Origin of the sequence: Streptomyces sp. NPDC020807 (assembly GCF_040641575.1) — a bacterium.
GTDB lineage: Bacteria > Actinomycetota > Actinomycetes > Streptomycetales > Streptomycetaceae > Streptomyces.
Genome location: NZ_JBFADU010000004.1, coordinates 57672 through 113926, shown reverse-complemented (window position 1 = coordinate 113926; position 56255 = coordinate 57672). Strand labels below are relative to the sequence as shown.

Here is a 56255-nt window from a genome sequence, read left to right as displayed (position 1 = left end):
GGCAGACCGAGGGCCTCGGCCAGCCTGGTCACCTCCGCCGAGGTGACCAGGCCCTGCGGCCGGTGGACCGCGGCCGAGGAGGGCCCCTGGGGGAGTGGGCCCTTGGCTGTGTAGACGATCCCGTGGGGACCGCCGTGGGGATCGGGCTCGCCGGGCGCGATGCCGGCACCGCTCCCCGTACCGCCGCCCGCGTCCAGGACGGGCGGGGTGCTCGCGGGCGCCGCCGCGAGAGGGGCGCCCTCGCCGGGCGCGGTCGCGGCGAAGGAGAGGTAGACCCCGCCGCTTATGGCGAGGACGGCCCCGGCCGCCACCGCGGCGGTGACTCCTCGGCGCCGCCGCTTCCCGTTCTCCGTGTCGCTGCTCACCGCACGCTCCCTCGATCGAGTCGACCGGACGGCAATGGGACGGAACGGAGGGGCGGACGGTTCCGTCGGCCGCGTCGGCGGGTCAGCCGCCGTACTCGGCGGTGGCGGCGATGAGGCGCGCGGAGGCGGCCGGCACGACGACGCCGTGGATCGACGCGGGGGAGACCGGAGCGGGGGCGGGGGCGACCGGGGTGACCCAGTGGGGGGCCATCCGAGCGCCGTCGCCGCGCAGCTCGGCGAGGCTCCACTCGGACTCGTGACGCTCGCGAGGAGCGGGGTACATGGTCATGGCGGCACCGTATGCACCACAGCGCATCGGGGAAAAGACCTACTCTGGGGTAGTTTCCACTGTTCGGAAGTGGCGTCCTCACCCGGTAGCGTGAACTGTCATTACCGCCTTCCCGCAGGAGCATCCAGCCGTGCGTATCGCAGTCACCGGCTCCATCGCCACCGACCACCTCATGACCTTCCCCGGCCGATTCGCCGAACAGTTCGTGGCCGACCAGCTCCACACGGTGTCCCTCTCGTTCCTCGTCGACAACCTGGACGTGCGCCGGGGAGGCGTCGCGGCCAACATCTGCTTCGGCATGGGCCAGCTGGGCAGCAGCCCGCTGCTCGTGGGCGCGGCCGGCTTCGACTTCGACGAGTACCGCGCCTGGCTCGACCGCCACGGCGTCGACACGTCCGCGGTCCGGATCTCCGAGGTCCTGCACACGGCCCGCTTCGTCTGCACGACGGACGCGGACCACAACCAGATCGGCTCGTTCTACACGGGCGCGATGAGCGAGGCCCGGCTGATCGAGCTCAAGGCCGTCGCCGACCGGGTCGGCGGTCTGGACCTGGTCCTGATCGGCGCGGACGACCCCGAGGCGATGCTCCGCCACACGGAGGAGTGCCGTTCGCGGTCGATCCCGTTCGCGGCCGACTTCTCGCAGCAGATCGCCCGCATGGACGGCGAGGAGATCCGCACGCTGCTCGACGGGGCGACGTACCTCTTCTCGAACGAGTACGAGAAGGGCCTCATCGAGTCGAAGACCGGCTGGACCGAGCAGGAGATCCTCTCCCGCGTCGGCCACCGCATCACCACCCTCGGCTCGCGCGGCGTCCGCATCGAGCGGGTCGGTGAGCCGGCGATCGAGGTCGGCTGCCCGGAGGAGACGGCGAAGGTCGACCCGACCGGCGTCGGCGACGCGTTCCGCGCCGGCTTCCTGACCGGCCTGTCGTGGGGCGTCTCGCTGGAGCGCGCCGCGCAGCTCGGCTGCATGCTCGCGACCCTGGTCATCGAGACGCTCGGCACGCAGGAGTACACCCTGGCCCGCGCCAACTTCATGGACCGCTTCACCAAGGCGTACGGCGACACCGCTGCCGCCGAGGTCCAGTCCTACCTGAAGTGACCCACGGGGAGCCGGGCGGAGACCCTCCGCCCGGCTCCCGCGCGCGCGGCTTACGACACGCGCCGCACCACGTACGCGACCCCGCCCTTCGCGGACGGCGACTCGCCCACGTACTCCTGGCCGCGCATCTCGCACCACGCCGGGATGTCCAGACGGGCCGCCTCGTCGTCCGACAGGACCGTCACCGTCGCGCCCACCGGCACCTCGCCGAACACCTTCGCCAGCTCGATGACCGGGACGGGGCAGCGCTTCCCCAGGGCGTCCACGACGAGCGGACCGGAAGCGGGGGCGGCCGCCGGCGCGCCCGCCGGGGCGCCGAGGCGCTCCCGCACCCCCGCCACCACCCCCGGCAGCACCGCCAGGAAGCGGTCCACGTCCGTCTCCGCCGTGCCCGCCGGCAGCGACACCCGGACGTTCCCCTCGCTCAGCACCCCCATCGCGCGCAGCACATGGCTGGGCGTCAGCGTGGAACTCGTACACGACGAACCGGACGAAACGGAGAAACCCTCCCGGTCCAGCTCGTGCAGCAGCGTCTCCCCGTCGACATACAGACAGGAGAACGTGACCAGGTGGGGGAGCCGGTCCACCGGGTCGCCCACCACCTCCACGTCCGCCACCAGCTCCGGCACCCGCGCCCTGATCCGGTCCACGAGCCCCCGCAGCCGCGCCGCCTCGGCCTCCGCCTCCGCCCGCACGGCCCTGAGCGAGGCCGCCGCCGCGACGATCGCCGGGAGGTTCTCGAAGCCGGGCGCCCGCCCCGACTCCCGTTCGTCGGACGGGCCTTGCGGGGCGAAACGGACGCCCTTGCGCACGGCCAGGAGGCCGACGCCCGCCGGCCCGCCCCACTTGTGCGCGCTCGCCGCGAGCAGCGACCAGTCGCCCGCCACCGGACCCCAGCCCAGGGACTGCGCCGCGTCGACGAGGAGCGGCACGCCCGCCGCCCGGCACGCCTCGGCGACCTCGGCCACCGGCTGGACCGTCCCCACCTCGTGGTTGGCGGACTGGAGGCAGGCGAGGGCGGTGTCGGGGCGCAGCGCGGACGCGAAGGCCCCGGCCCCGACCGCCCCGGTCCGGCCCACCGGCACCTCGGTGACCGAGCCCCCCACCGCCGCGTGGCCCTCGGCCGCGTGGAGCACGGAGGAGTGCTCGACGGCCGAGACGACGAGCCCGTTCCCGACCCTCCGGCGCCCCGCGAGCGCCCCCGCGATCCCGGCGTGAACCGCGCGCGTCCCCGAAGGGGTGAACACGAGCTCGTCCGGACGGCACCCCACGGCCTCCGCCGCGGCCTCCCGCGCCGCGTCGAGCAGCAGCCGGGCCCGGCGCCCCTCCCGGTAGAGCCGGGCCGGGTCGGCCCACCCCTCGTCCAGGGAGGCGAGGAGCGCCTGACGGGCGACGGGGTGGAGGGGTGCGGCGGACGCGGCGTCGAAGTACGGCATCCGCCCACGGTAGGCCCCGGGACGGCACCGCCCGGGGGAGGGGCCGACACGCCCGGACCCCCGTCCGCCCTTCCGTCACCCGTGAGGCCCCGTCAGAACCCGGCCCCGCCACGCCCCCAGCCCGCCGAACGGGCGTTCAGGACCCCCCTCCGGAAGGCGGGAATCCACCCCTTCGGGGACTCGGACGGCGCGTTGGGCACCCTCCCCGCGCGACCCCAAATAGCGTCCAGTAGGGTTTGGTCCGCATAAACATCCAAACCCCTGCCCGCGGCCGGGGCGGCGACCGACCAGCGAGACGGACGGCCGTGGCCGACCAAACGCGGGCCGAGACTCTCGGGAAGGCGCTACGTGAGTCCCAACGGCTCCGACCGCTCGTCGCGGCGCCCGATGCGGCGGAAGCTGCCGCAGGTGCTGACTGCGGGCCTGATCCTGGCGACAGCCACGGGCTGCTCGTACAACTGGGAAGACTTCCCCCGCCTTGGCATGCCCACCCCCGTCACGGAAGAGGCTCCCCGGATCCTCTCCCTGTGGCAGGGCTCGTGGGCCGCCGCGCTCATCACGGGCGTCCTGGTGTGGGGCCTCATCCTCTGGGCCACCATCTTCCACCGGCGCAGCCGGACCAAGGTCGAGGTACCTCCGCAGACCCGTTACAACATGCCCATCGAGGCTCTGTACACGGTCACCCCGCTCATCATCGTCTCGGTGCTCTTCTACTTCACCGCACGCGACGAGTCGAAGCTCCTCGAGCTCTCCCCCAAGCCGGCCCACACCATCAACGTGGTCGGCTACCAGTGGAGCTGGGGCTTCAACTACGTCGAGAACGTGCCCGGTGTCGAGGGCGACGCCAAGACGGACAAGAACCTCGCCTCGATCCCGGACAAGTTCCTGGACGCGTTCCCGGAGAACGCGGGCGGTGTCTACGACGCCGGCATCCCCGGCGACCGCAACCCGCAGACCGGCAACCCGGGCCCGACCCTGTGGCTGCCGAAGGGCGAAAAGGTCCGGTTCGTCCTGACCTCGCGTGACGTCATCCACTCCTTCTGGGTGGTCCCCTTCCTCATGAAGCAGGACGTCATCCCGGGTCACACGAACTCCTTCGAGGTCACCCCGACCCAGGAGGGCACCTTCCTCGGCAAGTGCGCCGAGCTGTGCGGTGTCGACCACTCCCGGATGCTCTTCAACGTCAAGGTGGTCTCTCCGGAGCGCTACCAGCAGCACCTGAAGGAGCTGGCCGAGAAGGGGCAGACCGGCTACATTCCGTCCGGCATCGAGCAGACGGACCCGGCTAGGAATGCGGAGAAGCACCAGCTGTGAGCATCCACAACGAAACCCAGGGTGCCGCCTCGCTTGAGGACTCGTACGAGAACGAGCTTCCCGTACGCCGCAAGCAGCCCGGCAACGTCGTGATCAAGTGGCTGACCACCACCGACCACAAGACGATCGGGACGCTGTACCTGGTCACGTCGTTCGTCTTCTTCTGCATCGGCGGACTCATGGCGCTCTTCATGCGCGCCGAGCTGGCCCGTCCGGGTACGCAGATCATGTCGAACGAGCAGTTCAACCAGGCGTTCACGATGCACGGCACGATCATGCTGCTGATGTTCGCGACGCCGCTGTTCGCCGGATTCGCGAACTGGATCATGCCGCTGCAGATCGGCGCGCCCGACGTGGCGTTCCCGCGGCTGAACATGTTCGCCTACTGGCTCTACCTCTTCGGCTCGATCATCGCGGTCGCCGGCTTCCTCACCCCGCAGGGTGCCGCCGACTTCGGCTGGTTCGCCTACTCCCCGCTGTCGGACGCCGTCCGCTCGCCGGGTGTCGGCGCCGACATGTGGATCATGGGTCTGGCCTTCTCCGGCTTCGGCACGATCCTCGGTTCGGTCAACTTCATCACCACGATCATCTGCATGCGCGCTCCGGGCATGACGATGTTCCGCATGCCGATCTTCACCTGGAACGTGCTGCTGACCGGTGTCCTGGTCCTGCTCGCCTTCCCGGTCCTGGCGGCCGCCCTGTTCGCCCTGGAGGCGGACCGCAAGTTCGGCTCGCACATCTTCGACGCGGCCAACGGTGGAGCGCTGCTCTGGCAGCACCTCTTCTGGTTCTTCGGCCACCCAGAGGTGTACATCATCGCGCTGCCGTTCTTCGGCATCATCTCCGAGGTCATCCCGGTCTTCAGCCGTAAGCCGATGTTCGGCTACATCGGTCTGGTGGCCGCGACCATCGCGATCGCCGGTCTCTCCGTGACCGTGTGGGCGCACCACATGTACGTCACCGGTGGCGTGCTCCTCCCGTTCTTCTCCTTCATGACGTTCCTCATCGCCGTACCGACAGGCGTGAAGTTCTTCAACTGGATCGGAACGATGTGGAAGGGCTCACTGTCCTTCGAGACCCCGATGCTCTGGGCCGTCGGCTTCCTGATCACCTTCACCTTCGGTGGTCTGACCGGCGTCATCCTGGCCTCGCCCCCGATGGACTTCCACGTCTCCGACTCGTACTTCGTCGTGGCGCACTTCCACTACGTCATCTTCGGCACCGTCGTCTTCGCGATGTTCTCCGGCTTCCACTTCTGGTGGCCGAAGTTCACGGGCAAGATGCTCGACGAGCGCCTCGGCAAGATCACGTTCTGGACGCTGTTCGTGGGCTTCCACGGCACGTTCCTGGTGCAGCACTGGCTCGGTGCCGAGGGCATGCCGCGTCGTTACGCGGACTACCTGGACGCCGACGGCTTCACCGCGCTGAACACGATCTCGACGATCTCCTCGTTCCTGCTCGGCCTGTCGATCCTGCCGTTCTTCTACAACGTCTGGAAGACCGCCAAGTACGGCAAGAAGATCGAGGTCGACGACCCGTGGGGCTACGGCCGTTCGCTCGAGTGGGCGACGTCCTGCCCGCCGCCGCGGCACAACTTCCTCACCCTGCCGCGGATCCGTTCCGAGTCGCCGGCCTTCGACCTGCACCACCCCGAGATCGCCGCTGTCGACCAGCTGGAGAACAAGGGGCACGTGGCCGAGGCCCTCACGAGCGGCAAGGAGGCCGGCAAGTGAAGATCCAAGGCAAGATGTTCATCTGGCTGAGCGTCTTCATCCTGGCCATGGCCATCGTGTATGGCGTGTGGTCGAAGGAGCCGGTCGGCACCACGGCGCTCTTCCTCGCCTTCGGCCTGTCCATCATGATCGGCTACTACCTGGCCTTCACGGCCAAGCGTGTCGACGCGATGGCGCAGGACAACAAGGAGGCCGACGTCGCGGACGAGGCCGGTGAGCTGGGCTTCTTCGCCCCGCACAGCTGGCAGCCGCTCTCGCTGGCCATCGGTGGCGCGCTCGCCTTCCTCGCCGTCGCGATGGGCTGGTGGCTGCTGTACTTCTCCGCCCCGCTGATCCTCGTCGGCCTGTTCGGCTGGGTCTTCGAGTTCTACCGCGGCGAGAACCAGAACCAGTAGCGGTACCTCCTCCCCGGCGGGCGACCGCCACCGGAGCACCCGAGGGGCCCGGACACTTCGTCACCGAAGTGTCCGGGCCCCTCTTTTGCAGCATCAGGGCGCGCTGCCGGAAGGGAATGTTCTTACGGTGAGGTCATGAACGACACGCCGCGCATTCGGACTGTTCTGAGCTGCACCCTCCTGGTCGTGACCGTCACGGCGGCCGCCACGGCGTGCGCGGGATCCGACGGCCATCCGCTGTCCGCGAGGCCGTACGACGCGGTGGACCAGCTCGCGTTCAGCGCGGCGGACGCCGGGGCGAGGGTGAACCCCGAGAAGCCCCTGGAGGTCTCCGCCAAGGGCGAGGGGCGGATCACCGACGTGACCGCCGTCGACGCGGCGGGACGGCGCCTCGCGGGCGAACTCACCGCGGACGGGCGGCGGTGGCGCTCCACGGCCGCGCTCGCGGCAGGAGCGCGCTACACGGTCCGGGTGGCCACCGAGGACGAGGACGGCGCGCCAGGCGCCCGTACGTACACCTTCGAGACGGCTCCGGCCAAAAGGGCCCTGACCGTCACCTTCGGGCCGGAGGCGGGCACGTACGGCGTCGGGCAGCCCCTCACCGCCGAGCTCAGCCTCCCGGTGAAGGACAGGGCGGCCCGCGCGGTCGTCGAGCGGGCCCTCAAGGTCCGCTCCACGCCCTCCGTCGAGGGCTCCTGGTACTGGGTCGACGACAAGGAACTCCACTTCCGGCCCAAGGAGTACTGGCCGGCCGGAGCGCTCGTCACCGCCTCGGCCAACCTCGACGGCCTCAAGGTCGGCGACAAGCTCTACGGCGGCGCGTCCAAGCCCCTGAAGCTCTCCATCGGCGACCGGATCGAGGCGGTCGCGGACGCCGAGTCGCACTACATGACCGTGCGGCGCAACGGAGAAGTGATCAACACCATTCCGGTGACCACCGGCAAACCGGGCTTCTCCACCCGAAACGGCATCAAGGTGGTGCTCGGCAAGGAGTACTACGTCCGGATGCGCGGCACCAGCATCGGCATCTCCGAGGGCACCTCGGAGTCGTACGACCTGCCGGTCTACTACGCCACCCGGGTGACGTGGAGCGGCGAGTACGTGCACGCCGCGCCCTGGTCCGTGGACTCGCAGGGCGTGGCGAACGTCAGCCACGGCTGCGTCGGCATGTCGACGGGGAACGCGGCCTGGTTCTACGAGACCGTCCGCCCCGGCGACATCGTCAGGACCGTCAACAGCTACGGCGACACGATGGACACCTTCGGGAACGGCTTCGGCGACTGGAACCTGTCCTGGGAGAAGTGGCGCCAGGGCAGCGCCCTGGTGGAGAAGACCGGCGACCCGACCGCCACGCAGGACGCCAAGGCCCGTCTGAGGCCGTCGCTCTAGGGAGCGGGACACCCCTCGGGGCCGCGCCGCCCCCCCGGACGGGGGCGACGCGCCCGGGGTCACGCTTCGATCGAGAGGCGGGAGCGCAGCAGGGCCGCCAGGGACGCCGCGAACTCCACCGGTTCCACCGGATGGGTGATCGCGGCGTCGGCGCGGCTCCAGGTGGCCAGCCAGGCGTCCTGGGGGCGCCCGATGAGCAGCAGCACCGGCGGGCAGCGGAAGATCTCGTCCTTGAGCTGCCGGCAGACGCCCATGCCGCCGGCGGGCACCGCCTCGCCGTCCAGGACGCACACGTCGATCCCGCCCTCGTCCAGGGCCTTCAGGACCGCCGGGAGCGTCGCGCACTCCACGAACTCGACCGGGGGCACGTCCGCCGCGGGCCTGCGCCCCGCGGCGAGGCGCACCTGCGCGCGGGTGTTCGCGTCGTCGCTGTAGACCAGGACCGTGGCGCTCGACTGCATCGTTCCTCCGTGGGGCAAGTCCGTGGGAAGGTCTGGGAAGGTCGTCGATCGATGCGCGGGATGCTACTCCGGTCCACACCCCGTCAACACCCGTTCAGCACCTGTTCGAAGGGGTCGGCACTGGGCCGTTCGGGCTGGACACACCCCCCTGACACTCCGAACGGCACCCCCCGGAGTGAGGGCGGGATAAGCGACCGACATAATGTCGGTCGTGGCGACAGTAACGACAGTAGAAACAGGGCACGCGCACCCCTCGGTCAATCGGCCGAACCTCACCAGCGTCGGAACCATCATCTGGTTGAGCTCCGAGCTGATGTTCTTCGCGGCCCTCTTCGCGATGTACTTCACCCTGCGATCGGTGACCGGTCCCGAGTTCTGGGCGGAAAAGGCAGACGCCTTGAACTTCCCGTTCTCGGCGACCAACACCACGATCCTGGTGCTCTCCTCCCTCACCTGTCAGCTCGGCGTGTTCGCCGCCGAGCGGGGCGACGTGAAGAAGCTCAGGACGTGGTTCATCATCACGTTCGTGATGGGTGCGATCTTCATCGGCGGCCAGGTGTTCGAGTACACCGAGCTGGTCAAGCACGAGGGCCTCTCGCTCTCGTCGGACCCGTACGGCTCGGTCTTCTACCTGACCACCGGCTTCCACGGCCTGCACGTGACGGGCGGTCTCATCGCCTTCCTGCTGGTCCTCGGCCGGACCTACGCCGCCAAGAGGTTCACCCACGAGCAGGCAACCGCCGCCATCGTCGTGTCCTACTACTGGCACTTCGTCGATGTCGTCTGGATCGGCCTCTTCGCCACGATCTACATGATCAAGTAATCGGGCCCCGCCCCACGGCGGGTCCGAGACATCCAGCAAGCATCGACGCAGAAGATCCTGACACCGGGGTAATCCGTGAAAAAGCTCTCCGCACGACGACGCCATCCGCTGGCGGCGGTCGTCGTCCTACTTCTCGCGCTGGCGGCCACTGGGGGGCTGTACGCCGCGTTCGCGCCCGCGGGCACGGCGAAGGCCGATGAAACCGCCCAGTCCCTCGCCATCGAGGAGGGCAAGAAGCTCTACTCCGTCGGCTGCGCCAGCTGCCACGGAACCGGCGGTCAGGGAACCACTGACGGCCCGCCCCTCGTCGGCGTCGGCTCGGCCTCGGTCGACTTCCAGGTCGGCACCGGTCGTATGCCGGCCCAGCAGCCGGGCGCCCAGGTCCCGAAGAAGAAGGTCATCTACTCGCAGGCTGAGATCGATCAGCTCGCGGCGTACGTTGCCTCTCTCGGTGCCGGCCCGATCACGCCGACCGAGGAGCAGTACAACCCGGCTGGTGCCGACGTCGCCAAGGGTGGCGAGCTGTTCCGCACCAACTGCGCCCAGTGCCACAACTTCACCGGTGAGGGTGGCGCGCTGAGCAACGGCAAGTACGCCCCGAGCCTCGAAGGCGTGAGCCCGAAGCACCTCTACGAGGCCATGCAGACCGGCCCGCAGAACATGCCCTCCTTCCCGGACACGACCATGCCGGAGAAGGAGAAGAAGGACATCATCGCGTACGTCCAGGCCGTCAACAGCGACAAGGCCGACAACCCGGGCGGTCTCAAGCTCGGTGGTCTCGGTCCCGTCAGCGAGGGCCTGTTCGCCTGGATCTTCGGTCTGGGCGCGCTGATCGCAGTTGCCATCTGGGTCGCGGCCCACACCGCTAAGGCCAAGAAGTCATGAGTAGCCAAGAGAATCCAGAAGAGAACCTGCCGGCAGGGCAGGACACCGCGCACGGCGCGGTGAAGGTCGCCGACGACCCGTTCGCCGACCCGGGCCTTCCGCCCCACAAGCCGCGCATCCAGGACATCGACGAGCGGGCCGCCCGCCGGTCCGAGCGCGCGGTCGCCTTCATGTTCACGCTGTCGATGCTGGCCACGATCGGCTTCATCGCGTCGTACGTGATCTTCCCGGTCGACCACATCGTGTACATCTGGCCCTTCGGCCGGGTGTCCTCGCTCAACTTCGCCCTGGGTCTGACCCTCGGCGCGGCCCTCTTCTTCATCGGCGCGGGCGCGGTCCACTGGGCCCGCACCCTGATGTCCGACGTCGAGGTCGCCGACGAGCGTCACCCGATGGAGGCCACGCCCGAGGTCAAGGCGAAGGTCATGGCGGACTTCGCGGCCGGTGCCGCGGAGTCGGGCATGGGCCGCCGCAAGCTCATCCGCAACACGATGTTCGGTGCGCTGGCGCTCGTCCCGCTCTCCGGCGTCATGCTCCTGCGTGACATGGGCCCGCTGCCCGAGAAGAAGCTCCGGACCACCAAGTGGGCCAAGGGCAAGCAGCTCATCAACATGAACACGCACGAGCCGCTGCGTCCCGAGGACGTCGCCGTGGGTTCGCTGACCTTCGCCATGCCCGAGGGCATGTCGGAGCACGACCACGACTTCCAGACCGAGATCGCCAAGGCCGCCCTGATGATCGTCCGGATCCAGCCGGACGACATCAAGGACAAGCGTGAGCTCGAGTGGTCGCACGACGGTGTCGTCGCCTTCTCGAAGATCTGCACCCACGTCGGTTGCCCGATCTCCCTGTACGAGCAGCAGACGCACCACGTGCTCTGCCCGTGCCACCAGTCCACCTTCGACCTCTCCGACGGCGCCCGCGTCATCTTCGGCCCGGCCGGCCACGCCCTCCCGCAGCTGCGGATCGGCGTGAACGACAAGGGCTTCCTCGAGGCGCTCGGCGACTTCGACGAGCCCGTCGGTCCTGCCTTCTGGGAGCGCGGATGAGCACCGTGACCGCTACGAAGAAAGCCCCCGCCGGTGAGCGGGTGGCCGACTGGGCCGACGGTCGGCTGGGGATCTACACCCTGGCCAAGGCCAACATGCGGAAGATCTTCCCGGACCACTGGTCCTTCATGCTGGGTGAGATCTGCCTCTACAGCTTCCTCATCATCATCCTGACGGGCGTCTATCTGACGATGTTCTTCCACCCGTCGATGAACGAGGTGGAGTACGTCGGACCGTACGTCCCGCTCCAGGGACAGCTGATGTCCGAGGCGTTCAACTCGACCATGCACATCTCCTTCGAGGTGCGCGGTGGTCTGCTCATCCGGCAGATCCACCACTGGGCGGCGCTGATCTTCCTCGCCGGCATGTTCGTGCACATGATGCGCGTCTTCTTCACCGGTGCGTTCCGCAAGCCGCGTGAGATCAACTGGCTGTTCGGCTTCCTGCTGTTCTTCCTGGGCATGTTCACCGGCTTCACCGGTTACTCGCTCCCGGACGACCTGCTCTCCGGCACCGGTGTCCGCTTCATGCAGGGCGCGATCCTGTCCGTGCCGGTCGTCGGCACGTACCTCTCGATGTTCCTGTTCGGCGGCGAGTTCCCCGGCGGCGACTTCGTCGCCCGGTTCTACTCGGCGCACGTGCTGCTGCTCCCCGGCATCATGCTGGGCCTCGTGGTCGCCCACCTCATCCTGGTGTTCGTCCACAAGCACACGCACTTCGCCGGCCCCGGCCGGACGAACAACAACGTCGTCGGCATGCCGCTGCTGCCCGTGTACATGGCGAAGGCCGGAGGCTTCTTCTTCCTGGTCTTCGGCGTCATCGCGGTCATCGCGGCGATCGCCTCGATCAACCCGATCTGGGCGCTCGGCCCGTACCGTCCGGACCAGGTGTCGACCGGCGCCCAGCCCGACTGGTACATGGGCTTCGCCGAGGGTCTGATCCGTGTCATGCCGGGCTGGGAGATCAACCTCTGGGGCCACACGCTGGTCCTGGGCGTGATGATCCCGCTCGCGATCTTCCCGGCGGTCCTCGCCGCGATCGCGGTCTACCCGTTCATCGAGTCCTGGATCACCGGCGACAAGCGCGAGCACCACATCGCGCAGCGCCCGCGCAACGCTCCGACGCGCACCGCCTTCGGTGTCGCCTGGATCACCGCGTACATGATCATGCTCGTGGGTGGTGGAAACGACCTCTGGGCGACCCACTTCCACCTGTCGATCAACTCGATCACCTGGTTCGTGCGGATCTTCTTCTTCGTCGGCCCGGTCATCGCGTTCATCGCGACGAAGCGGATCTGCCTCGGCCTCCAGCGCCGCGACAAGGACAAGGTGCTGCACGGCCGCGAGTCGGGCATCATCAAGCGCCTGCCGCACGGTGAGTTCGTCGAGGTCCACGAGCCGCTCAGCCAGGGCGAGCTGCACCGCCTCACGGCGCACGAGCAGTACGCGGCCGCGGAGCTCCCGCCGGCCGTCGACGAGAACGGTGTCGAGCGCAAGGTCGGCCGCCTGGAGAAGCTCCGGGTCAAGCTGAACAAGGGCTACTACGGCGACGACAACCAGATCGCCAAGCCCACCGCCGAGGAGTACAAGGCGATCCAGGACGGCCACGGCCACCACTGATCACCTGACCTTCCTCCGACCCAGGTCGCCACGCTGAGGAGCCCCGTCCATTCGATGGACGGGGCTCTTCGCCGTCCCCGGGGATCGATAGGGTGGGTCCGGTACCCGTCACGATCATCAGGAGCTGCCATGAGCGCTGCGACCCCCGCTGGAGGACCCACGTCGGCGGGCCGCTCCTGGCCCGTCGTCCTCGACGGTCTGCTGACCGGACGCGACCAGAGCGCCGACGACACCGCGTGGGCGATGGACCGCATCCTGCGGGGCGAGGCCACCGACGCCCAGATCGCCGGCTTCGTCGTGGCGCTCCGGGCCAAGGGCGAGACCGTCGACGAGATCACCGGTCTCGTCCGGACGATGTACGAGCACGCCAACACGATCGAGGTGCCGGGGCCGTCCGTCGACATCGTCGGCACCGGCGGCGACGGCGCCAAGACCGTCAACATCTCGACCATGTCGGCGATCGTGGTCGCGGGCACCGGCGCCAAGGTCGTCAAGCACGGCAACCGCGCCGCCTCGTCCGCCTCCGGCGCCTCCGACGTCCTGGAGAAGCTCGGCGTCAACCTGGAGCTGACCCCGAAGCGCGTGGCCGAGGTCGCCGAGGAGGCCGGGATCACCTTCTGCTTCGCCGTGAAGTTCCACCCGGCGCTGCGGCACGTGGCCATGGCCCGCAAGGAACTCGGCATCCGGACCGTCTTCAACTTCCTCGGCCCGCTCACCAACCCGGCCCGGGTCCGCGCCCAGGCGACCGGCGTCGCCGACGCGCGCATGGCCCCCATCGTCGCCGGCGTGCTCGCCGGGCGCGGCTCCTCCGCGCTGGTCTTCCGCGGCGACGACGGCCTCGACGAGCTGACCACGACCGCCACCTCCCGGGTGTGGATCGTGCGCGACGGGGCCGTCCGCGAGGAGGCCTTCGACCCGCGAGAGGTCGGCATCCCGATCGTCCCGGTCGACGCGCTGCGCGGCGCGGACGCCTCGTACAACGCCGACGTGGCCCGCCGGCTGCTCGCGGGGGAGACCGGTCCGGTACGGGACGCGGTGCTGCTCAACGCGGCGGCGGCGCTCGTCGCCCTGGAGCCGACCGGCGCCACCCTCGCGGAGCAGCTGTCCGCGGGGATCGCGAAGGCGGCCGAGTCGATCGACTCCGGTGCGGCCCGCCGCACCCTGGAGCGCTGGATCGAGGTCAGCAACAGCTAGTCCACGACACGCGGCCCCGTCCGGCATGCGGACGGGGTTGCGCGTGGGCGATCCACTGAACTACGTTCTGTGCCAGGTCATGAGTGACAGTCCTCAAGCCCCGGCTGACTGTCCGGCAACCCTCCGTCCGTGGCGGGGTGCCCCGGGTGAAGACCAGGTCGCACGGCAGAAGCCCTGCGGCAAGCGCGGACCCCTGCGTCTCACCTTGGGGTCCTTGGTCCTCTAGGGAGCGGTGTCTCGTGAGCAAGCGAATGCGCTAGGGCCTGTCCGGCCCCTTTCTCCACCCTTCACCCGTGTGCGGCACCCCTGTGCCTTCGCGCTGCCCCACGGGATCCTCACGCCCTTTCGCGCCCCTTTTATGCCGGGAGACACCGCTATGTCCGCATGCTCGAACGCCGCCGCCCTCGCCTCCGCCGTCGAGACCGCCTCCGCCGAGTCCGCCGACCCCTGCTGCGCCGCCCCGCTCCCGGTCCTCGGCCGGGACGTCACCGTCCCGCTCGTCACCGGCGGCGAAGTGACCTACGCGGCCCTCGACTACGCGGCCAGCGCCCCGGCCCTCCAGCGCGTGTGGGACGACGTCGCGGCGTACGCCCCGTACTACGGCAGCGTCCACCGCGGTGCCGGGTACCTCTCCCAGCTCTCCACCGACCTCTTCGAGAACAGCCGCGAGACCGTCGCCGAGTTCCTCGACTGCCGCCCCGGCGACCAGGTCGTCTTCACCCGCTCCACCACCGACTCGCTCAACCTGCTCGCCCGGACGATCCCCGCCGACTGCGAGGTCTTCGTCTTCGAGACCGAGCACCACGCCTCGCTGCTGCCCTGGCAGGACGCCCGCGTCACCTACCTCAACGCGCCGCGCACCCCGGCCCAGGCCGTCGAGACCCTGGAGCTCGCCCTCGCCGGCCGCACGGTGACGATTGACGGGGGCTACGGCCCGGCCCTGGTCTGCGTCACCGGCGCCTCGAACGTCACCGGCGAGCTGTGGCCGGTGAAGGAGCTCGCCGCCGCCGCCCACGCGCACGGCGCCCGGATCGTCCTCGACGCCGCCCAGCTCGCGCCCCACCACCCGGTCTCCGTCAAGGAGTTGGACGTGGACTGGGTCGCCTTCTCGGGCCACAAGCTGTACGCGCCCTTCGGCTCCGGCGTCCTCGCCGGCCGCGCCGACTGGCTCCAGGAGGCCGAGCCCTACCTCGCCGGCGGCGGGGCCTCCCGCAAGGTCTCCCGCCGGGCCGACGGCGGCGTCGACGTCGAGTGGCACACCACCGCCGCCCGCCACGAGGCCGGCTCCCCGAACGTCATCGGCGTCTACTCCATCGCCTCCGCCTGCAAGGCGCTCACCGAGGCCGGCTTCGAGGGCCTCGTCGCCCGCGAGCAGCACCTCATCGCGAAGGTCCGCGCGGGTCTCGCCGAGGTCCCCGAGGTGAAGGTCCTCTCCCTCTTCGGTGACGACGCCCCCCGCGTCGGCGTCATCTCCTTCGTCGTCGAGGGCTGGAACAGCTCCCACTTCGCCGCCGCGCTCTCCGCCGAGTACGGCATCGGCGTCCGCGACGGCCTCTTCTGCGCCCACCCGCTCGTCCGCACCCTGCTCGGCAGCGACCCGGGGACCCAGGGCGAGTGCGGCGCACCCGAGGCGGCCCCCGGCGAGCGCTCCCTCAACGCCATCCGGGTGAGCTTCGGCGCCGGTACGCCGGACGAGCACGTGGAGCGGTTCGTCGGCGCCGTGAAGGAGCTCGTCCGGGACGGCGCCCAGTGGAAGTACCGCACCGAGGACGGCCGCTGCGTCCCGGACCGCGGCTGACCACTCACTCGTACGGGTGAAGGGGGCCTCCCGGTCGGGAGACCCCCTTCAGCCGTGACGCGTGCGCGTCCGGGAACGTCCTAGGACTCCAGCCCGATGGCGAAGGCCGCCTCCAGGTCGTGCTGGGAGTACGTGCGGAACGCCACGTGCGTGTCCGTGGCCTCGACGCCCGGGATCTTGCTGATGCTGCCGGGGATGACGTCCGCCAGGTCGTCGTGGCGCGACACCCGGACCATGGCGATCAGGTCGTAGGTCCCGGTGACCGAGAAGACCTCGCTGACGCTGTCGAGCGCGGCGATGGACTCGGCGATCTCGGGGATGCGGTCCACGCTGGTCTTGATGAGCACGATCGCGGTGATCACGGCTGGCTGTCTCCCTCGGTCGCCGCGGCTGGTGTCCTCACTCTAGCCCCACGCCGGAAACGGCCCCACGCGTAGAGGAAGCCGACGCAGAAGCCCACCACGTGGGCCAGATAGGCGACCCCGGGGCCGGGACCCGCGGCCCGCGCCGCCAGCCACTGGAGCACGAACCAGAAGATCAGCACGATCCAGGCGGGGAAGCGCAGAGGCAGGAAGAAGAGGAAGGGGAAGAGGCTCGTCACCCGGGACCGGGGGAAGAGGAAGAGGAAGGCCCCGAGCACCCCGGAGATGGCCCCGGAGGCCCCGACGAGCGTCTGCTCGCTGTTCGCGTGCGCCACCGCGTACCCGAGCAGGGCGACATAGCCCGTGCCCAGGTAGAAGAGGGCGAACTCGACCGGACCCATGCGCTCCTCGGCCATCGCGCCGAAGACGTACAGGAAGAGCATGTTCCCCAGCAGGTGCAGCCAGCTGCCGTGGACGAAGAGCGCGGTGAACGGGGTGAGCAGGGCGCCCGGCACGCCCGCCGTCAGCTCCGCCGGGATGACGCCCCAGCGGCGGAAGTACGCGCTCTGCGCCGCCAGCAGCTCGTCGCCCGTGCCGTACACCGGGTTGAGCCCGGAGACCGGGCCGGTCACGAAGAGCAGGCAGCAGGCGGCGATGAGGCAGTACGTCACCGTGGGGCCGCCGCGCGCGCCGCGCCAGGCGCCGAGGGCCGCTGCTCGCCAGTCGATCACGGACAGATCATCGCGTACCGGGGCCGAAGTGGACAGAGTGCCTCGCCGTCAACCGGAGCGCCGGGAGGCCGTAGGGTAACGGGCAGTACGACAGCGGTTCGACGGCGCACCGCGGCTCCCGCACCTGGCACGACACCGACAGGAAGAAGGACGGACCGATGACGACGGTTCCCCTGCCGACCGACGAGACCCGCTGGCGCTGCACGCTCTGCGGCAATCTGACCCGCTTCGACGTGACCCGCTCGTCCAAGGTCGTCGAGTACGTCCATCTGGACCTCGCGGGCGACCCGACGGTCGAGGAGCGGCAGGTGGTCAGTGAGACCATCGAGTCGGTCCGCTGCCGCTGGTGCAACGCGGTGGACCAGATCGAACTGGTGGACAGGCCGGGCGCCGCTTCCTGAGGACGGCGCGGACGACATAGGGGTGACGGATCGTGGAGCAGCCCGCGCACGGTGGTGAACCGGCCGGCGCGGCAGGTGACGCTGCCGAGACGCTCGACCACCCACTGACGGAAGGTGTACGTCGGCGGGTCGTCGCGCTGGTCGCCGACGCCTTCGGCGGCCTGACCGTCGCGGAGCTTCCGCCACCCCTGCGGCAGTACGCCCGCTTCACCGCCAGTCGCCGCGCCAAGTTCGCCGGGAACGCCATGGCGGCGGCCCTGGAGAGCGACCCGCTGTTCCGGCAGCGGATCGGCGAGCGGTTCAAGCAGTCGGAGCCCGAACTCGCCGGGGCCGTCGAGTCCGGCACCCCGCCTGCCGCCGCCGACCCGGTCGACATCGCCGCCGCGGCCTACGTGCTGCGGCCGGCCGGCTGGGTCAAGCTCGTCGCCGCCGCGGGCGAGGAGGCCCTGCGGGCGGACGCCGAGCGGGCCGACGAGGCCGGCCGGCGCGAGCTGGAGCGGCTGCGCGAGGAGTTGACGGCCGCTCAGGAGCGCGCCAGGAGCGAGGCCGAGCAGCTCCGGCGCGACCTGGAGGCGGCCCGCAAGGAAGCGGAATCGCTTCACCGCAAGCTGCGCAGCGCCCAGAGCGACGTGAAGCGCGGGGAGGCGGCGCTCCGCCGCGTCCAGGGCGAGATCGACGCCGCGAAGGCGGAGGCCGCCGCGCAGGTCTCGTCCGCCGAGAGCGAGAGCCGCCGCCTCAAGGCGCGGCTCGGCGAGGTCGAGGCGGCGCTCGAGGCGAGCCGCAGGTCGGCCCGCGAGGGCCGCTCGATGGAGGACATGCGGCTGCGGCTGCTCCTCGACACGGTCCTCGACGCGGCCCAGGGGCTGCGCCGCGAACTGGCGCTGCCGCCCGTCTCGACGCACCCGGCCGACACCGTGGACGCGGTGGAGCCGGGCCGGATGTCGCCGAAGGACATCGCGGCGCGCGCGCTGTCCGAGACCGACCCGGCCCTCCTCGACCAGCTCCTCGAACTGCCCCAGGCGCACCTGGTCGTCGACGGCTACAACGTCACCAAGACCGGTTATCCGACGATGCCGTTGGAGAAGCAGCGGCTGCGGCTGCTCGGCGGCCTCTCGGCCCTCGCGGCCCGGTCGGGCGCCGAGGTCACCTGCGTCTTCGACGGGGCGGAGCTCGCGGCGCCGGTGCTGCTCGCGCCGCCGCGCGGGGTGCGGGTGCTGTTCTCCAAGCCCGGTGTCACGGCGGACGAGTTGATCCGCCAGCTGGTGCGGGCCGAGCCGCCCGGCCGTCCGGTGGTGGTGGTCTCCACCGACCGCGAGGTGGCCGACGGCGTGGCGAAGGCCGGTGCGCGGCCCGTCGCGTCCGCCTTGTTGCTGAAGCGGCTTTCGCGCCTCTCGTAACCCCTGCGCGTTATGCCCGAATTCTGGACGGCAGACCGTCAAGAGGCCATCACGGCCCGTGTGATGTGGGTAAACAAAGTGGCGTCCGAGCGATATTTTTGCCGGTGGGATTTGAACTGATCACAGCTTGGTCACTAGGGTCGGGGTTCGAACCTTCGCGCGGTAGTTCACCCATCCGGGGTGGCGGCGGAGGAACCGCCTGCCCTTCACCGGTTGGGCGGCTCTGAGGAAGAAGGAGCTCGCCTTCGTGGCGTCCCACCGTCGACCCAAGCAGCCGAGCCGCACCCGCGTGACCGTGCTCACCGCGACCGCGGCCGCCGCCGTCGCGCTCTCCGCCCAGTCGGGCGCCCAGGCGGCTCCCAAGCCGAAGATCGACGAGGTCAAGGCCAAGGTCGACGCGCTGCACCACGAGGCCGAGGAGGCCACGGAGCAGTACAACCTCGCCGACGAGCGCCGGGGCAAGCTCCAGAAGGAGATCGGCGAGCTCCAGGACAAGGTGGCCCGCGGTCAGCAGGAGCTCAACACCCTGCGCGACCAGATCGGTTCGGTCGCCAGCGCCCAGTACCGCTCCGGCGGCATCGACCCGGCGATCCAGCTCTTCCTCTCCGCCGACCCGGACACCTACCTCGACAAGGCGTCCGCGATCGACCAGCTGAGCGCCCAGCAGGCCGACGTGCTCACCTCGATCCAGGCCAAGCAGCGGACCCTCGCCCAGCAGCGCGCCGAGGCGACCACGAAGCTGTCCGACCTCGAGGACGTCACCAAGACGCTCGGCGAGAAGAAGAAGAAGTACCAGGGCAAGCTGGCCGACGCCCGCGCCCTCCTCAACACCCTGACCGCCGAGGAGCGCGCCCGCCTCGCGGCCCAGGAGCGCGAGAAGGAGCAGCGCGCCAGCCGCGCCGCCGCCTCCCGCGTCGACCTCGGCAACGAGGCCCCGGCCTCCGGCTTCGGCGCGATGGCGCTGAGCGCCGCCGCCACCCAGCTCGGCAAGCCGTACGTCTCCGGCGCAGAGGGCCCCAACTCGTACGACTGCTCCGGTCTGACGATGTGGGCCTACCGCCAGGCCGGCGTCCGTCTCACCCGCACCACCTACACCCAGCAGAACGACGGCGTGAAGATCGGCCGCAGCCAGCTCCGGCCCGGTGACCTGGTCTTCTTCAACGGCCTCTCGCACGTGGGTCTGTACGCGGGCAACAACACGATCCTGCACGCCCCCAAGCCGGGCGCCGTCGTCCGCTACGAGTCCATGAGCTACATGGGCACCTTCCAGTTCGGTGTCCGCATCGGCGGCTGACCCCGCCACGACCCGCTCCGGCATGCCCCCCAATCGGGTGGTTTGCCGGGCCACTGACTGACCTGACGCCCCGCCGGTGACCTGTGTTCTCCGGCGGGGCGTCACTTTGTGTGTCCATCGGCTTCGTTGGAGACGGCGTGCTCAGCGGCTAACGTCTGGCCCTCCAGTCCCCGTCGAGCCGAACGGAGCGCGATTAGTGGCGTCCCACCGCCGACCCGCGAGGGTCACCGTCCTGACCGCCGCCGCCGCGGCCACCGCGGCCGCGTCCCTGGGGGCCGTCCCCGCGAGCGCCGACCCGGGGACCTCCTCCGCGGCCACCCGCGCCACGGTCGACCGCCTCTTCGAGGAGGCCGAGAAGGCCACCGAGGGTTACAACCAGGCCGACGAGAAGGCGGACCGGCTGCGCCGGACGGTCACCCGGGCGCAGGACGGACTCGCCCGCGGCCAGGAGCGCATCAACCGCATGCGCGGCGCCCTCGGCTCCGTCGCCGGGGCCCAGTACCGCTCCGGCGGCATCGACCCCGCCCTCGCGCTGCTGCTCTCCTCCGACCCCGACAGCTACCTCGACCGCGCCTCCGCCCTCGACCGCGTCACCGCGCGGCAGAGCGCCGCGCTCGGCGAACTCCGGCGCGAGCAGCGGCGCCTCGACCAGAAGCGCGAGGAGGGCCGGATCGCCCTCGCCGAGCTGGAGCGCAGCCGGACCGAGGTCGCCCGCCACAAGCGGACCGTCGAGCGGAAGCTCGCCGCGGCCCGCCGCCTGCTCGCCTCCCTCACCGTCCAGGAGCGCGCCGACTACGACCGGTCCTCCCGCTCCGGCGGCCGTGACGAGGAGATGCCGCCGCTCGGCGACCTCGGCCCCGCCTCCTCGCGGGCCTCCGCCGCCGTCATCGCGGCGCGCAGCCAGATCGGCAAGCCGTACGTGTGGGGGGCGACCGGGCCCTCAGGCTTCGACTGCTCGGGCCTCATGGTCTGGTCGTACCGGCAGGCCGGGATCAGCCTGCCGCGCACCTCGGCGGCGCAGCGCGCGGCCGGCCGGCAGGTGCCGCTCTCCCAGGCGCAGCCCGGAGACCTCGTCACGTACCGCGGCGACGCGAGCCACGTCGGCATCTACGCGGGCAACGGCCAGGTCATCCACGCCCCCTACCCGGGCGCGCGGGTCCGCTACGACCCGGTGAACATGATGTCGAACGTGACGGTGACCCGGGTCTGAGTCCTCGGGCGGCGGCCCCGCGCCGTCCCCCCGTACGATCGGGGGCGTGGCGGACCAGGGGAGCGGAGCGGTGCGCGGCGGCGGCGCCTGCCTCCTCGCCGCGCTCCTCGCCCTCGGCGGCTGCGCGGCGCCGCCCGAGTCCGGCCCGGCGCACGACGAGGTCCAGGAACTCCTGGACCGGCACGCCGAGGCGCTCCTCGACCGGGACGAGCCCGGCTACCTCGCCGACCTCGACCCGGCCCTCGCGCCCGCCGCGCGCACCGAGTTCGACCGGCTCGCGGAGGTCCCGCTCGGCGGGGTGCGCTACCGCGTCACCGACGTCGACATGGCCGGCGAGGGCCGGGCCACCGCCACCGCCGAGCTCGGCTACCGCATCAAGGGGTACGACTCCGGGCCCTCGACCACCGAGCGGGTCATCGGCCTCACCGAGCGGGACGGCCGCTGGTACGTCACCGCCGACCGCCCCGCCGAGGGCGCCCCGGAGCAGCTCTGGCAGCAGGGCCGCGTGGAGACGGTGACCGGCGCCCGCAGCCTCGTCCTCGGGGTGGGGCAGAGCACGGAGCGGCTGCGCGAGATCGCGGCGGCCGCGGACCGGGCCGTGCCCGCGGTCGGCGAGGCCTGGGACGGGAACTGGGCGGGCCGGATCGTGGTCCTCGTCCCCGAGTCGGTCGACGCGATGGGGCGGCTCCTCGGCGGGCCCGCCGCCTCCTACCGGGGCATCGCGGCCGTGACGACCGGTCAGCTGGGCGGCGGCCCGAAGGCCCCCGCCGACCGCGTGATCGTGAACCCGGACGCGTACGGGACGCTCGGCCCCTTCGGCCGGCAGCTGGTCCTCACCCACGAGACCACCCACGTCGCGACCCGCGTCCAGACGACGAGGGCCACCCCGGTCTGGCTCTCGGAGGGCTTCGCCGACCACGTCGCCTACCGGGACAGCGGCCGCACCCCGGCCCAGGCGGCCCCCGAGCTGCGCCGCGCGGTCCGCGCGGGCGACGCGCCCGCCGCCCTGCCGGAGGACGGCGCCTTCGCCTTCGGCGGCGACGCGGACGCGCTGGCGCGCGCGTACGAGAGCGGCTGGCTCGCCTGCGAGATGGTCGCGGACCGCTGGGGCGAGGAGGAACTGGCCGCCTTCTACCGGGCGGTGGGCGCGCACCCGGCCCGGGAGGGGGCGCTGGAGAAGGCCCTCCACGACGTGCTGGGCACGACGCCGGAGCGGTTCACGGCGGACTGGCGGTCGTACGTCCGGGACCGGCTGGGCTAGGGGTGTCCTGCCGGTCAGCCGGACAGGCCCTGACCGGCCGCGGCGGCCCGCGCGTCCAGTTCCGCCAGGGCCTCCGTCAGCCAGGCCTTCTCCGCCGTGCCCGTCGCGCGTGCGATCCGCAGCATGCCCTGCCGGAAGAGGTCGGGTTCCCGCTCGGCGCGGACCGGTGTCCCGTCCTCGTAGAAGAAGCTGGCCGGGGCGTTCAGGAACTCCTGCCGGCGGCGGAGCACGGCGGCCTGGTCGGCCGGGTCCGGGAGGTGGCCGAGGAAGGCGAGCAGGGTGAAGAAGCGCTGGCCGTCGGTGATCTCGGCCTCCTTGGGGGAGCGCAGCCGGGCGAGGAGCTCCGAGCGGCCCTCCGGGCTGAGTGACAGGGTGCGGCGGGGGGCGGCGCTCGTGCCCGGCTCCACGCGGCTGTCCAGCAGGCCGTTCTTCACGAGACGGGCGATCGCCGGGTAGAGCGCCCCGTCGCTGACGGGGCGGACGTGGCCGCTGAGGCCGTGGATGCGTTCCTTCAGCTCGTACCCGTGCAGCGGCTTCTCGTAGAGGAAGCCGAGGATCGACAGCTCCAGCATCCGGCAGCCTTCCTTCGCGCTTGTCGTGGGGCCGATCGGCATGCTACCTCTTTTCGAGGTGCCTCGAATCGAGGTACATCGAGAAGGGGTATGGGGGCGTCATGGCAGCAGGACGGCAGCACCGTCGCGTACTCGTCCGGCTCGCCGGGCCCGTCTACCTCGAACTCCTCGCCGGGGTCGCCGCCGGGATCATCAACATGCTCTGGGTCGCCCGCCTCGGCGGGGACGCCGTCGCCGCCGTCGCCCTCGCCGGGAACGTCGAGAACCTCCTGCTCGGCGTCGTCCTCATGGCCGCCTCCGGGACCACCGTCCTCGTCGCCCGCGCCCGCGGAGCCGACGATCCCGGCGCCGTCCGCGCCGCCGTCCGAGGCGGTGCCGTGCTCTGCGCGCTCCTCGTGCCGCCCGTCGCCCTCGGCGGATTCCTGTTCCGCGACCCCCTCGCCGCGCTCCTCCTCGGCGGTCAGGACCACCCCGCCCACGCCCTCGCCACCGCCTACTTCGCGATCTCGCTCCCCGGCACGGCCGTCTTCTTCGCCGTCACCGTCCTCGACGGCGTCCTCAAGGGGACGGGCGACACCCGCACGCCCATGCGGCTCGCCTTCCTCGCCAACGGCCTGATCCTCGTGCTCGACCCGCTCCTCATCCAGGCGTACGGGGTCCGGGGCGCCGCCCTCGCGACGGTGGCCGGCCGCTCCTGCGCCCTCGCCGCCGGGCTGCTCGCACTGCGGCGCACCGCGCTCCTGAGAGCCGCGCGCGCCGCGCGCCCCGCCCTGCCGACGGCCGCCGCGGTGCGCCGTACCGCCGCCACCGGCCTGCCCATGGCGGTCGACTTCACGGTCCGGATGGGCGGGGCGCTCGCGCTCGTCTCCGTCGTCGCCCGCCTCGGCGTCACCGAGATCGCCGCCTACGGCATCGCGACCAAGGCCATGTACGTCGCGACCATGGCGTTCTACGCGGTCCGCCAGGCCGCCTCGATCCACACCGCCCATCTCCTCGGGACGGGGAGCGACGAACGGCGGGCCGTCGCCCGGCAGGCCCTGGGCATCGCCGCCGCCCTCGGAGCGGGCGCCGCCGGGCTGCTGTTCCTGGGTGCGGGGCCGGTCATGCGCGCCTTCGGCGCCGACCCGGACGTGGCCGCCGCGGGCGCGCTCTTCCTGCGCTGCCTCGGCCCCTACCTGCTGCTCATGGCCTGCTTCATCGGAGTCGGCGGGGTCTTCGAGGGCAGTGGCGCGGGCCCGTACCTCGCCCGGATCACCGTCGCCGGCGTCCTCGTGCAGCTACCCCTCGCCTACGCGCTGTCCGGCCTCGGACTGGGCGGGATCTGCCTCGCGACGGCCCTCGCCATGGCGGCGCAGTGCGCGGCCATGGCCGTGCTCCACCGCCGTACCGCGGGCGTCCCTCAGCTGGTGCCGGACAAGGCCTTCTCGCGCTCCGGCTGACGGGCCGACAGGGCGGCGGCGGCCTCGGCGAGGCGGGGCTCGGTGATCGTCTGGCGCCACAGGATCCGGCAGGCGATGACGGCGGCCGCGACGAGCAGGCCGTTGCGGGTGAAGAGGATGGCGATGCCCAGCGGGTCGCTCCGCGTCACGTGCGAGAACCACACCGGGAACTCGAACTGCGTGACGGCCGTCGCCCACACCACCAGGTGGACGGGCTTGCGCATCCGGCTCGACCGGAAGGCGAGGCAGACCGCGCCGAGACCGACCAGCCACAGCATGTACTGGGGGGACAGCACCCGGCTCGTCACCGTGAAGAGCAGCACCGCCACGAAGGCCGCGTCGGCGACGGTCGAGGAGGTGAAGCGGGCCGCCTTGATCCGCCACAGCAGGAGCCAGCCGAAGGCGGCGAAGGTGAGCCCGAGGGCGATCGTCGAGACGGTCGGGACGTGCGGGCCGAGGAACTCGATCGAGCCGTAGTTCATCCGCGGCTCGCCCTCCCAGCCGAAGTGCCGGATCACGTGGAAGACCATCGAGCCCAGCGACTCGACCTCCGTGCCCCGGTCCCGCTGGTAGCCGAGGAAGGCGAGCGCCCCCGGCATCCACAGCACGCACAGCAGCAGCGTGGCCGCCGCCGCGCCCGCCGCCGTCGACCAGGAGCGGAAGGTCGCCCGGCCCTTCCGGGTGCCGGCGAGGATCAGCGCGGGCCAGACCTTCAGCACCGCGCCGAAGCCGGCGAGCGCGCCGAGGACGCGCGGGCTCCGGCCGGCCGCGAGGAGCCCCGCGACCGCGACGGCGGTCACCATCACGTCGTACCGGGCGTACGCGGTCGGGCCGAGCAGCGGGACGCCGGCGAGCCAGATCCAGGCGCCGTTCAGGCTCCGGCCCGCCCGGCGGCCGGTGTACAGGAGCAGTCCGAAGACGACCGCGTCGCAGAGGAAGGCGAGGACGAAGAACGCGGAGGCGTACCCGAGGAACGGCAGCACGGCCGGCGCGAGGATCGCGAGGGCCGCGGCCGGCGGGTACTGCCAGGTCACGTCGTCCAGCGGGTAGGTGCCGGTCCTCAGGACGTCGAACCAGCCCTGGTAGATGTGCGAGACGTCGTACGTGACGTCGGGGCCCGGCACGACCACGACCTTGAACACGCACAGCAGCAGGACGACCCGGGTGAGCGCCCAGAGGCCGACCGGAAGCCGCAGACCGTTGCGTGGACCGTTCCTCACCGCGCCGCCCGTCGTCACTGTCGCGTCCTGATCCTGTCGGTCCGCTCGCGCGGAGAGTGGTCGTGCGGGTGGTGGGTGCCATCGCGTCCCGGGACCTGCCATCGCGTACTGTCGGCCACGATGCACAAGACCCTGATCGTAACCAACGACTTCCCGCCACGCCCCGGCGGAATCCAGGCCTTCCTGCACAACATGGCGCTGCGCCTGGATCCCGACCGGATCGTCGTCTACGCCTCCACGTGGAAGCACAGCCGCGAAGGGGTCGAGGCGACGGCCCGGTTCGACGCCGAGCAGCCTTTCACGGTTGTCCGCGATCGCACCACCATGCTGCTGCCCACGCCCCGGGTCACCGCCCGCGCCACCGCGCTCCTGCGCGAGCACGGCTGCGAGTCCGTCTGGTTCGGCGCGGCGGCGCCGCTCGGGCTGATGGGCCCCGCGCTGCGGAAGGCCGGAGCGAAGCGGATCGTCGCCACCACGCACGGGCACGAGGCCGGCTGGGCCCAGCTCCCCGCCGCCCGGCAGCTCCTGCGCCGGATCGGCGAGGGCACGGACACGCTCACCTACCTCGGCGAGTACACCCGCTCCCGGATCGCGGGCGCCCTCACCCCGGCCGCCGCCGGCCGCATGGTCCAGCTGCCGCCGGGCGTCGACGAGAAGACCTTCCACCCCGCGTCCGGCGGCGACGAGGTCCGTGCCCGCCTCGGGCTCACGGACCGGCCCGTCGTCGTCTGCGTCTCCCGGCTCGTCCCGCGCAAGGGCCAGGACACCCTGATCAGGGCCATGCCGCGGATCCTGCGCCAGGTCCCCGACGCGGTCCTCCTGATCGTCGGCGGCGGACCGTACGAGAAGGACCTGCACCGCCTCGCCGCCGAGACCGGCGTGGCCGGGTCGGTACGGTTCACCGGCGCCGTCCCCTGGGGCGAGCTTCCCGCCCACTACGGCGCGGGCGACGTCTTCGCCATGCCCTGCCGCACCCGGCGCGGCGGCCTCGACGTCGAGGGCCTCGGCATCGTCTACCTGGAGGCCTCCGCCACCGGGCTCCCCGTCGTCGCCGGGGACTCCGGCGGCGCCCCCGACGCCGTCCTCGACGGCGAGACCGGCTGGGTCGTCCGCGGCGAGTCCGCCGAGGACACCGCCGACCGCGTCACCACCCTGCTGCTCGACCCCGAGCTCCGCGCCCGCATGGGCGCGCGGGGCCGGGAGTGGGTCGAGGAGAAGTGGCGCTGGGACCTGCTGGCGGAGCGGCTGCGCGAGCTGCTCTGACGGGGGACCGGTGACCTACGGCGAAGGGCCCGGGCGCGTCTCCGCACCCGGGCCCCTTCGCCGTACCCACCGCTACGAGTAGATCGCCTCGATCTCGTCCGCGAAGTCCTTCGCCACCACGTTCCGCTTCAGCTTCAGGGACGGGGTGATGTGGCCCGCCTCCTCCGTGAACTGGGCCGGCAGGATGCGGAACTTGCGGACCGACTCCGCCTTGGAGACCGCCGCGTTGCCGTCGTCGATCGCCCGCTGCACCTCGGCGACGAGCTCCGCGTCCTCGCGCAGCGAGGCCGCCGTCGAACCGGCCGGCTTGCCGTGCTCCGCCGCCCAGCGGCCGAGGAACTCCTCGTCGATGGTGACCAGCGCGCCGACGAACGGACGGCCGTCGCCGACCACCATGCACTCCGCGACGAGCGCGTGCGCCCGGATCCGGTCCTCGATGACCGCCGGGGCGACGTTCTTGCCGCCCGCCGTCACCAGGATCTCCTTCTTGCGGCCGGTGATCGCGAGGTAGCCGTCCTCGTCGAGGGTGCCGATGTCACCCGTGTGGAACCAGCCGTCGGCGAGCGCCTCGGCGGTCGCCGCGGGGTTGTTCCAGTACTCCGTGAAGATGTGCTCGCCGTGCAGCAGCACCTCGCCGTCGTCGGCGATCCGCACCACCGAGCCCGGCAGCGGCTGCCCGACCGTGCCGATCTTCTGGCGGTCCCACGGGTTGAAGGCGGTCGCCGCGCACGACTCCGTCAGGCCGTAGCCCTCCAGGACCGTGAAGCCGATGCCGCGGAAGAAGTGACCGAGCCGCTCGCCCAGCGGGGCGCCGCCGGAGATCGCGAACTCGCCGCGCCCGCCGAGCACCGCCCGCAGCTTGCCGTAGACCAGCTTGTCGAAGAGCTTGTGCTTCAGCTTGAGACCGAGGGACGGGCCCTCGGGGGTGCCGATCGCCCGGCTGTACGCGATGGCCGTGTGCGCGGCCTTGTCGAAGATCTTGCCCTTGCCGTCGGCCTGCGCCTTCGCCCGCGCCGAGTTGTAGACCTTCTCGAAGACGCGCGGCACGCCGAGGATCAGCGTCGGCCGGAACGAGGCCAGCTCGTCGGTGAGGTTCTTGATGTCCGGTACGCAGCCCAGCCGGATCGGCGCCATGATCGACGCGACCTCGACGAGCCGCCCGAAGACGTGCGCGGCCGGCAGGAAGAGCAGGACCGAGCACTCGCCGGTACGGAACAGGGGCTTGAGTCGCGCCACCACGTTGCCGCACTCGGCGAAGAAGGCCCGGTGGGTCAGGACGCAGCCCTTGGGGCGGCCGGTCGTGCCCGAGGTGTAGACGATCGTCGCCGGGTCGTCCGCGTTCGCCGCCGACATGCGCGCGTCGAGCAGCTCGTCCGTGACGTCCGCGCCCTCGGCGGTGAGGCGCGCGACCGCGTCGGCCTCGATCTGCCGGACGCCCTTGAGTGCCGGCAGCTGACCGCGGACCGACTCGACCGAGGCCTCGTGGGCGGCGCTCTCCACGAGCGCGAGGGCGGCGCCCGAGTCGCCGAGGATCCACTGGATCTGCTCCGGCGAGCTGGTCTCGTACACCGGCACGGTCACGCCGCCGGCGCTCCAGATCGCGAAGTCGAGGAGGACCCACTCGTAGCGGGTGCGGGAGAGCAGCGCGACCCGGTCGCCGGGCTCGATGCCCGCGGCGATCAGCCCCTTGGCGACACCGCGGACCTCGGCGAGGAACTGCGTGGCGGTGACGTCCGTCCAGACGCCGTCGACCTTGCGGCCCATCACGGCCACGTCTGGGTGCTGGGAGGCGTTGCGGCGGATGAGATCCGTCAGGTTGCCGTCCGTGGGGACCTCGTACAGGGCCGGAAGGCTGAACTCGCGCAAGACTGCTGCTCCTCATCGGGCGCCGGCGCCACGGCTCTGTGTGATGCGCCGGACTTGTCCATGATCGGGCAGGTGCTCAGTGGGGGTGAGCACGACTGGACCGACCGGACGTTACCCATCGGTAGATGGTTCCGATAGGGGGTCCCGGCCAGATGTTCCGTGCGTCACACATGCGTGACGGCTCTCAGCGCACAGTAATCCACAGGTTTCCCGACTCGGAAGTAACCGCAGGTGACACCCCCTAGGGTGGGCCCATGCGAGTCCATGTGGTCAGTGACGTGCACGGCAACGCCGGAGACCTCGCCGCGGCGGGGGAGGGCGCCGACGCCCTCATATGCCTCGGGGACCTGGTCCTCTTCCTCGACTACGCCGACCACAGCCGCGGGATCTTCCCCGACCTCTTCGGCGTCGAGAACGCCGACCTGATCGTGGAACTGCGCACCGCCCGCCGCTTCGACGAGGCCCGCGACCTGGGCCGTCGCCTCTGGGCCGAGCTCGACGTCGACCGCGACACCGCCATCGAGGCCGCCGTCCGCCGCCAGTACGCCGAGATGTTCGCCGCCTTCCCCGCCCCCACGTACGCCACCTACGGCAACGTCGACATCCCCCGCCTCTGGCCCGAGTACGCCCGCCCCGGCACCACCGTCCTCGACGGACAGCGCGTCGAGCTCGGCGGCCTCACCTTCGGCTTCGTCGGCGGCGGCCTGCAGACCCCGATGCGCACCCCGTTCGAGATCCCGGACGAGGAGTACGCCGCCAAGGTCGAGGCCCTCGGCGACGTCGACGTCCTCTGCACCCACATCCCGCCGGACGTCCCCGAGCTCACCTACGACACCGTCGCCCGCCGCTTCGAGCGCGGCAGCCGCGCCCTCCTCGACGCGATCCGGCGGACCCGGCCCCGGTACGCCCTCTTCGGCCACGTCCACCAGCCGCTCGCCCGGCGGATGCGGATCGGCGCCACCGAGTGCGTCAACGTCGGCCACTTCGCCTCGACCGGCCGGCCCTTCGCCCTGGAGTGGTGACGGGCGCGAGGGCGCGGCGCGATAGCCTTCCGTAGGCACGCCTGTGCCCTTTCCCTTCCCGCCGGACCGCACGTGGAGGAGCCACCGCGATGGCCGAACACACCAGCTCGAGCATCACCATCGAGGCGGCGCCGGCCGACGTCATGGGTGTGATCGCCGACTTCGCCCGCTACCCCGACTGGACGGGCGAGGTGAAGGAGGCCGAGGTCCTGGAGAAGGACGCGGCCGGCCGCGCCGAGAAGGTCCGGCTGCTGCTCGACGCGGGCGCCATCAAGGACGACCACGTCCTCGCGTACACCTGGACCGGCTCCGACGAGGTCAGCTGGACCCTGGTCAAGTCCCAGATGCTCCGCTCCCTCGACGGCTCCTACAAGCTCGCCGACCTGGGCGGCAACCGCACCGAGGTCACCTACCAGCTGACCGTCGACGTCAAGATCCCCATGCTCGGCATGATCAAGCGCAAGGCCGAGAAGGTCATCATCGACCGCGCCCTCGCCGGTCTGAAGAAGCGCGTCGAATCCGGCGTCTGACCGGCCCTGGGACGGTCCGGCGGGCGGCGGTAACGTCCTCCGCATGGAGATCATCCTTGTCACCGGCCCCGGCGGCGCCGGACGCACCACCGTCGCCGCCGCCACCGCCCTCGCCGAGGCACGCGCGGGGCGGCGGGCGCTGCTGGTCTCCGAGGAGGCCGACCCCGCCCTCGCGGGCGACGGCCTGACCCTGCTGCGACCCGAACCCGCCGCCGACTTCCGGCGCGAGTTCCTCGCCCTCCAGGCCCGCTCCGGCGCCGCCCTCGACCTGCTCGGGGCCGCGCCCTTCGAGGAGGCCGAGCTCACCGAGCTCCCCGGCAGCCGTCCGTTCGCCCTGCTCAGGGCCCTCCGCGACGCCGCCGCCGGACCGCACGACCTCGCCGTCGTCGACCTGCCCCCGCTCCCCGAGGCGCTCGCCCTGCTCGCCCTGCCCGAGCAGCTCCGCCGCTACCTGCGCCGCCTCCTGCCCCCCGAGCGGCAGGCCGCCCGCGCCCTGCGCCCCATGCTCGCCCAGCTCGCCGGGGTCCCGATGCCCGCGCAGTGGCTGTACGAGACCACCGCGCGCTGGGAGACCGAACTCGCCGCCGCCCAGGCCGTCGTCGACGCCCCCACCACCCGTGTCCGGCTCGTGCTCGAACCCGGGCCCGCCGCCGCCCGCGCCCTGCGCACCGCCCGGCTCGGCCTCGCCCTCCAGGGCCTCGCCCTCGACTCCGTCGTCGCCAACCGGCTGCTGCCCGGGGACCCCGACGCCACGGCCGACCCCTGGCTCGCCGGGCTCACCGCCCGGCAGCACCGGCACCTCGCGGAGCTCCGTACCGCCGTCGGCGTCGTGCACGAGCTGCCGCACCTCGGCCGGGACCCGCACGGGGCCGACGACCTCGCCCTCCTCGCGCCCGTCCCACCCGCGCCGCGCGAGCCCGGCCCCGTACCCGTCCGCGAGATCGAGGACCGGCGGGCCGAGGACGGCGTCCTCGTCTGGCACATCCCGCTGCCCGGCGCGGTGAAGGAGGAGCTCTCCCTCGTCCGCAGGGGCGACGAACTGCTCCTCGCCGTCGGACCGTTCCGCCGCCACCTCGCCCTGCCGGGAGCCCTGCGCCGCTGCACCGTGAGCGGCGCCGGACTCGTCGACGGGGACCTGCGGGTCCGCTTCACCCCGGACCCGGGACTCTGGCCGCGCACCCCCTGAGGGCGTGTACCGTCGAAGTACCTGCCACGGAGGAGTACGCCATGAGCGAATCGGACGCCTGGGCCCGGGCGTGCGCCGAGGACCTGGAGGCGGAGAAGGCCCGCCGCCGCGCGGAGCGGGGCGCCGAGCCCGGCTCCGCCGCCGAGGAGTTCCGCAAGCTGTTCGACGCCGTCGCCGGGAAGATCACCGAGGGGCTCGGCGGGACCGCCGGACCCCTGCTCGGCCTCGGGGGACAGACCGTCCAGCAGTTCGTCAGCCAGGCGAAGGCCGCCGTCGAGCCCGTCATCGAGCGCAACCCGCAGGTCTTCGACCACCTCGCCGCCGCCGGGAGCGAACTCCTCGCCGCCTACCGCTCCGCCGTCGAGGGCCACGAGACCCGCTGGACCCGCGGCGGGACCGTCGAGGAGGACGACCCGCGCCGCGAGGCCGGGGGCGCCCGCCGCGAGGGCTCCGGCGACTCCCGCGAGGACTCCCGAGGCGACTTCGGCGGGGGCTCCCGTGGCGACTCCCGCGAGGACTCCCGCGGAGGCTCCCGGGACGACGACGAGGGCCCCGCGAGCGGCGAGCACATCGACCTTGACTGATCAGTAGCCGCCTCCCCCTCGGGTACGGTGGGCCCTAGCGGGGCTCGACCGAAAACTGAGGGACACATGGGACTCACCATCGGCGTCGACATCGGCGGCACGAAGATCGCGGCCGGCGTGGTCGACGAGGACGGCAAGATCCTCGACACGCACAAGGTGCCCACCCCGCCGACCCCCGAAGGCATCGTCGACGCGATCAGCGCCGCGGTCTCCGAGGCCGGCAAGGGGCACACGATCGAGGCCGTCGGCATCGGTGCCGCCGGCTACGTCGACGACAAGCGCGCCACCGTCCTCTTCGCGCCGAACATCGACTGGCGGCACGAGCCGCTGAAGGACAAGGTCGAGCAGCGCGTCGGCCTCCCCGTCGTCGTGGAGAACGACGCCAACGCGGCGGCCTGGGGCGAGTACAGGTTCGGCGCGGGGCAGGGCCACGAGGACGTCATCTGCATCACCCTCGGCACCGGCCTCGGCGGCGGCATCATCATCGGCAACAAGCTGCGCCGCGGACGCTTCGGCGTCGCCGCCGAGTTCGGCCACATCCGGGTCGTCCCCGACGGCCTGCTCTGCGGCTGCGGCAGCCAGGGCTGCTGGGAGCAGTACGCCTCCGGGCGCGCCCTCGTGCGGTACGCGAAGCAGCGCGCCCTCGCCACCCCCGAGCGGGCGGAGATCCTGCTCGGCCTCGGCGACGGCACCCCCGAGGGCATCGAGGGCCGCCACGTCAGCCAGGCCGCCCGCGCGGGCGACCCGGTCGCCGTCGACTCCTTCCGCGAGCTCGCCCGCTGGGCGGGCGCCGGCCTCGCCGACCTGGCCTCGCTCTTCGACCCGTCGGCGTTCATCGTCGGCGGCGGCGTCTCGGACGAGGGCGACCTCGTCCTCGACCCGATCCGCTCGTCCTTCCGGCGCTGGCTGATCGGCGGCAAGTGGCGTCCGCACGCCCAGGTCCTCGCGGCCCAGCTCGGCAACAAGGCCGGACTGGTCGGCGCGGCGGACCTGGCCCGCCAGGGCTGACGCCCGGCCCGCCCGGCACACGGATACGCCGACCGCCCGTCGCGTCCTCTGGGACCCGGCGGGCGGTCGGCGTATGTTGCCGGACATGGCGATCAGCGAGCTGCCCGAGCTGCCCGACCTGCCCGACCTGCCCGACTCCCGCACCGAGGCCGACGGTTCGGCCGTCCTGAGGGTCCTCAGCTACAACATCCGCTCGATGCGGGACGACGAGGACGCCCTCGCCCGGGTCATCAGGGCGTGCGCGCCGGACGTCGTCTTCGCCCAGGAGGCCCCGCGCTTCTTCCGCTGGCGCAAGCACGCGGCCCGGCTCGCCGCGAAGAGCGAGCTCGTCATGCTGAGCGGCGGCGCCACCGCGGCGGGACCGCTGCTGCTCTGCTCCCTGCGGGCCACCGTGGAGCGCACCGAGGACGTCCTGCTGCCCCGCACCCCGGGCCTGCACCGCCGGGGCCTCGCGACCGCCGTCGTGCGCTTCGCCGGGGCCAGGGTCGGGCTGATCAGCTGCCACCTGAGCCTCGCGAAGGACGAGCGGTACGCCCAGGCCGGCCTGGTCCTCGAACGGGTCGCCGCCCTGGGAACCCCGTACACCCTGGTCGCCGGCGACCTGAACGAGCGCCCCGGCGGCCCGGCCTTCACCCGCCTCGGCACACGGCTGCGGGACGGCTGGACGGAACGCCCCTGGGGCGGCGAGAACACCTGGCCCCCGAGCGCCCCGGACCGCCGGATCGACGCGATCCTGGCCACCCCGGGCGTCGAGTTCCTCGGCTGCGGGGTCCCCCAGCACCTCGACCCCACCGACCTGAGAACGGCAACGGACCACCTGCCGGTACTGGCGGCGGTCCGTGTGCCCGCGACGGCCTGACGGCGCCCCGCCTCCGGCCGGAGCCCCCGGCACCGTGGCCGGCGGACGGAGTCCGGCGCAGCCGACCGAAGCCCGGGAGGTGCCCTCGGCACCGAGCGGTGCGAGGGCGGCGTCGGGAGGTTCTGCCCACCTGCCGGTACCGGCGGCGATCCGTGTGCCCGCGGCGGCCTGACGGGGACTTCTGGGGTTACACCACCGCGCCGCGGCCCGGGTCGTCGAAGCCGTCGTCGTCCTCGTCGTCGTGCTTCATGCGCGCGACGAGGGTCGCGAAGCCGCCCAGGAAGCCGCCGACGCAGACCGTCGTCAGCCACCACGTCATGTCCCACTGGAGCAGGACGGCCAGCAGCATCAGCACCGGGCCGCCGACCACGCCGAGCCAGGCGAACTTGGTCGTGGCGTCGGCCTCCGGCAGCGGCGGGGGCTCCGGCGGCACGAAGTGGCCCTCGTCGGAGCCGCCGGGGCCGTCCTCGGGCTCGGCCGGGGTGTAGTCCCGGGGGCCGGTCGGCCGCACCCCGGGGGCGAAGACGACGGAGCTGCCGAGCGCGGGCTTGCCCGTACCGGCCTCGGGCCTGTCGTCGGGGGCGGTCTCGGCGCCGGCGTCCGGGGCGGCGTCAGCGGCGGCGTCCGGGGCGGTGTCGGCGGCGGGGTCCGCGGCGGAGCCGGTACCGGGACCGGAGTCTCCGGCGGCGGGCTTCCGCAGGCCGCCCTCCGACTTCCACGTGCCCGTCCCCGGCTTCGCCGGGCCCACGTTCCCCCCTCCGGCCTCGTCCTCGTCCTCCGGTTCCGGCAGCGACAAGGTCTCGATCGGGCGGTACGGCCTCGCCCCCGGAGGGTCCGCGGGCTCCTCCCCGTACCCGGCGACGATCGCGGCCCAGGCCGCCTCCTCGTCGATGGGCTGTGGTTCCCGCTCGCCGCCGTCCTGCTGATCAGCCACCGCTGCTGCTCCTCTTCCCCTGGGTCCCCTCGACCGGAAGCGTGGTGAGCCGCTGGACGAACGCCCAGCTCTCCTCGAAGATCCGCTCCGCGTCATGGTCCAACGTCGCGACGTGGTAGCTCTGTTCCAGCAGGACCTCCCTGACGTCCGTCGAGGAGACCCGGCTCAGGATCCGGGCCGAGTCGGCCGGCGGCACCACGTGGTCCTGCGGGCTGTGCAGCAGGAGCAGCGGCTGCGTGACCCGCGGCAGCTCCGCGTCCACCGTCCGGAAGAACCGCCGCAGCGAGTGCGCCGCGTGCAGCGGCACCCGCTCGTAGCCGACCTCCGTCACGCCCTCCTTCGCGATGTCGCTCGCGATGCCCGCGGTCGTACGGACCAGGTGGCGGGCGACCGGCAGCGCGTGCGCGGCGAGGCCGTGCACCTTGTTGCCCGGGTTGACGAGGACGAGGCCGCGCACCGCGTCGCCGTGCTGGGCGGCGAGGTGCAGCGAGAGCGCGCCGCCCATGGAGAGCCCGAAGACGAAGACGGTCTCGCAGGTGGCCAGGAGCTCGCGCAGGGCCCGGTCGACCTCCGCGTACCAGTCGTGCCAGGTGGTGAGCGCCATGTCCTCCCAGCGGGTGCCGTGGCCGGGCAGCAGCGGCACCGACACCGAGAGACCGCGCTCCGCGAGGTACTCGGCCCAGGGGCGCATGGACTGCGGGGAACCGGTGAATCCGTGACAGAGAAGGACGCCGACCTCTCCGCCTTCATGGCGGTACGGCTCGGCTCCGGGAAGGACCGGCACCGGGGTCTCCTGTTCGCTCGCGACTCCGGCGTCTTCGAGTGCGCCGGAGCGACGGAATATGGGGGAAGGACCTTCACGGTACGCGACCGGAAGGACACCGACCAGGGCCGTAGCGGGGGCCGTGGGCCGGCACGGGATAAAGTCGTCGCGACGGCACACGGAAGGCTTGGCGAGTTGATCTACGGCGCAATGAAGTTCTCCATCGGAGGGTCCCTGAAGCTTGCCTTCCGGCCCTGGGTCGAGGGCTTGGAGAACGTTCCCGCCGAGGGTCCCGCGATCCTGGCGAGCAACCACCTGTCGTTCTCGGACTCCTTCTTCCTCCCCGCCGTCCTCGACCGCAAGGTCACCTTCATCGCCAAGGCCGAGTACTTCACCTCGCCGGGCGTGAAGGGCAAGCTCACCGCCGCCTTCTTCAAGGGCGTCGGCCAGCTCCCCGTCGACCGCTCGGGCGCCCGCGGCGCCGGCGAGGCGGCGATCAAGGCCGGCATCGAGGTCATCGAGAAGGGCGGGCTCTTCGGGATCTACCCCGAGGGCACCCGCTCGCCCGACGGCCGCCTCTACCGCGGCAAGCCCGGCGGTCTCGCGCGCGTGGCCCTGGCCACCGGCGCGCCCGTGATCCCGGTCGCGATGATCGACACGGAGAAGATCCAGCCGCCCGGCAAGGTCGTCCCGAAGCTGATGCGCCCGGGGATCAGGATCGGCAAGCCGCTGGACTTCTCGCGGTACCAGGGCATGGACGGGGACCGGTTCATCCTCCGCTCGGTGACCGACGAGGTCATGTACGAGATCATGAAGCTGTCCGGCCAGGAGTACGTCGACATCTACGCGACCGCCGCCAAGCGGCAGATCGCGGAGGCGGAGAAGGCGGCCAAGGAGGCCGTCAAGGCCGAGATCGCGGCGCGGGAGGAGTCCGGCGCGTAAGCAGGAGGCGGTCCTCCCCGGCCGGGGGCAGGAGGCGGTCCTCCCCGGCCGGGTGCGTCCGGGGGTTTTCCAGGGGTTTTCCAGGGGGTGGGGGAGATGGCCAAGCGCGAGCGTGTCGTGCGCATGTCGGTCGAGCAGCCGTTGTGGCGGGCGCTGACCGGCTACCGCGTCCTGACGATGGGGTACGCGGTCCTCCTCTTCGCCCTGGACCCCGGGAAGTACGAGCGGCCCTGGGTCGCCGTCGGCTATCTCGCGGTCCTCTGCGTCTGGACCCTCGCGACGCTCCCCAAGGTCGCCAACGCCGCCGGCTGCACCAAGCGCTTCCTCGGCGCCGACCTCGCCGTCGCGCTCGTCGGCATCCTCCTGACCCCGTTCGTCGACGCCCAGGCCCAGCAGATCGACGGCCCCACCCTGCCGTCGATATGGACCGCGGGCTCCGTCCTCGCGTACGCCCTCAAGGGCGGCTGGCGCTGGGCCGCGATCGCCTCCACCCTCGTCGCCTTCGCCAACATCGTCGAACGCGGCCACCCCAGCCGGGACACCGTCCACAACGTGCTGCTCGTCTGGGTCGCCTCCATCGCCATCGGGTACGTCGTCGAGGTCGCCCGCGCCTCCGAGCGCACCCTCGCCCGCGCCCTGGAGATCGAGGCCGCCACCCGCGAGCGGGAGCGGCTCGCCCGGGACATCCACGACAGCGTCCTCCAGGTGCTCGCGATGGTGAAGCGGCGCGGTACGGAGATGGGCGGCGAGGCCGCAGTGATCGCCCGCATGGCGGGAGAGCAGGAGATCGCGCTCCGCACCCTCGTCGCCGGCGGCCTGGTCCGGCCGAGCTTCGCCTCCGAGGACGAGTCCGAGGGGGCCGTGGTGCGGGTCGTCGAGGAGGCGGACGACCCGGACGACGACTCGCCGGTCGACCTGCGCGTGCTGCTCGCCCCGCGGGCCGGGGCCCGGGTCACCCTCTCCGAGCCGGGCGCGCCGGTCCTCCTCCCGGGCCCCGGGGCCCGGGAGCTCGCGGCCGCCGTCGGCGCCGCCCTGGACAACGTCCGGGTGCACGCGGGGGAGGACGCGCAGGCGTGGATCCTCGTCGAGGACTGGCCGGACGAGGTCATCGTGACCGTACGGGACGACGGCCCCGGCATCCCGGAGGGCCGCCTCGCGGAGGCCGCGGGCGAGGGCCGGATGGGGGTCGCGCTCTCCATCCAGGGCAGGCTGCGGGACCTCGGCGGCACGGCCGAGGTGATCTCGGTCCCGGGGCAGGGCACGGAAGTCGAACTGAAGGTTCCACGGGGCAAGGCAGGGCAGGGGAAATGAGCGAGCAACAGCAGCGGATCACGGTGATGGTCGTCGACGACCACCCGATGTGGCGGGACGCGGTCGCCCGTGACCTGGCGGAGGCGGGCTTCGACGTGGTCGCCACGGCGGGCGACGGCGAGCAGGCCGTGCGCCGGGCGACGGCGGTCACGCCGGACGTCCTGGTCCTCGACCTGAACCTGCCGGTCAAGCCCGGCGTCCAGGTCTGCAAGGAGCTCGTCGGCGCCCGGCCGGGGCTGCGGGTCCTGGTCCTCTCGGCGAGCGGCGAGCACGCGGACGTCCTGGAGGCGGTCAAGTCCGGCGCCACGGGCTACCTCCTCAAGTCGGCCAGTACGGAGGAGCTCATCGACGCCGTGCGGCGGACGGCCGTGGGCGACGCGGTCTTCACGCCGGGCCTCGCCGGTCTCGTCCTCGGCGAGTACCGCCGTCTCGCCTCCGAGCCCGCCTCGGCGGGCGGCGCCGACGAGCCGGAGGCCCCGCGGCTGACCGACCGGGAGACGGAGGTCCTGCGGCTCGTCGCCAAGGGCCTCAGCTACAAGCAGATCGCCGAACGCCTGGTGATCTCGCACCGCACGGTCCAGAACCACGTGCAGAACACGCTCGGGAAGCTCCAGCTGCACAACCGCGTGGAGCTCGTCCGGTACGCCATCGAGCGGGGTCTCGACGACGCGTGACGCCGTCCTGAGGAGGGGCCCGCGCCGGGCGTGGCGCCCGGGAGGGCCGTATATTCGCGATATCCGGACAGAACCGTGAACATGCGGCCCATCGGCATCTCAAGGGGAAACCCGTGGAAATCCTGGCATTCGGCGTACAGGCGGACGAGAAGCCCCTGATCGAGAAGGCGTTCGAGGGGCACCATGACGTCCGCTGCCTTGACGTCTTCCTCACCGAGGACACCGCGCCCATCGCGGCCGGCTACGAGATCGTCTCCACCAGCGTCAACGCCAGCCTCGACCACAAGGTCCTCCAGACGCTCGCCGCCGGCGGCACCCAGATGATCGCCCAGCGCTCCACGGGCTTCAACAACATCGACCTGGAGGTCGCCGAGCGCCTCGGCCTCACCGTCGCCCGCGTCTCCTACTACTCGCCGTACTCCGTCGCCGAGTTCGCCTGGACACTCGCGATGGCCGTCAACCGCCGCATCGTCCGCGCCTCCAACCGGACCCGCGACTTCGACTTCCGCCTCGACGGCCTGATGGGCCGTGACCTGCGGGGCCGTACCGTCGGCGTCCTGGGCACCGGCAAGATCGGCGAGGCCTTCACCCGGATCGCCCACGGCTTCGGCATGAACCTGCTCGGCTGGGACGTCGCCGAGAACCCCGCCTGCGTCGAACTCGGCATGAAGTACGTCGACAAGGAGCGGCTCTTCACCGAGGCCGACCTCATCAGCCTCCACGTGCCGCTGCTCCCCGCCACCCAGCACATCATCGACGCCGCCGCCCTGAAGGCCATGAAGGACGACGTCATCCTGGTGAACTCCAGCCGCGGCGGACTCGTCGACACCGAGGCCCTCGTCACCGAGCTCCGCAGGGGCCGCTTCGCCGGGGTCGGCCTCGACGTGTACGAGGCCGAGGCCGGGCTCTTCTTCCTCGACAAGTCCCTGGAGGTCGTCGAGGACGACACCCTGGCCCGCCTGGTCACCTTCCCCAACGTCGTGGTGACCTCGCACCAGGCGTACTACACGGTGGACGCGGTGGGCCAGATCATCGACACCACGGTCCAGAACGTCCTCAACTACACCGCGGGGCGGCGCGACGAGAACGTCCTGGTACCGAGGGCCTGAGCGCCTGCTTCAGACCAGCACCCCGGCGAGGAGCGAGGCCGTCAGGGCCGCGCCCTCCAGCGTCAGCACCGACTCGGGGTGGAACTGCACGCCCGCGAAGCCCGGCCCGCGCAGGGCGTGCACCTCGCCCGTCTCCGCGTCCCGGCTGACCTCGATCCGGTGCAGCGCCAGCTCCGTCGCCGACCGGTCGTCGCAGCGGGCCGTGAAGCTGTTGTAGAAGCCGACCGTCCGCTCCTGCCCGAAGAGGTCGATCCGCAGTTGGGCCCCCTGGAACGGGGTCCGCTTGCGGACGATCTCCAGGCCCAGTTCGGCCGCGATCAGCTCGTGCCCCAGGCAGACGCCGAGCAGCCCGTGCCGGTGGTCCCGGACGAGCTCCGCCGTCAGCCCGCGCAGGAAGCGCATCTTCGGGTCGGCCGCGTCCGCCGGGTTCCCCGGGCCGGGGCCCAGCACGACCGGCCCCTCGTGGGCGAGCGCCAGCTCCCGCAGCCCCGGCTCGTCGTAGCGCAGCACCGACACGTCGAGGCCGGAGGAGCGCAGCACGTGCGCGAGCATCGCCGTGAAGGTGTCCTCGGCGTCGATGACCAGGGCGTGCCCCGACAGCTCCGCCGAGCGGGCCTGCATCTTCAGCCAGAACGGCGCGAGGTCGGCCCGGCGCCCGTCCAGGGCGGCCCGCACCCGCGGGTCGTCGGCGAGCCGGGGCGCCGCCGGGGCGCCGTCGTCGGCCGGCCGGCTCTCCCGGACCCCGAGCGCGGTGAGGATCCCGGCCGCCTTCGCGTGGGTCTCGGCGACCTCGCTGTCCGGGTCCGAGTGGCGGACGAGGGTGGCGCCGACGGGCACCCGCAGCCTCCCGTCCGCCGCGATGTCCGCCGTACGGATCAGGATCGGGGAGTCGAGCGTCTGCGCGCCGCTGTCGTCCGTGCCGAGCAGCGCGAGCGCCCCCGCGTAGTAGCCGCGTCCGCCGGCCTCGTGACGCTCGATCACCCGGCAGGCGTTCTGCACCGGCGAGCCCGTCACGGTCGCCGCGAACATCGTCTCCCGCAGCACCTCGCGGACGTCCAGCGAGGACCGCCCGCGCAACTCGTACTCGGTGTGCGCGAGATGGGCCATCTCCTTCAGCCGCGGCCCGATGACGACCCCGCCCATGTCGCCGACCGTGCACATCATCTTGAGCTCCTCGTCGACGACCATCGACAGCTCCTCGGTCTCCTTGCGGTCGGCGAGGAAGGCGAGCAGGTCGTCGGCGGTCGGCGCGACCCCGGCCGGGTAGCGGTACGTGCCGCTGATCGGGTTCATGACGACCGTCCCGCCCGACATCCTGACGTGCACCTCGGGGCTCGCGCCGACGAGCGTCCGGTCGCCGGTGTGGACGACGTACGTCCAGTACGCGCCCCGCTCGCCCGCGAGCAGCCGCCGGAAGAGGGCCAGGGCGTCGGCCCGGCCGAAGCCGGGGATCTCGCCGGTGTAGGTCCGGCGGATGACGAAGTTCGCCCCCTCGCCCGAACCGATCTCCTCCTCGATGACCCGGCGCACGGTCCCCGCGTACTCCTCGTCGGAGACGTCGAACCCGCCGCCCTCGACGCGCACGTCGTGCGACGGGAGCTGCGCGAGCGCCTCGGCGAGCGGCAGCTCGTACGCCTCGTCGGCGACGAGCACGGAGAGCGGGGTCCCGTCGTCGCGGACGTCGAAGCCGCGCTCCCTGATCTGCCGGAACGGCACGAGCGCGAGCGTCGGCAGCGGGCCGACGGGCAGCTCCGCCAGCCGCTCGGCCTCGTGGACCCGGCCGACCAGGACCTCGACGGTGTCGTGGTCGCGGCCGGGGGTGCGGCGGCGGATCAGGGCGAACGGGGGGCAGGAGTCGTCGAGGAGACGGGAGAGGTCCACGGTGTGGTTGTTCCTTCCATGATCTGAGATCTGTGGAGAGGAACGGCCCCGGGTACGAGAAAGGCCGCCCCTCGGGCGGCCTGTGTGCGTTCTGTGTACGCGCGATCAGTGGGCCGCCGGATGAGCGGTCCACCACCAATTCTGGATCTGAGGCGTGTACATGCGAGCACTGTAGCCCACGGCTCACGGGAACGGGGCCCGTTCCGCACTGTGGACAGCGCGGAACGGGCCCCGTCGGGGGAACGCGTGATCAGAAGATCATGCCGTACATCTGCCAGCCGGTGCCGACGGCCACGCGCGGGGCGAGCGGAGCGGTGAGGCTGCCGGTGGACTTGTAGTACCAGAGCGTGCCGGCCGTGTCGCGGGCGATGAGGTCGCCCCTGCCGTCACCGCCGAGGTCGCTCGGACCGAAGACGGTGTGGTAGGCCGGGAAGCCGGTGGCGACCTTGTAGCGCGCCTTGAACGGCTTGGCGCCGTCGCCCGTGCCCTCGTAGGAGTAGAGGACGCCGGCGTTGTCGCGGGCGAGGAGGTCGGCCTTGCCGTCGCCGTTCAGGTCGCCGGTGCGGATGATCGCGCTGTACGTCTGCCAGCCGTAGCCGATCTTGCTGCGGGACGTGAAGGGGCGGGTCATGTCGCCGGTGCCCTTGAACAGGTACAGGTCGCCGGTCGCCTTCTCACGGGCGATCAGGTCGGCCTTGCCGTTGGCGGTGATGTCACGGACGCCGACGATGCGGTCGTAGACCGACCAGCCGGTGCCGACGCGCACGCGGGCCTTGAAGGGGTAGGTGGGGTTGCCACTGCCCTGGTGGTACCAGAGGACACCGGAGGAGTCCCGGCCCACGACGTCACCGGTGCCGTCGGCGCGCAGGGCGGTCATCGGGGTGACGACGTTGTAGCCGCCCCACCCGGTCCCGACCTTGAACCGCTTCAGGAACGGGGCGGATCCGTTGCCGGTGCCCTGGTACTGGTAGGTCACGCCGCTGGAGTCGCGGCCGATGATGTTGTAGCGGTTGGTGGTGGGGACGGGGGCGGTGGGAGTCGCCTCCACGACGTCCGACGCCTTCACCCACGCCATGCGGTGGTTGTACCGGATGGGGATGTACGTGTCGGTGCCCACGACGTTCTTCTGGGCGGAGCCGAAGAAGTCGTCACCCTTCACCGCCGGACCGGCCTTCACGTACGCCGCGCCGTCGCCGAAGGAGTACTTGGACAGGTAGTTGGGGTTGTCCGTGGGGGCGGTCAGGCCGTAGGCGGCGTAGGCCGACGTCTCGGGGAAGGACCGGCCGAAGATCAGCGGGGTCACTCCGGACTTGGCCTTCAGTACCCGTGCCGACGTGCTCGTGACGGGAGAGGTGTACTGGCCGCCGGGGTTGTAGAACCAGGCCTTCTTCCCGCCGTACCAGATCTGCGTCCAGTCGTTCGTGGCGGCGGCGACCACGTAGGAGCCGCCCGCCCGGACCTTGTTGCCCCAGTTGGGGCCCTCGGTCCACGCGTAGTCCTGGGGCAGGTACTCGTCCTTGATCGGCGTCGCGGTCGACGCCGTGGCGTACAGGTAGCCGAAGTTGGCCGGCTGGGCGGTGACGGCTGCGCCGCCGTAGGTGATCTTGGGCTGGTTCGCCGAGGTGAACGGCGGGACGACGCGGACCAGCTGGCCGGCCTTGAGCGGGCCGCCGGCGCGACCGGCACCGGTCGGGGCGCCCAGCAGGGACATGTAGTGGTTCCAGTCCCAGAAGGGACCGGCATCCCAGTGCATGGCCGAGACCTTGGAGTTGACGTGCCCGGCGACCTCGTCGTGGCCGATGATGTGCTCACGGTCGATCGGGATGCCGTACGTGGTCGCGAGGAACTTGACCAGCTTGGCGGAGGACTCGTACTGCGGCTCGGTGTACCACTTGCCGGCCTTGATCGCGTAGCCCTCGTGCTCCACGCCGATGGCGTGCATGTTGTCGGACCAGTTGCCCGCGTGCCACGCGATGTTCTTGTTCTCGACCATCTGGGTGACCAGACCGTCGTTGGCGCGGATCAGGTAGTGGGCGCTGCCCTTGGCCGTCGCGCTCTGGAAGGTCGCGATGGTCCCGTCGTAGCTGCCCTCGGTGTCGTGGATGACGATGCGGCTGATGTCCAGCTGCGTGCCCTTGGCGCGGTTCGCGAGGGTGTAGTTCCGCTGGCCGGTGCTGGGTACCTCGGCCGGGCGGAAGTCGCAGACCAGGCCGGTGGTCGGGCACTCGGGGGCCGGGGCCGCCGTGGTGTCCGCGAAGGACGCGGCCAGCGGCACGTTCGACGGCTTGACCGGCTCGACCGCCGGGTCCGCGGGCAGCGCGACCGACTCGCCGTCCGTGGTGAGCGCCTGCTCGCCCGTCCGGATCGACTCGAAGACGCGCTTCGCGAAGAGGTCGGCGCCCTTCCGGTCCGGCGACTGGCTGTAGCGCGCCACGGCCGGGTACCAGGCGCCCGGGTCGTCGGAGAGCTCGGCGCCGGCCTGCTTCTGGTACTCGGCGAGCAGCGCGGCACCGGCGCGGATGGACGCGGTGGTGTCGTTCTGGACGGCCTCGGTGGAGCTGTCGATCAGGCCGGCGGCCTTGTCCAGGGTGTGCAGCCGCGGGTCGTCGGTGTCGACGGTCTCCTTCGGCAGCGCCGCCAGGGCCTTGGCCTTGTTGAACGTCTTCTCGATCTCGGCCTTGCCGCTCGCGTTCAGGTGCGCGAGGCGCTCCTCGTCGGAGGGCTGCTCGATGTCCTCGGGGTCGACGTCCGTCAGGCCCATGACGTTGTACGCGCCCGTGGTGCTCGGGAGCCCGTCGTGGCTCTCCCACCGCGTCTGGCGGTACGACACCGCCATCAGCACGCTCTGCGGCACGTCGAACTCGCGCGCCGCGCTCGCGAACTGCTCCTGCAGGGACGCGTCACCCGTCGCCTTCGCGTCGCCCGCCGCGCCGACGAGGCCGGGCGAGGCGATCGCGAGGGTGCCGATCGTGGCGGTGGCGACGACCGCTGCCGCCGCTCCGTACATGATTCGTTTCTTCTTGCGGTCCCTGCGGTGCCTCTGGGTCACGCCCACCCCTGTGAATTCGACTTTGCTCTTGTTAAAGCTGCTCAACCTGTTAAACGGGCCAGAGGGTAACACCACTCGAAGGCGTGAAGATCACCGGCGGACATTTCGGGCGCGTGTCTCAGTCACTGGGCAGTACGGCGGGCACGGTCGCGCGACCCCGTACTGTGGTGTGCGTGACCGTGAACGCTGATACCCACGCCGTCGCCAAGGCGACCTGGCGAGACCTGCCCGCGGCGCAGCAGCCCGAGTACCCCGATGCCGAGGCTCTGCGCGATGTGATCGCGGACCTCGAGTCGTATCCTCCGCTCGTCTTCGCCGGCGAGTGCGACCAGCTGCGCGCCCGGATGGGAGCCGTCGCCCGTGGCGAGGCGTTCCTGCTCCAGGGCGGCGACTGCGCCGAGGCCTTCGACGCCGTGTCCGCCGACCACATCCGGGCCAAGCTCAAGACGCTGCTCCAGATGAGCGCCGTCCTCACCTACGCGGCCTCCGTGCCCGTCGTGAAGGTCGGCCGCATCGCGGGCCAGTACTCCAAGCCCCGCTCCAAGGGGACCGAGACCCGCGACGGCGTGACCCTGCCGACGTACCGCGGCGACTCCGTCAACGGCTTCGACTTCACCGAGGCCGCCCGCATCCCGGACCCCGAGCGCCTCAAGCGGATGTACCACGCCTCCGCCTCCACGCTGAACCTGGTGCGCGCCTTCACCACCGGTGGCTACGCGGACCTGCGCCAGGTGCACGCCTGGAACCAGGACTTCGTGAGGTCGTCCCCGTCGGGCCAGCGCTACGAGCAGCTGGCGCGCGAGATCGACAACGCGCTCAACTTCATGAAGGCCTGCGGCACCGACCCGGCCGAGTTCAAGGCCGTCGAGTTCTACGCCTCCCACGAGGCGCTGCTCCTCGACTACGAGGGTGCCCTGACCCGTACGGACTCGCGCACCGGCAAGCTGTACGACACCTCCGGCCACATGGTCTGGATCGGTGAGCGCACCCGCCAGCTCGACCACGCCCACATCGAGTTCTGCTCGCAGATCGCGAACCCGATCGGCATCAAGCTCGGCCCGACGACCACGGTCGACGAGGCGCTGACGTACGTCGACCGTCTCGACCCCGAGCGCGAGCCGGGCCGGCTGACCTTCATCGTCCGCATGGGCGCCGACAAGGTCCGCGACAAGCTCCCCGAGCTCGTCGAGAAGGTCACGGCCTCGGGCGCGGTCGTCGCCTGGGTCACCGACCCGATGCACGGCAACACCTTCGAGGCCGCCTCCGGCCACAAGACCCGCCGCTTCGACGACGTGCTCGACGAGGTCAAGGGCTTCTTCGAGGTCCACAAGGAGCTCGGCACCCACCCGGGCGGCATCCACGTCGAGCTCACCGGTGACGACGTCACCGAGTGCGTGGGCGGCGGCGACGAGATCTTCGTCGACGACCTGCACCAGCGCTACGAGACGGCCTGCGACCCGCGGCTCAACCGCAGCCAGTCGCTCGACCTGGCGTTCCTGGTGGCGGAGATGTACCGCGATCAGTAAGTAGGTTCCTACGGGGATGGGGCGCGGATCGTTGTGATCCGCGCCCCATCGTCGTATGGGGGACTTTTGAAGCCCCGCCCCTCCGGGTAAGGTTAGGTTAACCTAAATGATCTCGGCGGGAGGTGAACCGCGTGTACGTCTGCTCATGCTTCGGTGTCACGGAGAAGCAGGTCAAGGAGCACGCCGACGCGGGCGCCTGCACGCCCCGCCAGATCGCCTCCGCCTGCAAGGCCGGCACGGACTGCGGTTCCTGCGTCCGTCGTATTCAGGCCATTCTCGGGCGCGGCAACTGCCCCCGGCGCGAGCTCGTGGACCAGGGCATGCCCGCCCTGACCGCCGAGATGACCGCCGAGACGGCCGACACCGTCGTGGAGCTGGGCGAAGCCGCCTAGCCGCCCAGGGGGTGCCGGATCAGCTCGGCTGCTCGATGAGCGTCGAGATGTAGAGCGCCTCGCCCAGGGACTCGATCAGCTCCAGCTGCGTGTCCAGGTAGTCGATGTGGTGCTCCTCGTCGGCGAGGATCTCCTCGAAGAGGTTCGCGGACGTGACGTCCCCCTTCGCCCGCATGACCTCGATCCCGCGCTTGAGGCGGTCGATCGCCTCGACCTCGACCTGGCGGTCCGCCTGGAACATCTCGGTGATCGTCTGGCCGACCCGGACGTGGAAGAGCCGCTGGTAGTTGGGCAGGCCGTCGAGCATCAGGATGCGCTCGGTCAGCTTGTCCGCGTGCTTCATCTCGTCGATGGACTCTTCGCGGGTGTACTTGGCGAGCTTCGTCCAGCCCTTGTTGTCCTGGATGCGGTAGTGCAGCCAGTACTGGTTGATGGCCGTCAGCTCGCCGGTCAGCTGCTCGTTGAGGAACTCGAGGACCTCGGGGTCGCCCTGCATCGCAGAGGGCTCCTTCCGTTTGCACGTGGTGTATTCGCGCCGTCACTGGGCAGGATGGCCGCATCCTCGCACCCCGAATGGGGGGAGTCCAGTAAGTGCAGGCTTAGTGCGACTTGTCCTCATAAAAGACCGGGTAGGGGGTCTGCTGGTCATCACCACCCCTCGCCGTCTGTCACCATGGAGGAATGGGTCAGCCGGAGAGCGGAGAACGCCGGGAAGGTGAAGCGGGGGAGCCGGATCGTTCACCGGATCTTCCGCCGGGCCAGCGCATCCAGCGGGGTTGGCCGGTCACCCACTACGGACCCGTGCCCAAGTTCAAGCCCGAGCGCTGGGAGTTCCGCGTCTTCGGCGCGACGGCGGACGGTGACAAGCGCTGCTGGAACCACGAGGAGTTCTCGGCCCTGCCGTTCTCCACGGTCACGGCCGACCTCCACTGCGTGACGAAGTTCAGCATGCTGGGCGCCGAGTGGGGCGGGGTGCCCGCCCGGACCGTCCTCGAACTCGCGCCGCCCGCGCCGCAGGTAACGCACGTCATGGTGTGGGCCGAGTACGGCTACAGCGCCAACATGCGACTCGCCGACTTCGCCGCCGACCGGACGATCTTCGCCACCCACAAGGGGGGAGAGCTGCTCACCGCCGAGCACGGCTTCCCGCTGCGGCTCGTCGTCCCCCACCTGTACGCCTGGAAGGGCCCCAAGTGGGTCCGCGGCGTGGAGTACATGGCCGCCGACCGCCGGGGCTTCTGGGAGGAGCGCGGCTACCACAACCTCGGCGATCCCTGGACGGAGCAGCGGTACTCGTACCAGGAGGAACCGGGGGACGGTCCGGAGCTGTAGGGGCGCCCGCCGGCGGCGGCCTGTGGTGGTCAGCGGTGGTACTGGTGGACCACCGCGTGGCCCTTGCCGCGGCCGATCATCCACTTGTTGACCGGCGTGGTGATCACGAAGGCGGCGGCGAGCGCGATGGCGAGGACGATCCAGAAGAGCGGGTCGTCGAGGTGTGCGTCCATGGCGCCCGGCCAGAGGGCGATGACGGTGTTGTCGATGATCTCCATGACGGCGATGGAGAGCGTGTCGGCGGCGAGCGCGACCTTGAAGGCGGCCCCGAAGGCGACGCCGGCGGCGAGGATGCCGCGCAGGGTCAGCGCGTAGCCGAAGGCGAACGCGAGGACGATCGCGAGGATCATCGTCTCCGTGTTGCCCCAGCCGAGCGCCGTGCCGATGACCATGCCGAGGACCTCGCCGATGGCGCAGCCGGTGAGGCAGTGGAGGGTGGCCCTGGCGGCCATGCCCCAGGAGGCCGCCCCGTGACCGGCCCCGTGACCGGCCCCGTGGCCGGCCCCGTGACCCGTGTGGTCGTGGTGTGCGTGCGCGTCGTGCTGCATGCGGTGCCCCCAGCGTCGGGTAGCGGTTCCGTTGCCTATGACGGAACCGTATACCCCTAGGGGGTACTGCTCAAGGGGAGGGGGTCAGCTCCTGCGCTCGCGCAGCTTCTTCAGGAGTTCGACGTCGGCGATGTGGCCCTCCGTACCGCCGGGCGTCTCGATGACCAGCGGTACGCCCTCGGTGGCCGGATGGCGCAGGAGGTTCCCGAAGGCCTCCTCGCCGATGTGCCCGGCGCCGATGTTCGCGTGACGGTCCTTGTGGGCACCCACGACGTCCTTCGAGTCGTTGGCGTGGATCAGTTTCAGCCGCCCCTCGCCGACGGTCGCCACCAGCTGGTCGAGGGTTTGCGTCGCCCCGTGCGGGCCCGTCAGGTCGTGGCCCGCGGCGAAGATGTGGCAGGTGTCGAGGCAGATGCCGAGCTTCGGATGGTGGTCGAGGGCGTCGAAGTACGGACCGAACTCCTCGGCGCGCGAGCAGAGCGAGAAGCCCTGGCCGGCGGTGGACTCGATGAGGAGGTCCGGGTCGTCCGCGTGCGTCAGCTCGTCGAGGAGCGGCAGCATCCGCTCCCGTACCTGAGCCAGCGCCTCCGCGCGCGGACGGCCGCCGGTCGCGGAGCCGGTGTGGACCACCACGCCCTTCGCGCCGATCTCCCGGCCCCGGCGCAGCGAGTGCCGCAGCGACTCGACCGACTTCTCGACGGTGGCCTCGGTGTGGGAGCCGAAGTTGATGAGGTACGGGGCGTGGACCCAGGCCGAGATCGACTCGGCGGCGCACTCCTCCCGGAACCGCTCGTCCTGGGCGGGGTTGCCTGCCGGGGTGGCCCAGCCGCGCGGGTTGGCGACGAAGACCTGGACGGTCTCGGCGCCGAGCGTGCGGGCGTAGCCGAGGCCGACGGTGGCGAGTCCGCCGGCCACGGGGACGTGGCCGCCGACCGGGTTGCGCAGGAGTGCGTCGCGCATGGGTGCTCAGAGTCCCTTGATCGTGAGGGTGACGGTGGAGCCCTCGGGGGCGGTGTCGCCGCCGTCGACGGACTGGCTCGCGACCGTGTCGCCGAGGAACGGGAAGGACTTCTTGATCTCGACCGTGAAGCCCGCGTCCTCCAGGGCCGTGCGGGCGTCGTCGGTGGTCTCCCCGGTGACGTCCGGGACCTCCACCATCCGCGGGCCCTTGGAGACGGTGAGGGTGATCGTGTCGCCCTCGGCGGCGCGGCTGCCCTCGGCGAGGGACTGCGCGGCGACGGAGCCGGCGGGCTCGGGGGAGTGCACCCGCTCCGGCGCGACCTTCACCGTCAGGCCGTCCTCCTCCAGGAGGGCGGTCGCGTCGGCGAGGCTCTCGCCGGTGACGTCGGGGACGTCGACCGGGGAGCCCTTGCTGACGAGGAGGGCGACCGCGGAGTCGGGGCTTCGCTCGGTGCCGGCGGCGGGGTCGCTGCTGATCACCGCGCCCTGGGCGACGGTGTCGTTGAACTCGCTGGTCACGACGCCGGGGGCGAGGCCCTCCTCCTTGAGGAGACGTCTGGCCTCCGCGAGGGGCTTGTCCCTGAGGTTCGGGACCTTCACGGTCTCGGGGCCGCGGGAGATCGTCAGGGTCACCGTGCCGTTGCCCCGGACGCGCTCGCCGGGGGCCGGGTCGACGGCCATGACCGTGCCGCGCTCGTACACCTCGCTGAAGGCGCGCTTCGTCGTGCCGACGTCGAGACCGGCGTCCTTGACGCGCTTCGTCGCGACGGCCTCGGTCTGGCCGAGGACGGCGGGGACGCGGGTGAACTGGCCGGAGTTGATGTACCAGACGCCGGTGCCGAGGCCGAGGAGGAGCAGGACGGCGAGGACGATCGTGAGCGGGCCGCGCGGCGGCCGCCGACGGGCGGACCGCGTGGCCGGGGGCGGCGGTACGGGGACGGGCATGCGGTTCGTGTGCTGGACGGACCGCCGGTCGTCGCCGTCCGCCTCGGCCGCCGGTACGGCGCGGGCGATCACGGAGGTCCGGTCGTCGGCGGTGTCCCGCGTGCCGGAGCGGGCCTGCGGGGGCGCGGCGTCCAGCTGCTCGTCGGTGAGCCCGGCGCGGGCCTCGCGGAGCAGGGCGAGCAGGGCGACGGCGTCGTGCGGGCGGACCTCGGGGTTGCGGGCGGTCGCGGCGGCGACCAGCTCGTCCAGCTCCAGGGCGAGGCCGGGGACGGCGGCGGAGGGGGCCGGGACGTCGGTGTGGAGGTGCCGGTAGAGGACCTGGGCGGGGGTGTCGCCGTCGTGCGGCTTGGCGCCGGTCAGCATCTCGTACAGGACGACACCGCAGGCGTACACGTCGGCGCGGGTGTCGGCGGTGCCGTGCTCGATCTGCTCCGGCGCGAGGTACGAGACGGTGCCGAGGACGGACCCGGTGGTGGCCGTCGCGGAGCCCACGGCCCGTACGAGACCGAAGTCGGCCACCTTGACCCGGCCGTCGTCCCCTATGAGGACGTTCTCCGGCTTCATGTCCCGGTGCACGAAACCGGCCCGGTGGGCGGCGCCGAGCGCGGCGAGGACGGGCTCCAGGATGTCGAGCGCGGCGCGGGGCGCGAGGGCGCCGCGCTCGCGCAGGACGTCGCGGAGGGTGCAGCCGGCGACGTACTCCATGGCCAGGTAGACGTAGGCGCCCTCGGCGCCCTGGTCGAAGACGCCGACGACGTTCGGGTGGGCGAGCCTCGCGACGGACTTCGCCTCGCGGATGAAGCGCTCGACGAAGGCGGCGTCGGTGGCGAGGGCGGGGTGCATCACCTTGAGCGCGAGGACGCGGTCGAGGCGGGTGTCCACGGCCCGGTAGACCGTGGCCATACCGCCGACGGCGATGCGCGCGTCGACGCGGTAGCGGCCGTCGAGCAGCCGCCCGACGAGGGGGTCCTGAAGGGTCGTGTCCACGGCGTCGAGTCTACGAGCCGGGGAGAGGCCCCCCGCGCCGTCGCCCCCTCACCGCAGCGAACCTGTGACGAGCGCCTCGACCGGTGCCCACCCGTTCCGCCCCGGCGGAACGCATGCCCACAACGGGGCGGGCGCGACCTCGGTGTGGTGGCCGCCAGGTCAGAAGGCCGGGCGTTCCGGGTCCAGGTGGGGCAGGCCTGTCGTGGGGGAGGAGGCTTCGGCGAAGTGGCGGCGGGGGATCCGGCCCGCCCGCCACGCCAGCCGCCCCGCCTCCACCGCGTGCCGCATCGCCGAAGCCATCAGCACCGGCTCCTGCGCCCGCGTCACCGCCGACGCCAGCATCACCGCCGCGCACCCCAGCTCCATCGCGAGCGCCGCGTCCGACGCCGTGCCCGCGCCCGCGTCCAGGATCACCGGCACCTGGGCGCGTTCCACGATCAGCTGGAAGTTGTGGGGGTTGCGGATGCCCAGGCCGGAGCCGATGGGGGAGCCGAGCGGCATGACGGCCGCGCAGCCGACGTCCTCCAGCTTCCGCGCCAGGACGGGGTCGTCGTTGGTGTAGGGGAGGACGGTGAAGCCGTCGTCGACGAGGGTCTCGGCGGCGGCGAGGAGCTCCTCCCCGTCCGGGAGGAGGGTCCGCTCGTCGGCGACGACCTCCAGCTTGATCCAGTCCGTGCCGAGGGCCTCCCGCGCGAGCCGCGCGGTGAGGACTGCCTCGCCCGCCGTGTAGCAGCCCGCCGTGTTCGGCAGGACCCGGATGCCGAGCCGGTCGAGGACGGAGAGGACGGAGCCCTGGACCGTCGGGTCCAGGCGCCGCATGGCGACGGTCGTCAGCTCCGTACCGCTGGCGACGAGGGAGCGTTCCAGGGTGTCGAGGCTGGGCGCGCCGCCCGTGCCCATGATCAGGCGGGAGGCGAAGTCCGCGCCGCCGAGGCGGAAGGTGTCGTCGGACATGGCGCTCAGCCTCCCTGGACCGCGGTCAGGACTTCCACCCGGTCGCCCTCGCCGAGGACCGTCGTCGCCCATTCCCCGCGCGGCACGACCGTCTCGTTGAGCGCCGCCGCCACGCCGGAGCGGGCCGTGGTGAGGGCGGTGACGAGGGTGTCCAGCGTGGTCGCCGGGGGGAGGTTCCTCGGCTCTCCGTTCACGGAGACGTTCACGGAGACCTTCACGTGCTCGGTCATGCGGGCTGCTCCTGGCGTGCGGGGGCGAATCGGCGGGGGGTGAAGGGGCGCGCCTCCGGCGGGAGGGTGCCCGTCGTGAGCACCTCCGCCATGACGTCGCCGGTGACGGGGGTGAGCAGCACCCCGTTGCGGTAGTGCCCGGTGGCCAGGTGGAGGCCGGGGAGGGCGGTGGGGCCGAGCAGCGGCGCGTTGTCGGGGGACGCGGGGCGCAGTCCGGCGCGGGTCTCGGTGAGCGGGAGCTCGGTGAGGCCGGGGACGAGTTCGTGCGCGTCGCGGAGGAGCTCGTACACGCCGCCCGCCGTCACCGTCGTGTCCCAGCCGAGCTCCTCGCTGGTGGCGCCGACGACGAGCTCGCCGTTGGCGCGCGGCACGAGGTAGACGTGGCTGCCGCGGACGACCGCGCGGACGGTCCGGGAGAGGAAGGGGGCGTACGGGGCGGGGACCCGCAGCCGCAGGACCTGGCCCTTCACCGGGCGGACCGGCGGAAGGGCCTCCTCCGGGACGCCCGCGAGCCGCCCGCTCAGGCTGCCGGCCGCGAGGACGACCTGGTCGGCCGTCAGTTCCTCGCCGCCGGTGAGTACGGCTCCGGCGGCCCGGTCCCGTACGACCGTCAGGCGCTCCGCGTGGGCGCGGTGGAAGACCACCCCGGCCCGCTCGCAGGCGAGGAGGAGCGCGTCGGCGAGCCGGCGCGGGTCCACCTGGTGGTCGCCGTCGACCCGGAGCCCGCCGCGCACGCCGGGCGCGAGCATGGGTTCGAGGCGGCGGCAGTCGCGGCCGCTGAGCCATTCCGACGTGAGGCCGCACCGGGTCTGGAGGGCGTGGAGTTCGCGCAGGTGGGCGCGGTCGTCGGCGTCGAGGGCGACGGCGAGGGTGCCGCAGGCCCGGTAGCCGGTGTCGTGACCGGTCGCCTCCTCCAGTTCGGCGACGAACGACGGATAGCGCTCCGCGGAGGCGAGGTTGAGACCGAGGAGGGTCTCCTCGCCGTAGTGGAGTTCGGTGACGGCGGCGAGCATCCCGGCCGCGACCCGCGCGGCGCCGCCGCCCGGGTCCGGGTCGGCCACGGCGGTGCGCAGGCCGCGCCGCGCGGCCCGCCAGGCCGTGACCAGGCCGATGATTCCGCCCCCGACCACGAGGACATCGGAAGAACGCATGGGCGTCCAGCCCCTCCCTTCGCCGGCATGACCCGGATCAGGTTCGTACGGTCGGAGGCCGGCCAGCCTCCCTCTCAGCCCGGTGCGTCCGGGCTCCCGCGAGTGCTTTACGCCCGCCAGACTAGCCCGCGTCGACGAGGGGTCACAGGCCCCTCCCTACCTGACGGGCCGTCAGATGCGTAAGGTGGACGGGTGAGCGAGCAGAAGCAGACCCAGCGGCACGTCGTGATCGTCGGCGCCGGAATGGCGGGCGTGCAGACCGCCGTCGCCCTGCGGGAACAGGGCTTCACCGGCCCCGTGACCCTCATCGGCGCCGAGCCCCACCAGCCCTACGACCGGCCCCCGCTCTCCAAGGCGGTCCTCCTCGGCAAGGCCGAGGACTCCGCCTTCGACGTCGACTTCGAGGAGCTCGGCGTCGAGCTGCGCCTCGGCCTCGACGTCCTCGGACTGCGCGCCGCCGACCGCGAGATCGACACCGAGGCCGGACCCGTCCCGTACGGCGCCCTCGTCCTCGCCACCGGCGCCCACCCGGTCAACCTGCCCGGCGCCGACGGCGTCCCCGGCGTCCACCTCCTGCGCACCCTCGACGACGCCGCCCGCCTGGCTCCCGTCCTGGAGCGCCGCCACACCGTCGTGGTCGTCGGCGCGGGCTGGATCGGCGCCGAGTTCGCCACCGCCGCGCGCGAGGCCGGCTGCGAGGTCACCGTCGTCGAGGCCGCCGACCGCCCCCTGGCCGGGGCCCTTCCCGCCGAGGTCACCGGCCCCATGGCCGGCTGGTACGCGGAGAACGGCGCCGAACTCCTCACCCACGCGCGCGTGGAGACGATCCGCCCCGGCACGCCCGGCCGGGTCGTCCTCGCCGACGGCCGCGAGCTGCCCGCCGACGCCGTCGTCGTCGGCATCGGCGCCCGCCCCGCGACCGGCTGGCTCGCCGGATCCGGCATCGCCCTCGACCCGAGCGGCGCCGTCACCGCCGACGACCGGCTGCGCACCAGCCTGCCCGGGGTGTACGCGGTCGGCGACTGCGCCTCCTACCCCTCCGCCCGCTACGGCGAGCGGCTCCTCGTCCACCACTGGGACAACGCGCTCCAGGGGCCCCGTACGGTCGCGGCGGGCATCGTCGCCGCCGACGTCACCGGCGCCGACCCGGACCCGTACGACCCGGTGCCGTACTTCTGGTCCGAGCAGTTCGGCCGCTTCGTCCAGTACGCGGGCCACCACGCCGACGCCGACGAACTCCTGTGGCGCGGCGACCCGGCCGGCGAGAGCTGGTCGGTCCTCTGGCTGCGTGACGGGGTCCCGGTCGCGCTGCTCGCCGTCGGGCGGCCCCGCGACCTCGCCCAGGGCCGCAAGCTCGTCGAGGCGGGCACCCCGGTCGACCGCGAGCGCGCCGCGGACCCGGCCGTTCCGCTGAAGTCGGCCGTCGCGTAGACCCGGCCGGAGGGCCCGAGTACCGACTGTCGGTCCGGGATGGCAGGCTTGTCCTGTGACCGAGATTGACGTGAAGATCGATGCGCTCGTCCCCGCCTGGCTCTACGTGCCCGACATCGGGGAGGCACTCGGCATCGACGTGCTGAAGGTGCGGCAGCTGATCAAGGACGGCCAGCTCATCGCGGTGCGCCGCGGAGAGAACAGGTCCCTGCAGGTTCCCGCCGCCTTCATCCAGGGCGACAAGATCGTCAAGGGCCTCGTCGGTCTGCTGACCGTCCTGCGGGACGACGGCTTCACCGACGAGGAGATGCTGGAGTGGCTCTTCACTCCGGACGAGAGCCTGCCGGGCACGCCCGCCCAGGCGCTCAACGAGAACCGCGGCACGGAGGTGAAGCGCCGCGCCCAGGCGCTCGCCATCTGACGAACACCGCCCTGAGCGCGCCCGAACCGAAGACACCACCCGCGGGTGGCGCGGTGGCAGGCCCCCGTCCCGGGGCCCGCCACCCGCGCCACCGGCGCCACCGACGGGGGAGACCCCGCGACCGACGGGGGAGACCCCGCGACCGACGGGGGAGACCCCGCCACCGACGGGGGAGACCCCGACACCGACGGGGGGAACCCACCCATGCCCACGCCTCGTGAGCGGCTCGCCGACGCCCGGCTCTACCTGTGCACCGACGCCCGGAAGCGCCAGGGTGACCTGCCCGCCTTCCTCGACGCCGTGCTCTCCTCCGGCGTGGACGTCGTGCAGCTCCGCGACAAGGGCATGGAGGCAGGCGAGGAGCTGGAGCACCTCGCCGTCTTCGCCGAGGCCGCCCGCGAGCACGGCAAGCTCCTCGCGGTGAACGACCGGGCCGACGTCGCCCACGCCATCGGCTCCGACGTCCTCCACCTCGGCCAGGGCGACCTGCCCGTCCCCGCCGCCCGCGCCGTCCTCGGCGAGGAGGTGCTGATCGGCCGCTCCTGCCACTCCGAGGCCGAGGCGGCGGCCGCCGCCGTCGAGCCCGGCGTCGACTACTTCTGCACCGGCCCCTGCTGGCCCACCCCCACCAAGCCCGGCCGGTACGCGCCGGGAC

At 72.0% G+C, this 56255-nt stretch carries 55 protein-coding genes and 2 riboswitches (2 of these 57 cut by a window edge); of the genes, 34 read left to right on the top strand and 21 right to left on the bottom strand.

The features are described from left to right. Both AB0G79_RS08365 and AB0G79_RS08360 read right to left on the bottom strand, forming a co-directional pair. A protein-coding gene (locus tag AB0G79_RS08365) for a hypothetical protein (protein ID WP_360802146.1) crosses the window boundary here: on the bottom strand, positions 1-365 show its start. The gene continues 1096 nt to the left of window position 1, outside the view; only the first 365 of its 1461 coding nucleotides appear in the window; the start codon lies at positions 363-365; its stop codon lies off the left edge, out of view. An 82-nt stretch (positions 366-447) separates the two neighbouring features. After that, entirely contained in the window at positions 448-654 is a 207-nt protein-coding gene (locus AB0G79_RS08360) for a hypothetical protein (protein WP_360802143.1), read from the bottom strand. Between the two features lie 130 nt (positions 655-784). Here AB0G79_RS08360 and AB0G79_RS08355 point away from each other — a divergent pair, with 130 nt between their 5' ends. Continuing rightward, on the top strand, positions 785-1759 hold the full coding sequence (locus tag AB0G79_RS08355; RefSeq protein WP_360802140.1) for a carbohydrate kinase family protein: 975 nt from the start codon (positions 785-787) through the stop codon (positions 1757-1759). Between the two features lie 50 nt (positions 1760-1809). Here AB0G79_RS08355 and AB0G79_RS08350 read toward each other — a convergent pair whose 3' ends face one another. Then, on the bottom strand, positions 1810-3195 hold the full coding sequence (locus AB0G79_RS08350; RefSeq protein ID WP_360802137.1) for an aminotransferase class V-fold PLP-dependent enzyme: 1386 nt from the start codon (positions 3193-3195) through the stop codon (positions 1810-1812). Positions 3196-3543: 348 nt separating this feature from the next. On the opposite strand from AB0G79_RS08350, the gene coxB reads away from it, so the two are divergent. The 4 genes from coxB to AB0G79_RS08330 all read left to right on the top strand — a co-directional run bounded on the left by coxB (position 3544) and on the right by AB0G79_RS08330 (position 8026). Next, a complete protein-coding gene (gene coxB / locus AB0G79_RS08345; protein ID WP_360802134.1) occupies positions 3544-4509 on the top strand; it encodes a cytochrome c oxidase subunit II in 966 nt (321 codons plus the stop codon). Continuing rightward, complete coding sequence (ctaD, locus tag AB0G79_RS08340; protein WP_360802131.1) at positions 4506-6242, top strand: cytochrome c oxidase subunit I; 1737 nt, start codon at positions 4506-4508, stop codon at positions 6240-6242. The genes coxB and ctaD overlap by 4 nt, the downstream gene beginning before the upstream one ends. Further along, the gene (locus AB0G79_RS08335) at positions 6239-6637 is read left to right on the top strand and encodes a cytochrome c oxidase subunit 4 (protein WP_360802128.1); all 399 of its coding nucleotides are present in this window, start codon (positions 6239-6241) and stop codon (positions 6635-6637) included. The genes ctaD and AB0G79_RS08335 overlap by 4 nt, the downstream gene beginning before the upstream one ends. Positions 6638-6772: 135 nt before the next feature. After that, positions 6773-8026, top strand: coding sequence for an Ig-like domain-containing protein (locus AB0G79_RS08330; RefSeq protein WP_360802125.1), 1254 nt, complete (start codon positions 6773-6775; stop codon positions 8024-8026). A gap of 59 nt (positions 8027-8085) precedes the next feature. On the opposite strand, the gene AB0G79_RS08325 is transcribed toward AB0G79_RS08330, so the two are convergent. Then, positions 8086-8487, bottom strand: a complete 402-nt coding sequence (locus AB0G79_RS08325; RefSeq protein ID WP_360802122.1) for a hypothetical protein — start codon at positions 8485-8487, stop codon at positions 8086-8088. A 202-nt stretch (positions 8488-8689) separates the two neighbouring features. Here AB0G79_RS08325 and AB0G79_RS08320 point away from each other — a divergent pair, with 202 nt between their 5' ends. The 6 genes from AB0G79_RS08320 to AB0G79_RS08295 all read left to right on the top strand — a co-directional run bounded on the left by AB0G79_RS08320 (position 8690) and on the right by AB0G79_RS08295 (position 15855). Next, a complete protein-coding gene (locus AB0G79_RS08320; RefSeq protein WP_360802119.1) occupies positions 8690-9310 on the top strand; it encodes a heme-copper oxidase subunit III in 621 nt (206 codons plus the stop codon). 75 nt (positions 9311-9385) lie between these two features. After that, complete coding sequence (locus tag AB0G79_RS08315) at positions 9386-10195, top strand: c-type cytochrome (RefSeq protein WP_360802116.1); 810 nt, start codon at positions 9386-9388, stop codon at positions 10193-10195. Continuing rightward, on the top strand, positions 10192-11244 hold the full coding sequence (locus AB0G79_RS08310; protein ID WP_360802113.1) for a Rieske 2Fe-2S domain-containing protein: 1053 nt from the start codon (positions 10192-10194) through the stop codon (positions 11242-11244). Before AB0G79_RS08315 ends, AB0G79_RS08310 begins: the two co-directional genes overlap by 4 nt. Beyond that, on the top strand, positions 11241-12863 hold the full coding sequence (locus AB0G79_RS08305) for a cytochrome bc complex cytochrome b subunit (RefSeq protein WP_360802110.1): 1623 nt from the start codon (positions 11241-11243) through the stop codon (positions 12861-12863). Before AB0G79_RS08310 ends, AB0G79_RS08305 begins: the two co-directional genes overlap by 4 nt. A 129-nt stretch (positions 12864-12992) precedes the next feature. Next, positions 12993-14057 (top strand): anthranilate phosphoribosyltransferase, encoded by a 1065-nt coding sequence (gene trpD, locus AB0G79_RS08300; protein WP_360802107.1) that lies wholly within the window; start codon positions 12993-12995, stop codon positions 14055-14057. A gap of 75 nt (positions 14058-14132) precedes the next feature. Continuing rightward, a riboswitch (SAM riboswitch) is annotated at positions 14133-14249 on the top strand. Positions 14250-14433: 184 nt separating this feature from the next. Beyond that, positions 14434-15855, top strand: a complete 1422-nt coding sequence (locus tag AB0G79_RS08295) for an aminotransferase class V-fold PLP-dependent enzyme (protein WP_360802104.1) — start codon at positions 14434-14436, stop codon at positions 15853-15855. 80 nt (positions 15856-15935) lie between these two features. Here the strand turns inward: AB0G79_RS08295 and AB0G79_RS08290 are convergent, their stop codons facing one another. Next, entirely contained in the window at positions 15936-16217 is a 282-nt protein-coding gene (locus AB0G79_RS08290) for an Lrp/AsnC ligand binding domain-containing protein (RefSeq protein WP_024755605.1), read from the bottom strand. Further along, a complete protein-coding gene (locus AB0G79_RS08285; protein ID WP_360802100.1) occupies positions 16214-16948 on the bottom strand; it encodes a rhomboid family intramembrane serine protease in 735 nt (244 codons plus the stop codon). Before AB0G79_RS08285 ends, AB0G79_RS08290 begins: the two co-directional genes overlap by 4 nt. 158 nt (positions 16949-17106) lie before the next feature. Here AB0G79_RS08285 and AB0G79_RS08280 point away from each other — a divergent pair, with 158 nt between their 5' ends. The 5 genes from AB0G79_RS08280 (at position 17107) to AB0G79_RS08260 (ending at position 22511) form a co-directional block, all read left to right on the top strand. Continuing rightward, a complete protein-coding gene (locus AB0G79_RS08280; RefSeq protein WP_055644001.1) occupies positions 17107-17349 on the top strand; it encodes a hypothetical protein in 243 nt (80 codons plus the stop codon). A gap of 32 nt (positions 17350-17381) precedes the next feature. Beyond that, a complete protein-coding gene (locus tag AB0G79_RS08275; RefSeq protein WP_360802096.1) occupies positions 17382-18746 on the top strand; it encodes an NYN domain-containing protein in 1365 nt (454 codons plus the stop codon). A gap of 247 nt (positions 18747-18993) precedes the next feature. Next, on the top strand, positions 18994-20040 hold the full coding sequence (locus tag AB0G79_RS08270; protein ID WP_360802093.1) for an NlpC/P60 family protein: 1047 nt from the start codon (positions 18994-18996) through the stop codon (positions 20038-20040). A 196-nt stretch (positions 20041-20236) separates the two neighbouring features. Then, positions 20237-21250, top strand: coding sequence for an NlpC/P60 family protein (locus tag AB0G79_RS08265; RefSeq protein WP_360802090.1), 1014 nt, complete (start codon positions 20237-20239; stop codon positions 21248-21250). A gap of 46 nt (positions 21251-21296) precedes the next feature. Then, the gene (locus AB0G79_RS08260; RefSeq protein WP_360802087.1) at positions 21297-22511 is read left to right on the top strand and encodes a hypothetical protein; all 1215 of its coding nucleotides are present in this window, start codon (positions 21297-21299) and stop codon (positions 22509-22511) included. Positions 22512-22525: 14 nt separating this feature from the next. Here the strand turns inward: AB0G79_RS08260 and AB0G79_RS08255 are convergent, their stop codons facing one another. Beyond that, a complete protein-coding gene (locus AB0G79_RS08255) occupies positions 22526-23083 on the bottom strand; it encodes a PadR family transcriptional regulator (RefSeq protein WP_360803054.1) in 558 nt (185 codons plus the stop codon). Positions 23084-23184: 101 nt separating this feature from the next. On the opposite strand from AB0G79_RS08255, the gene AB0G79_RS08250 reads away from it, so the two are divergent. Next, positions 23185-24522, top strand: coding sequence for an MATE family efflux transporter (locus tag AB0G79_RS08250; protein ID WP_360802084.1), 1338 nt, complete (start codon positions 23185-23187; stop codon positions 24520-24522). Here AB0G79_RS08250 and AB0G79_RS08245 read toward each other — a convergent pair. After that, the gene (locus AB0G79_RS08245) at positions 24483-25742 is read right to left on the bottom strand and encodes a glycosyltransferase 87 family protein (protein WP_360802082.1); all 1260 of its coding nucleotides are present in this window, start codon (positions 25740-25742) and stop codon (positions 24483-24485) included. The two genes, AB0G79_RS08250 and AB0G79_RS08245, sit on opposite strands and share 40 nt — an antisense overlap. 120 nt (positions 25743-25862) lie before the next feature. Here AB0G79_RS08245 and AB0G79_RS08240 point away from each other — a divergent pair, with 120 nt between their 5' ends. Beyond that, the gene (locus AB0G79_RS08240; RefSeq protein WP_360802079.1) at positions 25863-27005 is read left to right on the top strand and encodes a glycosyltransferase family 4 protein; all 1143 of its coding nucleotides are present in this window, start codon (positions 25863-25865) and stop codon (positions 27003-27005) included. 72 nt (positions 27006-27077) lie between these two features. Here the strand turns inward: AB0G79_RS08240 and AB0G79_RS08235 are convergent, their stop codons facing one another. Further along, positions 27078-28871, bottom strand: coding sequence for an AMP-dependent synthetase/ligase (locus AB0G79_RS08235; RefSeq protein WP_360802076.1), 1794 nt, complete (start codon positions 28869-28871; stop codon positions 27078-27080). A gap of 254 nt (positions 28872-29125) precedes the next feature. Here AB0G79_RS08235 and AB0G79_RS08230 point away from each other — a divergent pair, with 254 nt between their 5' ends. The 6 genes from AB0G79_RS08230 to AB0G79_RS08205 all read left to right on the top strand — a co-directional run bounded on the left by AB0G79_RS08230 (position 29126) and on the right by AB0G79_RS08205 (position 34060). Continuing rightward, a complete protein-coding gene (locus tag AB0G79_RS08230; RefSeq protein ID WP_360802073.1) occupies positions 29126-29893 on the top strand; it encodes a metallophosphoesterase in 768 nt (255 codons plus the stop codon). 89 nt (positions 29894-29982) lie between these two features. Then, positions 29983-30423, top strand: coding sequence for an SRPBCC family protein (locus AB0G79_RS08225; protein WP_360802070.1), 441 nt, complete (start codon positions 29983-29985; stop codon positions 30421-30423). A gap of 43 nt (positions 30424-30466) precedes the next feature. Further along, positions 30467-31609 carry an ArsA-related P-loop ATPase gene (locus AB0G79_RS08220; RefSeq protein WP_360802067.1) on the top strand — a complete coding sequence of 381 codons (1143 nt, stop codon included), beginning with the start codon at positions 30467-30469 and terminating at the stop codon, positions 31607-31609. Positions 31610-31650: 41 nt separating this feature from the next. Further along, positions 31651-32193 (top strand): DUF5304 domain-containing protein, encoded by a 543-nt coding sequence (locus AB0G79_RS08215; RefSeq protein ID WP_360802064.1) that lies wholly within the window; start codon positions 31651-31653, stop codon positions 32191-32193. 66 nt (positions 32194-32259) lie between these two features. Continuing rightward, entirely contained in the window at positions 32260-33201 is a 942-nt protein-coding gene (locus tag AB0G79_RS08210; RefSeq protein ID WP_360802061.1) for an ROK family glucokinase, read from the top strand. Between the two features lie 85 nt (positions 33202-33286). Continuing rightward, positions 33287-34060 carry an endonuclease/exonuclease/phosphatase family protein gene (locus AB0G79_RS08205; RefSeq protein ID WP_360802058.1) on the top strand — a complete coding sequence of 258 codons (774 nt, stop codon included), beginning with the start codon at positions 33287-33289 and terminating at the stop codon, positions 34058-34060. 187 nt (positions 34061-34247) lie between these two features. Here the strand turns inward: AB0G79_RS08205 and AB0G79_RS08200 are convergent, their stop codons facing one another. Together AB0G79_RS08200 and AB0G79_RS08195 are read right to left on the bottom strand one after the other, a co-directional pair. Continuing rightward, the gene (locus tag AB0G79_RS08200; protein ID WP_360802055.1) at positions 34248-34994 is read right to left on the bottom strand and encodes a hypothetical protein; all 747 of its coding nucleotides are present in this window, start codon (positions 34992-34994) and stop codon (positions 34248-34250) included. Then, positions 34987-35778 (bottom strand): alpha/beta fold hydrolase, encoded by a 792-nt coding sequence (locus tag AB0G79_RS08195; RefSeq protein WP_360802052.1) that lies wholly within the window; start codon positions 35776-35778, stop codon positions 34987-34989. The genes AB0G79_RS08200 and AB0G79_RS08195 overlap by 8 nt, the downstream gene beginning before the upstream one ends. A 189-nt stretch (positions 35779-35967) precedes the next feature. Between AB0G79_RS08195 and AB0G79_RS08190 the strand changes: the two genes are divergently transcribed. From AB0G79_RS08190 to AB0G79_RS08175, 4 genes are all read left to right on the top strand, one after another. Beyond that, positions 35968-36699 (top strand): lysophospholipid acyltransferase family protein, encoded by a 732-nt coding sequence (locus AB0G79_RS08190; RefSeq protein ID WP_360802049.1) that lies wholly within the window; start codon positions 35968-35970, stop codon positions 36697-36699. Positions 36700-36795: 96 nt separating this feature from the next. Further along, entirely contained in the window at positions 36796-38010 is a 1215-nt protein-coding gene (locus tag AB0G79_RS08185; RefSeq protein WP_360802046.1) for a DUF5931 domain-containing protein, read from the top strand. Continuing rightward, positions 38007-38684 carry a response regulator transcription factor gene (locus AB0G79_RS08180; RefSeq protein ID WP_360802043.1) on the top strand — a complete coding sequence of 226 codons (678 nt, stop codon included), beginning with the start codon at positions 38007-38009 and terminating at the stop codon, positions 38682-38684. The genes AB0G79_RS08185 and AB0G79_RS08180 overlap by 4 nt, the downstream gene beginning before the upstream one ends. A gap of 113 nt (positions 38685-38797) precedes the next feature. Beyond that, positions 38798-39793, top strand: coding sequence for a 2-hydroxyacid dehydrogenase (locus tag AB0G79_RS08175; protein WP_360802040.1), 996 nt, complete (start codon positions 38798-38800; stop codon positions 39791-39793). Positions 39794-39802: 9 nt separating this feature from the next. Here the strand turns inward: AB0G79_RS08175 and AB0G79_RS08170 are convergent, their stop codons facing one another. From AB0G79_RS08170 to AB0G79_RS08160, 3 genes are all read right to left on the bottom strand, one after another. After that, entirely contained in the window at positions 39803-41674 is a 1872-nt protein-coding gene (locus tag AB0G79_RS08170; RefSeq protein ID WP_360802037.1) for an anthranilate synthase family protein, read from the bottom strand. A 105-nt stretch (positions 41675-41779) separates the two neighbouring features. Continuing rightward, positions 41780-41836: a trp operon leader peptide gene (locus tag AB0G79_RS08165; RefSeq protein ID WP_360803051.1), complete on the bottom strand. Its 57-nt coding sequence runs from the start codon at positions 41834-41836 to the stop codon at positions 41780-41782. A gap of 88 nt (positions 41837-41924) precedes the next feature. Then, positions 41925-44723: an N-acetylmuramoyl-L-alanine amidase gene (locus AB0G79_RS08160; RefSeq protein ID WP_360802034.1), complete on the bottom strand. Its 2799-nt coding sequence runs from the start codon at positions 44721-44723 to the stop codon at positions 41925-41927. Positions 44724-44896: 173 nt separating this feature from the next. Here AB0G79_RS08160 and AB0G79_RS08155 point away from each other — a divergent pair, with 173 nt between their 5' ends. Next, positions 44897-46249, top strand: a complete 1353-nt coding sequence (locus AB0G79_RS08155) for a class II 3-deoxy-7-phosphoheptulonate synthase (RefSeq protein ID WP_360802032.1) — start codon at positions 44897-44899, stop codon at positions 46247-46249. A gap of 122 nt (positions 46250-46371) precedes the next feature. Beyond that, positions 46372-46641 carry a (2Fe-2S)-binding protein gene (locus AB0G79_RS08150; protein ID WP_360802029.1) on the top strand — a complete coding sequence of 90 codons (270 nt, stop codon included), beginning with the start codon at positions 46372-46374 and terminating at the stop codon, positions 46639-46641. A 19-nt stretch (positions 46642-46660) separates the two neighbouring features. On the opposite strand, the gene bfr is transcribed toward AB0G79_RS08150, so the two are convergent. Next, positions 46661-47137 (bottom strand): bacterioferritin, encoded by a 477-nt coding sequence (gene bfr, locus AB0G79_RS08145; RefSeq protein WP_043223049.1) that lies wholly within the window; start codon positions 47135-47137, stop codon positions 46661-46663. Between the two features lie 185 nt (positions 47138-47322). Between bfr and AB0G79_RS08140 the strand changes: the two genes are divergently transcribed. Beyond that, positions 47323-47973, top strand: coding sequence for a sulfite oxidase-like oxidoreductase (locus AB0G79_RS08140; protein WP_360802025.1), 651 nt, complete (start codon positions 47323-47325; stop codon positions 47971-47973). A 29-nt stretch (positions 47974-48002) separates the two neighbouring features. On the opposite strand, the gene AB0G79_RS08135 is transcribed toward AB0G79_RS08140, so the two are convergent. The 6 genes from AB0G79_RS08135 to thiO form a co-directional block, all read right to left on the bottom strand. Next, entirely contained in the window at positions 48003-48521 is a 519-nt protein-coding gene (locus AB0G79_RS08135; protein ID WP_360802022.1) for a DUF4396 domain-containing protein, read from the bottom strand. A gap of 84 nt (positions 48522-48605) precedes the next feature. Further along, positions 48606-49481, bottom strand: coding sequence for a deoxyribonuclease IV (locus AB0G79_RS08130; protein WP_360802019.1), 876 nt, complete (start codon positions 49479-49481; stop codon positions 48606-48608). Between the two features lie 6 nt (positions 49482-49487). Further along, a complete protein-coding gene (gene pknB / locus AB0G79_RS08125; protein WP_360802016.1) occupies positions 49488-51413 on the bottom strand; it encodes a Stk1 family PASTA domain-containing Ser/Thr kinase in 1926 nt (641 codons plus the stop codon). Between the two features lie 159 nt (positions 51414-51572). After that, positions 51573-52367: a thiazole synthase gene (locus AB0G79_RS08120; protein WP_360802013.1), complete on the bottom strand. Its 795-nt coding sequence runs from the start codon at positions 52365-52367 to the stop codon at positions 51573-51575. A gap of 5 nt (positions 52368-52372) precedes the next feature. Beyond that, on the bottom strand, positions 52373-52597 hold the full coding sequence (gene thiS / locus AB0G79_RS08115; RefSeq protein WP_360802010.1) for a sulfur carrier protein ThiS: 225 nt from the start codon (positions 52595-52597) through the stop codon (positions 52373-52375). Further along, positions 52594-53748: a glycine oxidase ThiO gene (thiO, locus tag AB0G79_RS08110; protein WP_360802007.1), complete on the bottom strand. Its 1155-nt coding sequence runs from the start codon at positions 53746-53748 to the stop codon at positions 52594-52596. Before thiO ends, thiS begins: the two co-directional genes overlap by 4 nt. Next, positions 53746-53858, bottom strand: a riboswitch (TPP riboswitch). Its footprint overlaps the gene before it by 3 nt. 82 nt (positions 53859-53940) lie before the next feature. Between thiO and AB0G79_RS08105 the strand changes: the two genes are divergently transcribed. The 3 genes from AB0G79_RS08105 to thiE form a co-directional block, all read left to right on the top strand. Continuing rightward, positions 53941-55179: an FAD-dependent oxidoreductase gene (locus tag AB0G79_RS08105; RefSeq protein WP_360802004.1), complete on the top strand. Its 1239-nt coding sequence runs from the start codon at positions 53941-53943 to the stop codon at positions 55177-55179. A gap of 55 nt (positions 55180-55234) precedes the next feature. After that, positions 55235-55600: an Rv2175c family DNA-binding protein gene (locus AB0G79_RS08100; protein ID WP_360802001.1), complete on the top strand. Its 366-nt coding sequence runs from the start codon at positions 55235-55237 to the stop codon at positions 55598-55600. A gap of 204 nt (positions 55601-55804) precedes the next feature. Next, a protein-coding gene (thiE, locus tag AB0G79_RS08095) for a thiamine phosphate synthase (RefSeq protein WP_360801998.1) crosses the window boundary here: on the top strand, positions 55805-56255 show its 5' portion. 203 nt of this gene lie beyond the right edge of the window; only the first 451 of its 654 coding nucleotides appear in the window; the start codon lies at positions 55805-55807; its stop codon lies beyond the right edge, outside the window.

Excerpts from the sequence above, each read along its gene's own strand:
- AB0G79_RS08360 (WP_360802143.1), bottom strand. The coding sequence starts at position 654 with ATGACCATGTACCCCGCTCCTCGCGAGCGTCACGAGTCCGAGTGGAGC.
- AB0G79_RS08350 (WP_360802137.1), bottom strand. The coding sequence starts at position 3,195 with ATGCCGTACTTCGACGCCGCGTCCGCCGCACCCCTCCACCCCGTCGCC.
- AB0G79_RS08330 (WP_360802125.1), top strand. The coding sequence starts at position 6,773 with ATGAACGACACGCCGCGCATTCGGACTGTTCTGAGCTGCACCCTCCTG.
- AB0G79_RS08325 (WP_360802122.1), bottom strand. The coding sequence starts at position 8,487 with ATGCAGTCGAGCGCCACGGTCCTGGTCTACAGCGACGACGCGAACACC.
- AB0G79_RS08320 (WP_360802119.1), top strand. The coding sequence starts at position 8,690 with ATGTCGGTCGTGGCGACAGTAACGACAGTAGAAACAGGGCACGCGCAC.
- AB0G79_RS08310 (WP_360802113.1), top strand. The coding sequence starts at position 10,192 with ATGAGTAGCCAAGAGAATCCAGAAGAGAACCTGCCGGCAGGGCAGGAC.
- AB0G79_RS08305 (WP_360802110.1), top strand. The coding sequence starts at position 11,241 with ATGAGCACCGTGACCGCTACGAAGAAAGCCCCCGCCGGTGAGCGGGTG.
- trpD (WP_360802107.1), top strand. The coding sequence starts at position 12,993 with ATGAGCGCTGCGACCCCCGCTGGAGGACCCACGTCGGCGGGCCGCTCC.
- AB0G79_RS08295 (WP_360802104.1), top strand. The coding sequence starts at position 14,434 with ATGTCCGCATGCTCGAACGCCGCCGCCCTCGCCTCCGCCGTCGAGACC.
- AB0G79_RS08280 (WP_055644001.1), top strand. The coding sequence starts at position 17,107 with ATGACGACGGTTCCCCTGCCGACCGACGAGACCCGCTGGCGCTGCACG.
- AB0G79_RS08255 (WP_360803054.1), bottom strand. The coding sequence starts at position 23,083 with ATGCTGGAGCTGTCGATCCTCGGCTTCCTCTACGAGAAGCCGCTGCAC.
- AB0G79_RS08250 (WP_360802084.1), top strand. The coding sequence starts at position 23,185 with ATGGCAGCAGGACGGCAGCACCGTCGCGTACTCGTCCGGCTCGCCGGG.
- AB0G79_RS08240 (WP_360802079.1), top strand. The coding sequence starts at position 25,863 with ATGCACAAGACCCTGATCGTAACCAACGACTTCCCGCCACGCCCCGGC.
- AB0G79_RS08230 (WP_360802073.1), top strand. The coding sequence starts at position 29,126 with ATGCGAGTCCATGTGGTCAGTGACGTGCACGGCAACGCCGGAGACCTC.
- AB0G79_RS08225 (WP_360802070.1), top strand. The coding sequence starts at position 29,983 with ATGGCCGAACACACCAGCTCGAGCATCACCATCGAGGCGGCGCCGGCC.
- AB0G79_RS08220 (WP_360802067.1), top strand. The coding sequence starts at position 30,467 with ATGGAGATCATCCTTGTCACCGGCCCCGGCGGCGCCGGACGCACCACC.
- AB0G79_RS08215 (WP_360802064.1), top strand. The coding sequence starts at position 31,651 with ATGAGCGAATCGGACGCCTGGGCCCGGGCGTGCGCCGAGGACCTGGAG.
- AB0G79_RS08210 (WP_360802061.1), top strand. The coding sequence starts at position 32,260 with ATGGGACTCACCATCGGCGTCGACATCGGCGGCACGAAGATCGCGGCC.
- AB0G79_RS08205 (WP_360802058.1), top strand. The coding sequence starts at position 33,287 with ATGGCGATCAGCGAGCTGCCCGAGCTGCCCGACCTGCCCGACCTGCCC.
- AB0G79_RS08190 (WP_360802049.1), top strand. The coding sequence starts at position 35,968 with ATGAAGTTCTCCATCGGAGGGTCCCTGAAGCTTGCCTTCCGGCCCTGG.
- AB0G79_RS08185 (WP_360802046.1), top strand. The coding sequence starts at position 36,796 with ATGGCCAAGCGCGAGCGTGTCGTGCGCATGTCGGTCGAGCAGCCGTTG.
- AB0G79_RS08180 (WP_360802043.1), top strand. The coding sequence starts at position 38,007 with ATGAGCGAGCAACAGCAGCGGATCACGGTGATGGTCGTCGACGACCAC.
- bfr (WP_043223049.1), bottom strand. The coding sequence starts at position 47,137 with ATGCAGGGCGACCCCGAGGTCCTCGAGTTCCTCAACGAGCAGCTGACC.
- AB0G79_RS08140 (WP_360802025.1), top strand. The coding sequence starts at position 47,323 with ATGGGTCAGCCGGAGAGCGGAGAACGCCGGGAAGGTGAAGCGGGGGAG.
- AB0G79_RS08135 (WP_360802022.1), bottom strand. The coding sequence starts at position 48,521 with ATGCAGCACGACGCGCACGCACACCACGACCACACGGGTCACGGGGCC.
- AB0G79_RS08130 (WP_360802019.1), bottom strand. The coding sequence starts at position 49,481 with ATGCGCGACGCACTCCTGCGCAACCCGGTCGGCGGCCACGTCCCCGTG.
- AB0G79_RS08120 (WP_360802013.1), bottom strand. The coding sequence starts at position 52,367 with ATGTCCGACGACACCTTCCGCCTCGGCGGCGCGGACTTCGCCTCCCGC.
- thiS (WP_360802010.1), bottom strand. The coding sequence starts at position 52,597 with ATGACCGAGCACGTGAAGGTCTCCGTGAACGTCTCCGTGAACGGAGAG.
- thiO (WP_360802007.1), bottom strand. The coding sequence starts at position 53,748 with ATGCGTTCTTCCGATGTCCTCGTGGTCGGGGGCGGAATCATCGGCCTG.